The sequence below is a fragment of the Flavobacterium sp. LHD-80 genome, assembly GCF_030929605.1.
Lineage (GTDB): Bacteria > Bacteroidota > Bacteroidia > Flavobacteriales > Flavobacteriaceae > Flavobacterium.
On sequence record NZ_JAVFVS010000005.1, the window covers coordinates 288,357 to 346,027 of the forward strand.

General features: G+C 33.7%; 47 protein-coding genes. 21 read left to right on the forward strand and 26 right to left on the reverse strand.

What is annotated here, in order from left to right; translation table 11 throughout:
* Positions 1-277: 277 nt before the first annotated feature.
* The gene (locus RB619_RS09285) at positions 278-1,972 is read right to left on the reverse strand and encodes a ribonucleoside-diphosphate reductase subunit alpha (protein WP_308096673.1); all 1,695 of its coding nucleotides are present in this window, start codon (positions 1,970-1,972) and stop codon (positions 278-280) included.
* A gap of 11 nt (positions 1,973-1,983) precedes the next feature.
* On the reverse strand, positions 1,984-2,958 hold the full coding sequence (locus RB619_RS09290) for a ribonucleotide-diphosphate reductase subunit beta (protein ID WP_308096675.1): 975 nt from the start codon (positions 2,956-2,958) through the stop codon (positions 1,984-1,986).
* Positions 2,959-3,506: 548 nt separating this feature from the next.
* On the opposite strand from RB619_RS09290, the gene RB619_RS09295 reads away from it, so the two are divergent.
* The 3 genes from RB619_RS09295 to RB619_RS09305 all read left to right on the forward strand — a co-directional run bounded on the left by RB619_RS09295 (position 3,507) and on the right by RB619_RS09305 (position 5,702).
* Positions 3,507-4,385: an AraC family transcriptional regulator gene (locus RB619_RS09295; protein ID WP_308096677.1), complete on the forward strand. Its 879-nt coding sequence runs from the start codon at positions 3,507-3,509 to the stop codon at positions 4,383-4,385.
* Positions 4,386-4,456: 71 nt separating this feature from the next.
* Positions 4,457-5,284, forward strand: coding sequence for an NmrA family transcriptional regulator (locus tag RB619_RS09300; RefSeq protein WP_308096679.1), 828 nt, complete (start codon positions 4,457-4,459; stop codon positions 5,282-5,284).
* A gap of 10 nt (positions 5,285-5,294) precedes the next feature.
* Complete coding sequence (locus tag RB619_RS09305; RefSeq protein WP_308096681.1) at positions 5,295-5,702, forward strand: DUF5367 family protein; 408 nt, start codon at positions 5,295-5,297, stop codon at positions 5,700-5,702.
* Positions 5,703-5,735: 33 nt separating this feature from the next.
* On the opposite strand, the gene RB619_RS09310 is transcribed toward RB619_RS09305, so the two are convergent.
* Genes RB619_RS09310 through RB619_RS09320 form a run of 3 tightly spaced genes read right to left on the reverse strand, consistent with a single transcriptional unit; the run spans position 5,736 to position 7,831 of the window.
* Positions 5,736-6,983: an MFS transporter gene (locus tag RB619_RS09310; protein WP_308096684.1), complete on the reverse strand. Its 1,248-nt coding sequence runs from the start codon at positions 6,981-6,983 to the stop codon at positions 5,736-5,738.
* A 17-nt stretch (positions 6,984-7,000) separates the two neighbouring features.
* Positions 7,001-7,228 (reverse strand): hypothetical protein, encoded by a 228-nt coding sequence (locus tag RB619_RS09315; protein ID WP_308096686.1) that lies wholly within the window; start codon positions 7,226-7,228, stop codon positions 7,001-7,003.
* Between the two features lie 6 nt (positions 7,229-7,234).
* Positions 7,235-7,831, reverse strand: coding sequence for a TetR/AcrR family transcriptional regulator (locus RB619_RS09320; protein ID WP_308096688.1), 597 nt, complete (start codon positions 7,829-7,831; stop codon positions 7,235-7,237).
* Positions 7,832-7,865: 34 nt separating this feature from the next.
* On the opposite strand from RB619_RS09320, the gene RB619_RS09325 reads away from it, so the two are divergent.
* Entirely contained in the window at positions 7,866-8,039 is a 174-nt protein-coding gene (locus RB619_RS09325) for a hypothetical protein (protein ID WP_308096690.1), read from the forward strand.
* 87 nt (positions 8,040-8,126) lie between these two features.
* On the opposite strand, the gene RB619_RS09330 is transcribed toward RB619_RS09325, so the two are convergent.
* The gene (locus tag RB619_RS09330; protein ID WP_308096692.1) at positions 8,127-9,728 is read right to left on the reverse strand and encodes a family 43 glycosylhydrolase; all 1,602 of its coding nucleotides are present in this window, start codon (positions 9,726-9,728) and stop codon (positions 8,127-8,129) included.
* 72 nt (positions 9,729-9,800) lie between these two features.
* Positions 9,801-10,400 (reverse strand): murein L,D-transpeptidase catalytic domain-containing protein, encoded by a 600-nt coding sequence (locus RB619_RS09335; protein WP_308096694.1) that lies wholly within the window; start codon positions 10,398-10,400, stop codon positions 9,801-9,803.
* Between the two features lie 362 nt (positions 10,401-10,762).
* On the opposite strand from RB619_RS09335, the gene RB619_RS09340 reads away from it, so the two are divergent.
* A complete protein-coding gene (locus tag RB619_RS09340; protein ID WP_308096696.1) occupies positions 10,763-11,866 on the forward strand; it encodes a hypothetical protein in 1,104 nt (367 codons plus the stop codon).
* A gap of 78 nt (positions 11,867-11,944) precedes the next feature.
* Here RB619_RS09340 and RB619_RS09345 read toward each other — a convergent pair whose 3' ends face one another.
* Entirely contained in the window at positions 11,945-12,427 is a 483-nt protein-coding gene (locus RB619_RS09345; protein ID WP_308096698.1) for a nuclear transport factor 2 family protein, read from the reverse strand.
* A 402-nt stretch (positions 12,428-12,829) separates the two neighbouring features.
* On the opposite strand from RB619_RS09345, the gene RB619_RS09350 reads away from it, so the two are divergent.
* From RB619_RS09350 to RB619_RS09360, 3 genes are all read left to right on the forward strand, one after another.
* A complete protein-coding gene (locus RB619_RS09350; protein WP_308096700.1) occupies positions 12,830-13,279 on the forward strand; it encodes a response regulator in 450 nt (149 codons plus the stop codon).
* An 11-nt stretch (positions 13,280-13,290) separates the two neighbouring features.
* Positions 13,291-16,530 carry a PAS domain S-box protein gene (locus RB619_RS09355; protein ID WP_308096702.1) on the forward strand — a complete coding sequence of 1,080 codons (3,240 nt, stop codon included), beginning with the start codon at positions 13,291-13,293 and terminating at the stop codon, positions 16,528-16,530.
* 136 nt (positions 16,531-16,666) lie between these two features.
* Positions 16,667-17,059 (forward strand): hypothetical protein, encoded by a 393-nt coding sequence (locus tag RB619_RS09360; RefSeq protein WP_308096703.1) that lies wholly within the window; start codon positions 16,667-16,669, stop codon positions 17,057-17,059.
* Between the two features lie 90 nt (positions 17,060-17,149).
* Here the strand turns inward: RB619_RS09360 and RB619_RS09365 are convergent, their stop codons facing one another.
* From RB619_RS09365 to RB619_RS09440, 16 genes are all read right to left on the reverse strand, one after another.
* Positions 17,150-19,069, reverse strand: coding sequence for a sialate O-acetylesterase (locus RB619_RS09365; RefSeq protein ID WP_308096705.1), 1,920 nt, complete (start codon positions 19,067-19,069; stop codon positions 17,150-17,152).
* Positions 19,070-19,520: 451 nt separating this feature from the next.
* Positions 19,521-21,452 carry a RagB/SusD family nutrient uptake outer membrane protein gene (locus RB619_RS09370; RefSeq protein WP_308096707.1) on the reverse strand — a complete coding sequence of 644 codons (1,932 nt, stop codon included), beginning with the start codon at positions 21,450-21,452 and terminating at the stop codon, positions 19,521-19,523.
* 11 nt (positions 21,453-21,463) lie between these two features.
* The gene (locus tag RB619_RS09375; RefSeq protein ID WP_308096709.1) at positions 21,464-24,556 is read right to left on the reverse strand and encodes a TonB-dependent receptor; all 3,093 of its coding nucleotides are present in this window, start codon (positions 24,554-24,556) and stop codon (positions 21,464-21,466) included.
* 553 nt (positions 24,557-25,109) lie between these two features.
* Entirely contained in the window at positions 25,110-26,084 is a 975-nt protein-coding gene (locus RB619_RS09380; RefSeq protein ID WP_308096711.1) for an aldose epimerase family protein, read from the reverse strand.
* 38 nt (positions 26,085-26,122) lie between these two features.
* On the reverse strand, positions 26,123-26,779 hold the full coding sequence (gene fsa / locus RB619_RS09385) for a fructose-6-phosphate aldolase (protein ID WP_308096713.1): 657 nt from the start codon (positions 26,777-26,779) through the stop codon (positions 26,123-26,125).
* 355 nt (positions 26,780-27,134) lie between these two features.
* Positions 27,135-28,460, reverse strand: coding sequence for a xylose isomerase (gene xylA / locus RB619_RS09390; protein WP_308096715.1), 1,326 nt, complete (start codon positions 28,458-28,460; stop codon positions 27,135-27,137).
* A gap of 9 nt (positions 28,461-28,469) precedes the next feature.
* Positions 28,470-29,951 (reverse strand): FGGY-family carbohydrate kinase, encoded by a 1,482-nt coding sequence (locus tag RB619_RS09395; protein ID WP_308096717.1) that lies wholly within the window; start codon positions 29,949-29,951, stop codon positions 28,470-28,472.
* A 2-nt stretch (positions 29,952-29,953) separates the two neighbouring features.
* The gene (locus RB619_RS09400) at positions 29,954-30,964 is read right to left on the reverse strand and encodes a GntR family transcriptional regulator (protein WP_308096719.1); all 1,011 of its coding nucleotides are present in this window, start codon (positions 30,962-30,964) and stop codon (positions 29,954-29,956) included.
* A 504-nt stretch (positions 30,965-31,468) separates the two neighbouring features.
* Entirely contained in the window at positions 31,469-33,208 is a 1,740-nt protein-coding gene (locus RB619_RS09405; protein WP_308096721.1) for a glycoside hydrolase family 43 protein, read from the reverse strand.
* A gap of 29 nt (positions 33,209-33,237) precedes the next feature.
* Positions 33,238-34,260 (reverse strand): glycoside hydrolase family 43 protein, encoded by a 1,023-nt coding sequence (locus tag RB619_RS09410; RefSeq protein ID WP_308096723.1) that lies wholly within the window; start codon positions 34,258-34,260, stop codon positions 33,238-33,240.
* Positions 34,261-34,289: 29 nt separating this feature from the next.
* A complete protein-coding gene (locus RB619_RS09415) occupies positions 34,290-35,723 on the reverse strand; it encodes an MFS transporter (RefSeq protein WP_308096725.1) in 1,434 nt (477 codons plus the stop codon).
* A gap of 221 nt (positions 35,724-35,944) precedes the next feature.
* Positions 35,945-37,054: an endo-1,4-beta-xylanase gene (locus RB619_RS09420; RefSeq protein WP_308096727.1), complete on the reverse strand. Its 1,110-nt coding sequence runs from the start codon at positions 37,052-37,054 to the stop codon at positions 35,945-35,947.
* Between the two features lie 61 nt (positions 37,055-37,115).
* Entirely contained in the window at positions 37,116-39,710 is a 2,595-nt protein-coding gene (locus tag RB619_RS09425) for a glycosyl hydrolase 115 family protein (protein ID WP_308096729.1), read from the reverse strand.
* 136 nt (positions 39,711-39,846) lie between these two features.
* Positions 39,847-41,010: a mannonate dehydratase gene (gene uxuA / locus RB619_RS09430; protein WP_308097199.1), complete on the reverse strand. Its 1,164-nt coding sequence runs from the start codon at positions 41,008-41,010 to the stop codon at positions 39,847-39,849.
* Between the two features lie 166 nt (positions 41,011-41,176).
* On the reverse strand, positions 41,177-41,914 hold the full coding sequence (locus RB619_RS09435) for an SDR family oxidoreductase (RefSeq protein WP_308096731.1): 738 nt from the start codon (positions 41,912-41,914) through the stop codon (positions 41,177-41,179).
* Positions 41,915-42,105: 191 nt separating this feature from the next.
* Positions 42,106-44,259, reverse strand: coding sequence for an alpha-glucuronidase family glycosyl hydrolase (locus tag RB619_RS09440; RefSeq protein ID WP_308096733.1), 2,154 nt, complete (start codon positions 44,257-44,259; stop codon positions 42,106-42,108).
* 509 nt (positions 44,260-44,768) lie between these two features.
* On the opposite strand from RB619_RS09440, the gene RB619_RS09445 reads away from it, so the two are divergent.
* Positions 44,769-46,382, forward strand: a complete 1,614-nt coding sequence (locus RB619_RS09445) for a L,D-transpeptidase family protein (RefSeq protein WP_308096735.1) — start codon at positions 44,769-44,771, stop codon at positions 46,380-46,382.
* A gap of 57 nt (positions 46,383-46,439) precedes the next feature.
* Here RB619_RS09445 and RB619_RS09450 read toward each other — a convergent pair whose 3' ends face one another.
* Complete coding sequence (locus RB619_RS09450) at positions 46,440-47,417, reverse strand: hypothetical protein (RefSeq protein ID WP_308096737.1); 978 nt, start codon at positions 47,415-47,417, stop codon at positions 46,440-46,442.
* 387 nt (positions 47,418-47,804) lie between these two features.
* Here RB619_RS09450 and RB619_RS09455 point away from each other — a divergent pair, with 387 nt between their 5' ends.
* The 12 genes from RB619_RS09455 (at position 47,805) to RB619_RS09510 (ending at position 56,392) form a co-directional block, all read left to right on the forward strand.
* Positions 47,805-47,984: a hypothetical protein gene (locus RB619_RS09455; protein WP_308096738.1), complete on the forward strand. Its 180-nt coding sequence runs from the start codon at positions 47,805-47,807 to the stop codon at positions 47,982-47,984.
* A 292-nt stretch (positions 47,985-48,276) separates the two neighbouring features.
* Positions 48,277-49,734, forward strand: coding sequence for an ATP-binding protein (locus tag RB619_RS09460; RefSeq protein ID WP_308096740.1), 1,458 nt, complete (start codon positions 48,277-48,279; stop codon positions 49,732-49,734).
* A gap of 6 nt (positions 49,735-49,740) precedes the next feature.
* Positions 49,741-50,409, forward strand: coding sequence for a response regulator (locus tag RB619_RS09465; protein ID WP_308096742.1), 669 nt, complete (start codon positions 49,741-49,743; stop codon positions 50,407-50,409).
* A gap of 149 nt (positions 50,410-50,558) precedes the next feature.
* Complete coding sequence (locus tag RB619_RS09470) at positions 50,559-50,789, forward strand: hypothetical protein (protein ID WP_308096744.1); 231 nt, start codon at positions 50,559-50,561, stop codon at positions 50,787-50,789.
* A gap of 1 nt (position 50,790) precedes the next feature.
* A complete protein-coding gene (gene yidD, locus RB619_RS09475; RefSeq protein WP_308096746.1) occupies positions 50,791-51,072 on the forward strand; it encodes a membrane protein insertion efficiency factor YidD in 282 nt (93 codons plus the stop codon).
* A gap of 79 nt (positions 51,073-51,151) precedes the next feature.
* A complete protein-coding gene (locus tag RB619_RS09480; RefSeq protein WP_308096748.1) occupies positions 51,152-51,361 on the forward strand; it encodes a KTSC domain-containing protein in 210 nt (69 codons plus the stop codon).
* 5 nt (positions 51,362-51,366) lie between these two features.
* Positions 51,367-51,582, forward strand: a complete 216-nt coding sequence (locus tag RB619_RS09485; RefSeq protein WP_308096750.1) for a hypothetical protein — start codon at positions 51,367-51,369, stop codon at positions 51,580-51,582.
* Between the two features lie 48 nt (positions 51,583-51,630).
* Positions 51,631-53,442 carry an AAA family ATPase gene (locus RB619_RS09490; protein ID WP_308096752.1) on the forward strand — a complete coding sequence of 604 codons (1,812 nt, stop codon included), beginning with the start codon at positions 51,631-51,633 and terminating at the stop codon, positions 53,440-53,442.
* 55 nt (positions 53,443-53,497) lie between these two features.
* Positions 53,498-54,529: a hypothetical protein gene (locus RB619_RS09495; RefSeq protein WP_308096754.1), complete on the forward strand. Its 1,032-nt coding sequence runs from the start codon at positions 53,498-53,500 to the stop codon at positions 54,527-54,529.
* A gap of 82 nt (positions 54,530-54,611) precedes the next feature.
* Positions 54,612-55,667, forward strand: coding sequence for a type I restriction endonuclease (locus RB619_RS09500; RefSeq protein ID WP_308096757.1), 1,056 nt, complete (start codon positions 54,612-54,614; stop codon positions 55,665-55,667).
* Between the two features lie 95 nt (positions 55,668-55,762).
* On the forward strand, positions 55,763-56,170 hold the full coding sequence (locus RB619_RS09505) for a hypothetical protein (protein WP_308096760.1): 408 nt from the start codon (positions 55,763-55,765) through the stop codon (positions 56,168-56,170).
* A gap of 12 nt (positions 56,171-56,182) precedes the next feature.
* Positions 56,183-56,392 carry a hypothetical protein gene (locus RB619_RS09510; protein WP_308096762.1) on the forward strand — a complete coding sequence of 70 codons (210 nt, stop codon included), beginning with the start codon at positions 56,183-56,185 and terminating at the stop codon, positions 56,390-56,392.
* A gap of 85 nt (positions 56,393-56,477) precedes the next feature.
* Here the strand turns inward: RB619_RS09510 and RB619_RS09515 are convergent, their stop codons facing one another.
* Complete coding sequence (locus RB619_RS09515; RefSeq protein ID WP_308096765.1) at positions 56,478-57,395, reverse strand: hypothetical protein; 918 nt, start codon at positions 57,393-57,395, stop codon at positions 56,478-56,480.
* Positions 57,396-57,671: the final 276 nt, after the last annotated feature.

Consider the following 57,671-nt stretch of genomic DNA (forward strand, 5'->3'; position numbering starts at 1 on the left):
AATTTGATAATATTAACCGCTTTGTAATCTAAAAAATTTGACTTTACATAATTTTTCAGAGTTTAAAAATGGATTTATCAAAGAGGTTGATCTTAAGAAAAATTCGAATTTTTATGAATTATTTCAAAAATGACGTAGCCAATTTCTTAAATCATAAATTTGAAAAAACCCATCTTTATAAATTAATAAAAAAAGCTTTCCTCGAAATTTTACTGTTCAATTTGATATCTTTTTTGCAAAAAAAAATCGGAAGAAACACTTCCGATTTTTATATTTTTTAAGATTCACAACTGCTGCAACTCACGAGACTTGTAACCAGTTCTTTAGATACACTCTGGCTTCTTTGGTAATACAAACTTTTAATTCCGAGTTGCCATGATTCGATCATTAAACGGTTTACTTCTTTTATTGGCAATTCTGCTGGAATATTCAGGTTTAAACTTTGTCCCTGATCCACAAATTTTTGACGAATTGCTGCTTGTTGTACAATTTCAAGCTGGCTTATTTCTTTGAAGGTTTTAAAAACATCTTTTTCGGTTTGCGAAAGCTGTTCCATATGTTGAACGCTTCCTCCGTTCAGCATAATCCCACGCCAAACTTCTTCGTTGTCAAGACCTTTTTCTTCTAATAATTTTTTCAGATATTTATTTTTTCGCATAAAATTTCCTTTGCTCAAACCTGCTTTGTAATAATTACTGCTGAAAGGTTCAATTCCCGGAGAAGTCTGTCCCAAAATTGCCGATGAAGAGGTTGTAGGCGCAATTGCCATTGTCGTAGTATTACGTCTTCCATAACCTTTAAGCAATTCAGGTTCGCCGTAAATTCGGGCTAAATCTTGCGTTGCTTTATCGGCTTTGTCGCTTATATGCTTAAAGATTTCTGTCGTTTTCATTTTGGCTTCCAAACCTTCAAACGGAATCATATTTTTTTGCAAATACGAATGCCATCCTAAAACGCCCAAACCTAAAGCACGGTGTCTTTTTGCAAATTTATTGGCTGCAGAAAGATAGTAGTTTCCTTCTGTTTTTTCGATAAATTCCTGTAAAACGGCATCTAAGAAAAAGATCGCTAATTTTACCGCTTCAGTATCTTTCCATTCTTCATAAAGCTCCAGATTCATTGACGAAAGACAGCAAATAAACGATTCGTCAAAATCAGACGGAAGCATAATTTCACTGCACAAATTGCTGGCGTTAATTCGCAGATTTTTATCTTTATAAACCTGAGGTTTGTTTTTATTTACATTATCGCTAAAGAAAATATAAGGCAAACCTTTTTGCTGACGGCTTTCTAAAACTTTTGCCCAAATTTGGCGTTTTTCAACATCGCCGTCAATCATTTCCTGCATCCAATAATCGGGTACGCAGATTCCGGTAAACAAATTCTGAATTGGATTTCCGATGCTTTTAATCTTCAAAAATTCTTCAATATCTGGGTGATCTACATCTAAATATGCTGCAAACGCGCCACGACGAACGCCACCTTGCGAAATCGTGTCCATTGTAGTATCAAAAAGTTTCATAAAACTTACTGCACCACTACTCTTTCCGTTATCTGTTACGGCGCTTCCTCTTTCGCGTAATTCTCCAAAATATCCAGATGTTCCTCCACCAATTTTGGTCTGCATGATTACTTCACCTAATTTATGTGTAATTCCTTCGATTTCGTCTGGAACGTGAACATTAAAACAAGAAATTGGCAAACCACGCTCTGTACCCATATTCGCCCAAACCGGCGAACTGATGCTCATCCAGCCGCGTTCAATCATTTCTACAAAAGAATCTTTTAGTTCCGGTTTATAAAGTCTTTTTGCTGCAGCGGTACAAATTCTGTCAATTGCACCTTCAACCGTTTCTCCTTTTAAAAGATAGCCGCGGTTTAATATTTGCTCACTTTCAGAGTTTTTCCACCACATTTTATTTCCAGCTTCGCTCATCGGAACGCTTTCTTGGTTTATATCTATTGTATTCATTTTTTTTCAGTTTAGAAGAGGTCGTTTGCTGTAATACTTTTATCATGTTTGGTATATTCTACCGGTCTTTTTGCAAAAAAATCATCAAGACTGTTTGCAAAAACTTCTTCTTCAAACCATGACATTGCTCTGTAATCTTCTATCGAAACATCAAAAACAGTCGGAATTCCAATTTGTTTTAGACTTTCGTCCAATCTAAATTTCATGAAATTAACCAGATCCGTTTTATTGATACTTTCAATTTCGCCATCTTCAAAAATCCAGTCTAAAATATCCGATTCTACACTAATTGAATGTTTAACCGTATCTCTAATCGACAATAAAGTCGCATCATCAAAATAATCTGGAAATTCCTCGCGAATTTTATTTATGATAAAAATTCCACCATTCGCGTGAATCTGTTCGTCGATTGAAGTCCACGCAATAATATTGCTCACATTTTTCATATAGCCTTTGAATCTTGTAAACGATAGCAAAATCGCAAACTGACTAAAAAGCGAAACATTTTCGATTAGAATGCTGAACAAAATCAGCGACACCATATATTTTTTATTATCCTGCGAACGCGTATCTTTTAAAACATCTGAAAGATAATCAACACGCTTGCGGATTACAGGAACGTCTAGTAATTTTTCGAATTCATCATTATAACCTAAAACCTCCAGCAAACGAGAATACGCTTCAGAATGTCTAAATTCACATTCAGCAAAAGTAGTTCCGAGACCATTAAATTCCGGTTTTGGAAAATGCTCGTAAATATTTCCCCAAAAACTTTTTACCGCAACTTCAATTTGAGCAATTGCCAAAAGACTGTTTTTTATAGCGGTTTTTTCGGCTACATTTAAATGCGAATGAAAATCCTGCGTATCTGCAGTAAAATCAACCTCAGTATGAACCCAGTACGCTTTATTAATGGCTTCTGTAAATTGCAATACCTCCGGATATTCAAACGGCTTATAATTGATTCTTTTATCGAAAATAGACATAATATAAAATATTTAATGGTGACAAATTAAGGATTCGAAATGCCGATTTGGGAGGTATTTTGACATCTCGTTACTTACAAATTTAAGCCAGACATTTTTGTTTTACTTTCGTTTTCATGTTAAAAATAAAAGCAATTATCAACAGCAAAAAAGTCTCATTTTGAACGCCAAAAAAAGTAGTTATCAACAGGTACAAAAAATTTCATACTGCTCGAAATATCAGTTATTTATACTAAATCTAAATAGAGTTGTCAACAGAAAAAAGCGCATTCATTCGTTGATTTAAAAAAAAGGTTATCAACAGCAAACTCAAAAAAGAGCAACATTTTGTCTGAAAAACTGTTACAAAAAAAGAAATTTACAGTCTTATTTAAGCACTCAAAAAGTTTGAGATTCAAAAAAACCAAATTGTCAAAATCAAACTAATTAATTAATTTTAAACATTTTATACAATTTAAGAATTGTTTAAACTCAAGTTTATAAATCTTAAGAAAGAAACAAAAATGAGCATTTTCGCTTAAACAATTTTAAAAGACACAACAAACAAAATGACAACCGATATTATAGAATTGAATGATTTTATTGTTTTAATAGAACAATCAAATACGACAAAAACTATTGTTCAGAAATGCGAAATCGACGGCGACGCAGTTGGATTTGCATTTTATGGATCTGGCAATGTCGAGTTAGAAATTAAACATAATGATCAGACAAAATATTTGACAAATACTACCGGTTTGGCCATCTGTTTTTTTGGAAATCAGAAAGTCGAATTCTCACATAAAATTGAACCCGACAAACCTTTGCAATCCATCAGTATTTTCACCAAACCGAAACATCTAAATTCGCTACCTGAGGCCGAAAAAGAGATTTTTGAAAAACACCTTCCGGAATTATTAAATCCGAAGGAACATTTTGTAAAAGGCCCATCTTATTATATGACGCTGGATATGCAATTAGCAGTTCAAAAAATCTTCAACACAACTTACTCCGGAAATACACGATTGTTATTTTTAAGAAGTCAGATCAACGAACTTTTAGCACATTTTTTTGCTCTTTTAAGCACCGACTCTAAAATTGATTTTTCGGAAATTGATAAAAACAAACTCTTTAAAGCAAAGGAAATTGTAACCAATAATTTTTCTAAACCGCCCTCAATTACACAATTATCTCAAATGGTGGGATTGAACAGCAGTAAACTGAAAAAGAATTTTAAAGAACTTTTCGGGATTCCTGTTTTCAAATATGTTCAGGAAGAACGCCTTCATAAAGCGTATGAACTACTCCGCGAAAGCGAAAAAACCGTTCAAGAAGCTGCGTGGGAAGTTGGTTATGAAAGTCTGAGTTCTTTTTCGAATGCTTTTCATAAAAAATTCGGCATGCGCCCGAATGAAGTTCGCCTTCAATTCCTTTCAGACAAATCATAATTCTTTTGGGACAAACGATTCTTTTTTAATGTAATCAACTTTGTATCAGTAATCTTTTAAAAAATATTGATATGAGCAAAAAGAAAATTTTAGTCTTGGGTTCCAATGGGAAAACGGGGCGCAGAGTAATCGAAAGATTGAAAAATAATCCAGATGTCGAAATTCGTTTAGGTTCACGAAATGAGAAAATTCCTTTTGATTGGGAAAAACCAGAAACCTGGGAAAATGTCTTGAAGGATATTGAGATTGTTTATGTAACATTTCAGCCTGATTTAGCCATTCCTTCGGCAGTCGAAACTATTGAGAAATTTACCGTTTTAGCAACAAAAATCGGAGTTCAAAAAATAGTTTTATTATCAGGAAGAGGCGAAAAAGAAGCACAACTTTGCGAAGAAATCGTAAAAGAAAATGCTAAAAACTGGACGATTGTACGTGCAAGCTGGTTCAATCAAAACTTTAGCGAAAGCATTTTTCTAGAACCAATTTTAGCCGGAATCGTCGCTTTGCCGAGAGCCGAAGCACTTGAACCTTTTACCGATGCCGATGATATTGCTGATGTTGTTTTGGAATCGCTTTTAGATGAAAATCATAATTCAAAAACCTACGAATTGACCGGACCAAGATTATTGACTTTTAAAGAAGCCGTAAACACAATTGCCGAAGCGAGTGGCAGAAATATTACTTTTCAAGGTTTATCTTTAGAAGAATATACGCAGATGCTAAAAGAATACCAAGTTCCTGAAGATCACATTTGGCTTGTGAATTATCTTTTTGAAGAAGTTTTAGATGGAAGAAATTCGCATATTACTTCTGATATTGAAAAAGTTTTGGGCCGAAAAGCAAAAGATTTTTCCGCTTACGCGAAAGAAACCGCCAAAACCGGAATTTGGAATTCTTAAGACTCTACAGATGAATTATTTTAGAGCAATTTTTTCTGGCTTAATTGTCTGGATTTCTGTGAGTTTTTCGTTTTATATTTTAGGCTTAATTCCGTTTATAAAAGATCATTTCTTGATTCAGGCAATTTTAGTAATGTTCGGAATTGTTTTTTTTGCCATTATTGGAGCAAAAATCTATTATAAAAAAGTAGTAGAAACCAATGGTTTATTACTTGGAATTGTAATGTCACTAACCGCTTTAATTTTGGACATTTTGATCACCGTTCCTTTTGTCGAAATTCCAAATGGGAGAAGTTATTACAGCTTTTTCAGCAGTCCTATTTTATGGATTTTGGCAACTATAAATGCACTTTCAGTTTATTTTTATTGGAAGAAAAAAAACACATTTAACAGTAAAACAAAAAAGCTTGTCTCTTAGAGAACAAGCTTTTGTTTTATCCTAATATTCAAATTAAAGATTAGCGTCTTTTACTTTGCTTTTCGCTAATTGACTTACTTTATAAATTAGTAATATACTCAGAGAAGTAACAACTGCAACAACATATCCTAAAATATCATAATGCTCTAAAGGAGAGGTTTTTGTTTGCTGGTGTACAATAAATCCCGCAGAAACAGCTCCTATTCCACCAGCAATTTGCTGCAGTGACGAAGTAATAGACATATACGCGCCACGATCTTTCATGTCCGGAATGGCAGTATTTAATGTTGTTGCCGGAATCATTCGGCTCATTATTCCCATAAACAAAATCATATTTAAGGCAACAATCTGCCAAAGCGGAATCGGACTTAAATTAGTATAAATCAAAATCATAATGATTGACAGAATAGATCCTGCGGCGAATAATTTGAACTTGCTTATTTTGTCACTTAATTTTCCAATAAGTGGCATAACAAATAACACTGAAAGACCTGTAAAGAAAAACACCATAGGTAATTCTTCCTGACTGATATGAATATTATTTACTAAAAAAGCGCTTCCAAAAGGCTGCAACATAAAACCTCCTATCGAAAGAAAAGCAATCGCCATAAACCCAATTTGGTATTGTCTGTTACTTAATGTATGCCACAAGTGCAAAAATGGGCTTTTGTCTGATTGTATTTCCAAGTGTTTTGTAATTGCCGGCAATTGCGTTAAAACTGCTGCCAGAATTAATAGAGCTAAAACCGCAATCATGATAAAGGTCGAATGCCAACCCCAATGATTAGCAAAAAATAATCCAGCCGGTACTCCAAGAATTTGACTTGATGCATATGCCATTTGAATAAATCCCATTACACGACCACGTTGCTGAATCATAAATAAATCGGTTACAATAGCCAATGAAATAGAGCCAATTACGCCGCCAAAAAGTCCTGTAAAAATACGTGCCATAAGCAACATATGATAACTTGAAGAAAAAGCACAAAAAACAGTTCCGATAATAAATCCGATATAGAAGAAAATCAGTAGTTTTTTTCTATCGAATTTATCTGCAAAACCAGCAGCTAAAAGTCCAGAAATTCCTGCGCTAAAAGCATAAGCAGAAACAGCAAAACCAAAATCTGAAGTCGTCATCGTCAGCTTTTTCATTAATATATCTCCAAGGGGAGAAATCACGACAAAGTCTAATATTACAGTAAACTGTAAAAGCGCCAGTATGGCAATAATAATTTTTTGATGAGAAGTAAAAGCGGGGCTTTCTATGGTAGTTTTTTCCATTAATTTATATATTTTATTTACGACAATTCCTGGCACGCATGCCCAAAATCACGAATTAGTTTAACAATTTCCTGAGGTTTAAGTGTTTCTGAAACCACACGAAGAACGCAGTCAACATCTTCGCAGTCAATACTCCATTGTTGAATTTCAGGATGACTGCTTAGTATTTTATGCGCGACAGAATTAGAATCTACTGTTCCAATATTAGTTTTAAAAATATGTATTGTGTTTAAATCTGTTTCCATAATTTTTCATGGTTTTAAGCCTTTAACTGTTGATTTAAAAGCTTCTTTCATAATTTCTTTTGTAAGAACAAATGGTTTACCTCCCATGCTTTTTCCTTCAGTGTGCATGTTCAGCATTGTATAAAGAGGTCCATAAGCCACACACCAAAATGCCTCAAAACTCATTGGGAGAAGTTCTTTGTTTCGAAGCGCATTATTTATAAAATCTTTCATAATGGTTCTAAAATCGGCAAACTCTTCAATCGAATCCAATATGATTTCTCCATGTGGAGAATGTTTGATGATCTCAAAAAAGGCAACTTCTTTAGGGTATTTCATAGTAAAGCTGGCGCGGTTTTCCCATTGTTTCCACAAACCTTCTTCAAATGACATGTCGGGCGAAAAGTCTTTTATGGTGCTTTTAAAAAACTTTAAGGCCATACTGGCCCCAATTTTTTGAATTAAATCATCTTTATCAGCATAATAAATATAGAGCGTACCAACTGAAATCGAACAGGCTTTCGCCAATTTATTCATGCTGAAACCTTGAAATCCTTCCTGTACAATCTGGTCAATAGCAGTCTTTATAACCAGTTTTTCTTTATCGATATCTCTAACTCTCATAGCTTTTTTTTTGCAAAGATAAAATAATAAATGAATGAACGCTTTTTTATTTATTGTTTTTTTTATTGAAGATTTTTATTTAGAAAAAAGAAGCAAGAAGCAAGAAGCAAGATTTGAAGAAATGCTGAATCCTGAAAGTTGTGAAATTGATTTCTCCCAAAAAAAAATCATAAAAAAAGTCTGTAAACTAAACGCCTACAGACTTTAAAAAACACTAAACAAATAAATTATCTTCTTCTTAAGTTCTTATTTTAAACATCTTGCCTCTTGCTTCTTGCTTCTTTCATCTTTATTCTCATTTCCCACTTCTCACCAACGAAACATCATCTACGAGACAAAAAGATTTTGCTTTCCCGTCAGCCAGAAAACCAACTTCGGCCTTTCCTCCTTTTATAGCGATATTATTTATCACGATTGTTTTCCACTCTGTATTTTCCTCTTTTATAGCAAACTGAAATTTTTTATTATTGCTTTCTGCGTAAACTTCAAGATTATCAAATCCGGCGCTGTTTTTGATTTTAGCGGTTAAAGTATATGATCCGTCTTCCAATTTTACATAGGGTGACGATGTTATGCTTTGAAATACTTTTCGTTTAAAATTAATTTTATCACTGATATTCAAACTCTTTTCACCAATTACAATTTTTCTTTCATATTGTGTATTAAAATGATTTAAAACTGGCGAAGTAAGCGTGTCTAAACTTATTTTATTTCCTTCAATAACTTCGCTTGCCCAGCCTGTCAACTGAATTTGTACTGGTTTTACAGGACTCGGAATATGTCGGCGGTCGGCTTCAAAACTGCCGTTTTTTACATAATTATTTTCTTTGTTTACTTTCCAGTTTCCTGTTTTCGCATCTAATTCCCAAGCACTTAATGAATTGAAATAAGGTGTTTTTCCATCAAAAGAAAGGGGACACCATTGATTATATCCTAAACCGTTTCCGGCAAAATCAGACCAGCGATCACCACAAAACACAATTGTTTCCTGTTTGCTTCCTTTTACAGAAAAGAAAAAACCAGTCTGTGAAACATGTGCGAAATCTTCAGAAGAACCGTTTGTAACCAACATTTCATTCGTTGGAAGATATGGACCACGAATATCATCGGCAACTAAATAATACGCAAACGAACCGTCCCAGCCATAAATATTTGAAGCATACATGTAATAGCTGTTTTTGTATTTGAACATACAATTTCCTTCTCTGCTTTCGCCTTTAAAAATTTCTGTGCAGTCTAAAAGGTTTACTTTTCCGTCTTTCATTCCAATTTCAGAAACGTAAATTTTATTTCTTCCTCTTCCGTAGGAGTAAATCAAATACGATTTTCCGGTATCTTCATCAGTAAAAACGGTTTGATCGCCTGTATTGCTTGTACCAATCATTTTTTCCATGTTTATTTTCTGATGCCAGATAAATTCACCTGTTGGCGAATCTGAAAGTGCAATCAAGACTTCACTTCCGTGTTGCACAAACATCGCGTATTTACTGATTTCTTTGACAAAAGCAACACCCAAACGACCCACCCAAGTTTTCCCATTTTGATTGACTTTATCTTTGGTCAAAACATTTTTTTCAAAAGTCCAATTCACAAAATCGGTTGAACTGTAGCAGGTAACGGCTTCAAAAGTTGCATTTGGCAATGTTATAGAAGGATCGGCACGATATTGATTGGCTTCAACATATTCTACGCCGTACCAATAATATTTTTGTTTGCCGGTTTTTGGATCAGGAAATTTAAATATACCGCCGCCTTGGCTGTTTAACGGTTTTCCATCTTTGGTATTCCAAAAAATATCATTTTTGATTGTTTGATACTGCGCGATAGTTTTATTTGGTATTCCGAAACAAAGCAATACAAGAATAACGCTTAAGGAATACCATTTTTGAATTTTCATATTTATTACGGTTAGTTAGTTCGTAATAAAATTATCCAATAACAAAAAACTTTGCGTCATGCACTATCCTGCTTAATAATAGATATTTAAGAGAATACTGGATTTTGAACCATCTATTATTTTTTCTAGTCTCTTAAAAAATGCTTCATTAACCATTGGGCAACCGTGGCTTCGAGAAATATAATAATCCTGCTCCTGTTCTGGAACTGCAGAATAGGAATGCAAAACGACGGCTCGTTTTAAAACATTACTGTTTGTTTCGTCTAAACCCGATAAACGATACGCTTTTCCGAATATTCCTTTATATGATTTTCCAATCGCACAACTGCCAAGTGACGTCGCGTTAGAATTGGCTTCGTTGCTGAACTTTAAATTTCCTGCAATTCCAGTTTCAGACCCGCAACCGTGGGCGACAAGTCCTTCGTCTAAAATTTTATCATTTTCCAAATCATAAACAAAAAATCTATTTTTTCCTGATTTGATTTTCATGTCGATAAAAAAAGCGATTTTGGTATTATAATAAGGATTGGTCTTTATCTTTTCTTTTACTTCTTCAAGCTGCTTATTAAATCGTTCAATATCTGAGGTTGTCCAGTTTTCTTTGCCTGTTATTGTTTTTGGAGTTCCAAAAAATGATATTGAAAGGAATACGATGAAATTAAAAATTTTCATAAAAGTGGTATTTTAAAATTTACACCAAACAGCTTTTTACAAAAAACCGTTTTTATTTTGGTGCAAATTTATCATGGCGATCTGTAAAAAATAACACCGCAAAAGACTAAAAAACAACACATTAAGACTTTAAATAAAATCATTTTTAATCAAAATACTGCAAAGAAAACCTTTAAAATAAGGCGTTACAACCTCTTTTTTAATTCCGATTCACCTCTATTTAAACCCGCTTTTCTCTTACAATCCAAACGAAATTAAAACATTGATTCAAAGCAAATTACAATAAGAATTTTAAGACTAATACTTTTTTATATGCGTAATATTATATAACTTGCATATAGCAAATTATAAATCAACACATTATGAAAAAATTTCTATTCTTTTTTTTAGCAGTTGTGATTAGTTTATCAAGCCAATCTGTTTTTTCTCAGTCGGGAGATGACGCACCGGCTTTGAATCTTCCGGGAGATAATCTCGATTTATATGCCGTATTGACACTTTTTCAAAAGTCAAAAACTATTGAAGAATTTGAAACAGCGTTAAATAAAAAAGAAACCGGAATTAATAATCTGGATTTAAATCTGGATAAAAAAGTAGATTTCATAAAAGTCACTACAACAAAAAAAGATAATTCGTTCACATTTGTTCTTCAGGATGCAGTCAGCAAAAGTGAAACGCAGGATGTGGCAGTTATTTTAGTTAATAAAGATAAAAACGGAAAAGTCAGCATTCAATGTGTTGGAGATGAAGATCTTTATGGTAAAAATTATGTAATTGAACCTAAAAGTACTCCAGCAGTTACTGCAAATCCTGGCTATCAAGGTTCTAATCCTGTGACAGTAAGTGCTCCAGCTACAACCGTAGTGGTCGAGTCGGCACCAATAGTTCAATATGTATATTCACCGGCTTACGTACCTTATTATCCTCCTTATTATTATGGATATTATCCTCCTTATTTCGCTGCATTTACTGTTCTTGCAGTAGGTATTTATCGTCATAATAACTGGTATCATGGCGGTTATTATGGAGGACATTACAGCCGTAATACAGTAATCATCAATAATAACAACAGAAATAGCATTAACCACTATAATAACAATAGAAACAGATCCAATACGGTGGCCAATAATAATAGAAATGGAAACTATGGTAATCGTGCTGGAAATACAGGCGTATCAAATCGAATGTCAAATGGTTCTGGAAACCGTCCATCCGCTGGAACATCTGACAGAGGTGCAAATCGCGGGTCTGGAGTATCAGACAGATCATCTGTAAATCGTCCTTCGGCAGGAACATCAGATAGAGGTTCATCATTTGATCGCCCATCGACATCAAATCGCAGTTCTAACTTTAATTCAGGCGGTGGCCGTACAAGATCAGGCGGAAGCAGTTTTAGCGGTGGAGGCGGTGGCTTTCATGGCGGAGGCGGTGGCTTTGGCGGTGGTGGCGGAGGACGCAGACGATAAAAGAAAACTCATTAAAATAAAAAGTGATTGAATACAATTGTATTCAATCACTTTTTATTTTATATATAATGTCTTGTTTTAGTTAGAAGGTGCTGTGTCAGAAGCACTCATATCTCTAACACAAACATATTTACCATCTTTCTTTTCAAACAAACTCAAGTAATTCCCTGTAGAAAGAGTCGCATTTGTTGAATCCACTACGGTATAAGCACCTGTTTCTACAACTTGGTTTCCGTCGTTCGATACAAAAACTTCAGTTGTTTTAAATGAAATCTTATTCGAATTTGCTACTGCATCGGCTTTTAAAAAGTCTACAATAGCTGCTTTACCAACCAATGGTGCACGATTTTGATAATAAGTTATCGCATTGTCATCATAGTAGCCAATGCTTTTTATTTCTCCTGAATTATAAACCGCTGCAAATTCATCTTCCTTAGCCTGAATTTCTTTCTTTATGGCTTCTTTATCAACCACGACAGGTTCTTCCTTTTTTGTATTGCAGGCAAAGACAGAAGTTAAAATACCTAACAATAAAATTTCTTTTAAGAGATTGTTTTTCATATATTTAAGGATTTAAAACTATACCTTAAAAGTACTTATAAAAATTAAAATATCAAGTTATTTCGCATAAAAATATTAGAACCCCATATCTGAGCTTTTAAAAAACATTTTATTTTATTCTAATGAATTACAACAACTTATACAAAACCCTACCGCTTTGTCTCTATTTTTACACCTTAAGGGCAAGTTATTGGCACTATATTCATTTTTAGTCGAAAAAATAGCGCTATATTAGCAGTATAAAAAGCGTATTATTGATAATAAATTAACCAAAGCCCTGTTGAAATGACAAGAAATTGGCAATACGTTATCAAAAACAACTGAAGCACATTGGCTTATATTTATCATAGATTCCTTTTCGCAACAAATATGCTTTCAATTTAATTTTACCCCATTTATAAAATGAATAAACAACATTACAATATTTTACTTGCAGATGATGATGACGATGATTGCTCTTTTTTTAAAGAAGCACTTGACGAATTAGATCTTCCTGTAACTCTTGTAACCGTGCATGATGGCGTACAATTAATGGATTATTTAAAAGCCAATTCGCCTAGCAATTTGCCAGATATCCTTTTTCTGGATCTTAATATGCCTCGCAAAAATGGCCATGAATGTCTTAAGGAAATCAAAGAACTACGTGAGTTTGACACACTTCCTGTTATTATTTTTTCGACTTCTTTAGATATTGAAATTGTTGATTTAATGTACCAAAAAGGAGCAACACATTATATACGAAAACCCGGCGAATTTTCTAAGCTAAAAACTGTAATCAACAACGCTTTGACTACAACTGTCGAGAACAATCTAAAACAGCCTGCGCGAGAGCAATTTGTTCTTCAGCCGTAATTTTTTCAGGAATGAGCCATAAAAACAAGGAACATTATTTTTTAGCCGACGGTGGTGAAATGGGCGAATTAATACGATCCAAAGATTGGAGCAAAACGGCTTTAGGCAATCCCGATTTATGGCCTCAAAGTCTTCAAACAATGGCTTCGGTAATACTCAACAATCCTTTTGGAATGTACATTGCTTGGGGCGATGATTTTACCCAGATTTACAATGATGCCTTTCGCCCTATTTTAGGCGCAACAAAACATCCTGACGCTTTAGGAATCAGTTCACGAGAAACATTTTCAGAAATTTGGGATACAATTGGTCCTATGTTTGAAGATGTAATGAACGGAAAAGCGGTAGGTTTTCCTGATTTTATGGTTGTTTTGAACAGAAACGGCTATGATGAAGAATGTTATTTTGACTTTTCCTACAGCCCCATAAAAAAAGAAGATGGTAAAGTTGGCGGTATTCTGGTAACTGTAATTGAAACGACTGAAAAAAATGAAAAGCTTTTAGCACAGTCGAAGGTAAAAGAAAGTGAGCAGAAGATAAGACAATTGGTAGAAAATGCACCTTTTCCTATTGGCGTATATACAGGCAGGGAAAAACGCATTGAACTTGCCAATCAAGCAATTATGGATGTTTGGGGAAAAGGAAATGATGTAGTTGGAAAATTATATACCGAGATTTTACCTGAACTTGAAAATCAGGCAATTTTTGAGCAAATAAATACTGTTTTTGAAACTGGTGAGGCTTTTCATAATAAAAATGCTCGTGTCGATATTACGATGAAAGGCGTCCTGGAAAGCTTTTATTTTAATTACAGTTTTACGCCACTTTATGACATAAACGGAAATATTTATGGCGTAATGAATACTGCTGCAGAAATTACAGATCTGCATCTTGCCACAAAAAAAATAGAAGAAGCAGACAAGCGTTTTCGAGATACTGTAAAACAAGCGCCGGTTGGAATTACCATTTTGCGAGGCTTTGATTTTATGGTGGAAATGGCCAATGATGCTTATTTGAAAATTGTTGATCGAGAAGAAAGCACTTTTGTTGGAAGACCACTTTTTGATTCGCTTCCGGAAGTTAAGGAAAGCGTAAACAAACTGTTAAACGATGTAATGACAACCGGAATTCCGTTTCATGGAAATGAAGTTCCGATTCCTTTAAATCGTTATGGAAAACTTGATATTTCTTATTTTGACTTTCTCTACAATCCACTGAAAGAGGAAAATGGCGAAATCTCAGGAATTATCGTTACTGTTACGGAAGTAAGCGAAAAAGTTGAGGCCAGAAAAAAAATCGAACTCAATGAAGAAAGGCTGAAAATCATTGTAGAAGCCAGCGAACTTGGTACTTGGGAATTAAATGTGAAAGAAAAACAAGTTCATTATTCGCAACGTTACTTGGAAATTGTAACCGGAAATAAAAAAAATATCAATTTAACGCACGAACAAATTCTTACCTACGTTCATCCTGATGATTTAGGAATACGAAATCTGGCGTACAATGAGGCACTTGTTACTGGAGTTATAAACTATGAATTACGAGTAATCTGGAAAGATAATTCGGTTCATTGGGTTGAAGCAAAAGGAAAGGTATTTTTTGACGCCAATAGAAATCCAGAAAAACTGCTGGGAACTGTAAGAGATATTACAGACGAAAAAAAATATCAACAAGAACTAGAAAAAAGTGAGAAACGTTTTCGCTCTTTAGCAGAGAGTATTCCGCAATTAATTTGGGAGACAGACGAAAATGGGAATTCTCTATTCACTTCTGGAAAATGGTTTGAATATACCGGAGTTTATCCTGAAGGAGAAGAATCTTGGAAAACCATGATTCATCCAGATGACTATCAAGAAAATGCCCGAATTTGGAGCCATTCTCTCAAAACCGGAGAAACCTACCGCTGCGATGTACGCATTAGAAGAAATGATGGTGTATACAGATGGCATACCGTAATTGGCGAGCCGGTTTTAAACGAAGAAAATAAAATTATAAAATGGGTTGATGCATTTACTGATATTCATACAGAAAAAGCGTTTACGCACGAACTTGAACAGCAAGTAACGGCAAGAACCAAAGAATTAAGCCTGATGAATGAATCGCTCATAAAAAGCGAGGAACGCTATCATTTAATGGTTGAAGAAGTTCAGGATTACGCTATTTTATACCTTAATCATGAAGGAATTATTGAAAATTGGAATCTGGGCGCACAAAAAATAAAAGGCTACAAAGCAGAAGAAATTATTGGAAAAAGCTTTTCTGAATTTTACACCGAAGCCGACCGAAAAAACAATCTTCCTCAGACTTTATTGAATCTTGCCATTGAAAAAGGAAAAGCAAGCCACGAAGGATGGCGCGTTCGCAAAGACAGAACCTTGTTTTGGGCAAATGTAACCATTACAGCTGTTCATAATAAAAAAAATCAGGTTATTGGTTTTTCAAAAATGACACATGACTTGACAGAGAAAAAAACTGCCGATGACAAGCTGAAATTAAATGCATTAGAACTTGAGCAGAAAAACAAGGAGCTTGAAAAAATGAATCAAGAGCTTCAGTCGTTTGCCTATATTTCAAGCCACGATTTGCAGGAACCGTTGCGCAAAATCCAGACTTTTGCAACGCAGATTATGGAAAAAGAATCGGAAAATTTATCTGATTACGGAAAGGATAAATTTAAGCGAATGCAAAACGCAGCACAACGCATGCAAACACTGATCAATGATTTGCTTTCGTATTCGAGAACAAATGTTCAGGAAAGAATTTTTGAAATTACAGATATTGGAAAAATCGTCAACGAAGTCAGAGATGATTTAAAAGAAGAAATTGAAAATAAAAATGCGACGATTGAAAGTACCGAAAATTGCGAAGCAAGTATAATTCCGTTTCAATTCAGGCAACTTTTGTACAATTTAGTAAGCAATTCATTGAAATTTTCGAAACCCGAAAATCCAATTATCGTAAAAATAAAAAGCGAAATTGCGAAAGGCTCTGTTTTAAACAATGAAAAATTAAATCCTGAAACCAATTATTGCCACATTAGAATTGAAGATAACGGAATTGGTTTTGAACAACAATATAGTGCAAAGATATTTGAGGTTTTTCAGCGCTTGCACGGAAAACTCGAATATACAGGAACGGGAATTGGTCTTGCTATTGTGAAAAAAATCGTGGACAATCACAACGGAATTATTACTGCAACTGGAGAACTAGATAAAGGTGCTACTTTTGATATTTATATTCCTGCAAAATGATTGTATTGACATTAGAATAAAGCATTCTTTTTAACAGAAAATTATAGACACTCTAATTTTCCGAATTAATTAAAATCATATTTTCGCAAGAAATACCACCTTGCTTAGTCGGACTGATTTAATAATTTTAAAAACTATGAAAAAGCTATTTTTTATACTGCCATTGCTATTTTTTGCTTCAGCAATTTTTGCACAAAGCCAAGATCCGTCGTCGAAGCGAATTTTAGGAAATTGGTTTTCTAACACCAACCGTACTACAAAATGGATTTTTACTCCCGATGGAAAAGTTTATAATTACGACAAAGACATTATGAAAGTGATGTATAAATATACAATATCACACAACTGTCAAAATAATTCAAGCGATACTACTGAATTTGTAACGTTAAGGGACAAGGATGGCGATGAATATTGCTTTAAAATAAATGCTGTAAATGAAAACAAAAATGGTGTTTTATCGCTTACCAATATGAGCAATATGCAACCGCTGATTTTTGTAAACGATGTGAATTTGAAGATTGCACAGTAGTGAAGAATAAAGAATAAAGAAGAAAGAATTTTTTCTAATTTTAAAAGAAAAAGCAGGATTTCGGTTTTTGAAATCCTGCTTTTTTTTATTTTATTTACCTAAACTTCCTTCAAAAGGTGAAGCTGGCAAATCTTCTTTATTATACAAATTTGCCTCAACTGGATTATCAGCCCATGCGTATCGAACTTTTGTCGGTCTCGAAATGTTTTCATTCCAAATTTTAACTTTGTTTCCTTCAATAGTCGCGCTTGCCCAAACAAATTTTCCATCGCTTCCAGCAATTTCAAATCCTTTTAGACTGGTGTTATTTTTAGCTGTTAATCCGCTTCCCGTATCAGTAAAAGAAAGCAAAAGTTGATTCCCTTTTTGTTCCATTGATTTAAAAAGAGGTCCTGAAGCAACTATATTTTTTTCTCCATAAACCACTTTTCTTGCCTGCAAAGCCAATCTTTTTCCGACATCATATTTATTTAGAGGATGAATATCATTCCATTCGCCTAAATCAATCGTTACTGCCATTCCGGTATTTGGAACTGCCAACGTATTTTTTTGCTGTTGTCGCAACGCAGCCCAATTGCTTTCTGCAGGTTCGGTTTTTGGTTCCATAAAATTAGTCAGCTGCACAAATAAAAACGGAAAATCACCTTGCTTCCACTCTGCTCTCCAACTTGTAATTAATGTTTCCATAAGCGCTCCGTATTCCTGAGGCTTTTTAGTACTTGATTCTCCTTGATACCAAAGCACGCCTTTTATTGCGTAATTTTTCAAAGGTGCAATCATAGAATTATAAAGTCCGACAGGTTTCCATCTAATGAAAGTTGACGGTGGCAAAGGCGCCATTTTTACTCCTAATTTGTATTTCCATTCTCCTTTTAAATCAATTGAATCTTTGTCAAGAACCAATTGATAAGGTTTATCTTCAACAAACCCGCCCTTTCCTGAATTATTAATAACTCTTATTGCAATTTCATTTTTTCCTTCTTTTAAAAACTTCGGATCAAAAGAATATTTTCGAGGCGGATACAAATAAGAAGTTGTTCCAACGAAATTCCCATTCACATAAACCGAATCGGCATCTACAATTCTTCCTAAAATCAGTTTTGCTGAAGAAGCTTTTAGGTTTGATAAATTAACTTCTTTTCTAAACCAGACTGCACCATTCGTTTTCTCTAAAGCATAATCTCCCCAATATCCAGGAATATTCATAACCGGCCAGTCGATATCATCTAAATCGGCTTTTGACCATTGTTTTTTCAAACCTTCATCTTGACGATTTACTTCAGAATACCAATCGGTGCTGATTTTTCTGTCGTTTGCTTCAATTTGTGCCCCTAAAGTTCCGTCTTTGAATTTCTGATATTCGGCATCATAATCTGGGAATTTTTTAATGGCATCGGCACTAAGCCAAGATTCAGCCGGAGAACCTCCTAAAGCGCTGTTGATTAATCCTATCGGAATTTTATATTTTGCATAAATTTCGCTTGCAAAAAAATAAGCTACAGCCGAAAAATTTAAAATATTTGATGCGTTTGCTTCTTTCCATTCACCACTTGACAAATCAGTATTTTCTTTTGCAAATTCATATTGATCCGGCACTAAAAATTGTCTTATTTCCGAATTATTTGCCTTTGCAATTACGTCACTGTATTTGTCTTTTACACGATCCATAGGAAGCTCCATATTTGACTGTCCCGAGCAAAGCCAAACATCACCAAATAAAATATTCTTGACAACAATTATATTGCTTGCTGTTAAAGTCATTTCATAGGGTCCGCCAGCTTTTTGAGAAGGCAACGTAATTTGCCAATTTCCATCTTGCGAAGTTGTGGTCTGAAACTTTTTTTTATTGAAGATGATTTCAATTTTCTCATTTGGCGCCGCCCATCCCCAAATTTTCACAGGAATATCGCGCTGCAAAATCATGCCATCGCTAATTAACCTTGGAAGTTTTATTTGAGAATAGATAGTGCTGCAAATAAGCAAACCTATAAGAATTAATACTTTTCTCATTTTTTACAATTTATTTTTCTGCTTAAATTTTGAAATCTTTTTTTTAATATAGTTAACCTGCTGGTGTAATTCGAAAAAATATTTTAACACATAGAAACATAGGTTTTTCTTTTTTTTTGGGGAAAAGGTAGTTGAAAGAAACTAGTTTCTAACACATAGTCAATGTTTATTATTATTAAGTGAAATGCCTTTTTAAAGATGCTATCCCGATAGCTATCGGGAATGTTTCTATGTGTTAAAATAAATGACACACATCATGCTATAATTATTATCCTCTAACATCTGACGGCAAAAAGCCGAGAGGGCTCAACTCTCGGCTTTTTTATAAAACAAATTTGTTTGCAGTTCTAACCAATTTTGTAAAATAAACACTTACTTACAACCTTATCTAACTTAATTGCTGCTTTATTTGCTTTATCATTTGATTTCGGGCAAATCAGGATTTCATTTCCTAGTAACCTGGATTCTGATAAGCTGCTTTTTCAGAAGCTGTCATAATCATTGCATCAAATTGAACTTGAGGAATTGGACGTAAATAATGGTACGGCTTAATATCTCTAGCAACTGTAAGCGGTGTATGATTTCCATAAGCTGGTCCACAAATTTGGTAGGAACTTGAAAGTTCTGTCCATTTTTGAGTACGAAGCAAATCGTACCAACGGTATCCTTCACCAAAATATTCACGAGAACGCTCTGCCAAAATATAATTGATATCAATAACTGCAGGTGTTGCGGCAATCATTGCTGCAGAATTGTCCGCTGATTTTGCTACATTTCCACCGTTGTCAAATCTCCATTTTCCAGCACGTGCACGTAAAACATTTACTAATTCTCTCGCGCTTTTTCCACCTTGAGGAGCTGCTCCCATTACTGCTGCTTCGGCCGCAATTAAATATAATTCTGATAGTTTTGCAATATTATAAGGACGTGTACTGGCTCCATTTGGAGAACCAAGTCCAGTTCCGTTATCTGTTCTATAAGTCCCTAATTTCCACAAACCTGGATATATAATTCTGCTAATACCACTTGGCGCAATAACAAAATCAGATCTTCCTGGTAATACTCCTGCACCAACAGCTCCACCTTCAGCTCCATTTCCTGCTGCATAAACAATAGCTGGATTTTCAGCATTTAAGAAGGAAAGAATTGCACCTCCTGGAGCAACTGGCAAACCGTTTGCATTATTTAAAGTTGGCGTTGTAATACCTGCTTTATTCCAATTCCCGCGATATACGGTTGTAAATGTTCCATCGTAACGAGAATCGTTTGTTTTATCAGCAAATGTATTCGCAATTGCACCAATAGTTGGACACATACGAATAAATGGACGCCCTAAAGACTGTACTGCTTCACGTTGTACCGAACTTACTCCTGAACTTCTCAAAACAGTATAATTTGGAGTCATCATCCAAACAGTAAAGTTTTCTGGAGCATTACCATTCGAAAACGTTAGACTGCTGGCATTAAAAAATTCACTTTTCTCAGTGTGATCAGCATACAATAAAATTTCGCTGTTGCGGTCATTGCTTCCTAAATTCACATCATAATAAGTTGGTTGCAATGCAAATGCACCGTGGCTGTCAATTGCAGTTGCTGCAACATCATAAGCTTTCTGAAAGTACCATGCTGCATCGTGTCCGTCTGGATCTACACGTGTAGTTTCAGGATAAGTTGGAATATTATTTGGATTTTTTAACCACCAAGCATATGTTAAATATGCTTTAGCCAAATAAAGTCTGGCAGCTGTTTTAGTCAAACCTCCTTTTACTCTTCCTGCATCTGGCAAATCATTTGCAGCTATTACTAAATCTGGAAAAATACCTTTAGTATAAACTTGCGGAACGGTATTTCTTACTGAAAATCTTGATGGGCTTGTATTGAATTTCAATTCTCCTGCACCCAAATCTAATGGCACTCCACCAAAAGTCTGAACTAGCAAGAAATAATCAAATGCACGGAAAAATCTAGCTTCAGCAATCATTGCATTTGAAACAGTTCCAATTGCTGTCGCATTTTCTATAACACCACTAGCCGTATTAATATTGATAAATGCAGGTTGCCACAAAGCATCAGCACGACTTGAAGAAGGCGTAATTGATCCAACACCAGAAAGATCCATATCCTTAAAGTTGGCATCGGCACTTTGCGCATAAGTTGCTTCATCAGTTCCGGTTTCTGTCGTATTGTAGTAATAACCTTGTCCGTAGATGTAGCGTAAATGCGCATACATTGACGTTAGTCCTGCAACAACTCCTTTTTCAGTCTTAAAATATTCAGGAGTGTAAATACTGCGAGGCTCTTCTTCTAAAACATTAGAACATGCTCCCAGGAACAGCGTTATCATTGCTGTTGCCAAAAAAGTTTTTATTTGTATAGGTTTCATTGTTATCTTTTTTAAAATGTTAAATTAAGGCCAAGCAAGAAGGTACGAGTTGAAGGAGTGTTTGTTCCTAATGTCAGTAAACGTCTTTTGTAAAAATCAGTTACTGCAGCATTTTCGTTACCGTATGAGTTGGTTTCAGGATCCATACCAGTTTCTCTGTGGTAAGGTGATGAAATCACGAATGGATTCTGCACTGTGCAGTACAAACGAAATCTATCAACTCCTAAATCCTTAATAAATTTTTCAGTAATATTATAGCCAAGAGTAATCGTACGGATTTTAACATAAGAAGCATCAAAGTATCCTAAAGTAGATCCGTATTTTGGATTATCATTGCTTGAAATTCCGCCTGGTCTTGGGTATTTTGCATCTGTGTTATCTGGTGTCCAATAATCGACTTTTACGTTTCCTCTACGACCACTCAACATATTCAAGTAACCTGTTGAAGAATATAATGTACTAATAAGAACTCCTCCACTTTGAAAAGCACCTACTACACTAAGATCTAAATTTTTATAAGCAACACGAGTGTTGAAACCTCCAAGGAAATCAGGATTTACATCGATGATTTGTCTATCTGCAGGCCCAATTTGTCTTGTTGGAGAACCATCTGCATTAAATTCTCCGGTATATTTTACTTTAATCATACCCACATTTCCTCCTGGCTCATATTTAGTAAGATTTGCATCTCCTTGTTGCCAAAGTCCAACTTTTTCATAATCAAAGATCACATCGATTGGATGTCCAACAAACCACCAGTTGTTTTCGTCTCTGGTTTGTCCTGAAGAAAGCGCTACTAATTTATTTTTGTTCGAATAAAAGTTAACACCAACATCCCAAGACCATCCATTTGGATTATCGAATATTGCTCCATTAAGCGTTATTTCGTAACCTTTGTTTTGAGTTTGTCCAATGTTTGCTGTGTAGCTACCCACACCTGCTGTTGGAGGCAAACCAACACTTAAAAGAATATCTTTTGTATCTGTAACATAATATTCAGCTGTACCTGTTAATCTATTTTTAAAGAATCCAAAATCGATACCATAGTTCATTGTAGTTGAATACTCCCAGCCTAAATCAGGATTAGGAAGCGTCGATACATAATATCCAGTTGCATTTGTTTCGCCAAAATTGTAAGGTCTTGAAGCCAAACTTCCTAAAGTAGAATAAGGAGCAACTGCTTGGTTAGAAGTTTCTCCGTAACCTGCGCGTAATTTTAATTGCTCCAACCAAGAAACATCTTGCATAAATGATTCATTTTTAACATTCCATCCAACTGATACAGCAGGATAAGTATGCCATTGATGTCCTTTAGCAAGTCTTGAAGAAGCATCAGATCTTACTGTTGCTGTCAACATGTAACGATTGTCATAAGAATACATTGCACGCCCCATGTATGAAACCAATCCGCTTTGCTGGTAATCTTGATTGTCTGGATTTATCGAAATTTCTCCAGCTGCTCTTCCTAAATTGTAAAATTGAAAAGCATCAGAAGGAATGTCTTTTGCAGAAACCTGTGATTTATTATAAGTAGTTTGTTCTGATGAATACATTGCTACCGCATTCACTTGGTGTTTTCCAAAAGTACGATCGTACGTAAGCAAGTTTTGGATTGTCCAGTTCGTATTAAGCGTATTTGTTACAGAAGCTGTCGAGACTGTGGTAGGGTTTATACTAAAAACACCTTCTCCTGTATACTGACCTCCATTTGTACTACGGAAATTACCACCTAAATCTATATGGAATTTTAAACCTTCAACACCCGGAATTTTTACTTCTGCGTATAACGTATTGTATGAACTATATGCTTTTGTTTGGTCGATCCATTTGTCACCCAAATTATTGATCGTTTCTCTGGTGTAAACCCAGTTTTCATCTAATGGCATTTTTACCGTTCTTTTTAAAGAACCATCCGCATTATACGGATTAGCAATCGAAGTCGTACTTAAAGTATTGTAAAGACTTAAATTCCCTCCATTTGAAATAGAATAATTATTATTAGTAGTAAAACCAACTTTAAAATACTGTCCTATTGCCTGATCTACAGCGGCACGCAATGAAATACGACTGTAGTCCTGTCCTGGCACTACTGCTTCTTCTTTATAATAACTAGTTCCAAAATTATAGTTTCCAGTTTCAGTACCACCAGAAACACCTACATCATGATTGGTTACTAAACCAGCGCCATACATTAAATCTTGCCAATCTGTATTTACATTATCAGCTTCGTCTGCACCATTTGAATAAAGTGGAGCAGTTGATCCTGGAAGCGTTGCAATTTTACGTAAAGCCACAAATTCAGGTCCGTTCATCATTGGGAATTTAGCAAAAATCGTTTTCAAACCGCTATAAGTGTTGTATGAAAACTTAGCTCTTTGTCCTTTTGTTCCTTTATTAGTTGATATTAAAATAACCCCATTAGCACCACGAGAACCGTAGATAGCAGTTGCTGAAGCATCTTTCAAAATATCAATACTTTTAATATTATCTGGACTGATATCACCAATTGATCCTGCAAACGGAACTCCATCTAATACTACAAGCGGGTTGTTATCTGCTGTCAACGAACGTGTACCTCTAATACGAATTTGCATTTCAGCACCCGGTTTAGAAGATGTTTGATTCATTTGCACCCCTGCTAAACGGCCTTGTAAAGCCTGCGTAACGTTAGCCGATGGCACTTCACGAATTACATCTCCTTTTATAGAAGAAACAGATCCTGTTACGGCTTCCTTTCGCTGCGTACCGTAACCGATGACCACAACTTCCTGAAGGTTATTTTGGTCTTCTTCTAAAACTGCATTGATTTTATTTTTTCCTGCAACAGGAATTTCTTTATCCTTTAAACCTAAAAAACTGAATACTAAAACTCCATTTGCAGGAACGTTAGCTATAGAATAATTTCCGTCAAAACCCGTAGCAACACTATTTTTAGTGCCTTTAACAGTTACATTAGCTCCTGGAATAGGTCCATTTGCATCAGATACAACTCCTGTTACTGTAGTCTGAGCCGTGGCACTCACAGAAAACAGAAACATCAGGGATAAAAACCCCAGACATTTTAGGAGCTTTGATTTGCTTTTCATTGTAAAAAAGTCAGTCATAAAAATTGATTTAGATAATTAATATATGGTTTGAGTTAGTTGAAAAATAAAGACGCAAAATCAGGTGTTTTTATAAAGTCGAAATAACCTCTTTTGCATTTCTTTAACAAATATAATTAAAAATCTAAACCACACAACCGGTTGTGTATTATTTTTTTATTTATACCAAAAAAAATTACCATATAAATTAAAGACTGAATAATTTTAAACCTAAATAATTAGACGATCCACAACAAAACTTCTTTTTTAACAAAACATTCAAGGCTATATTTATTGATTTTCAACAATAACTACTAATTCTTTAAAACTCAATAAATTTGCAGATTCACAGCATTTTAACATGAATAAAAGCATTTAAAAATAAGTGTGATTTAAACAATTAAAAAAGGTCACGCAAAAGCTTCACAATCTCATATCAGGTACTTCTATATGGTGGAAAATAAAGTATTTATTTTGTCCGAAAAAAACCTATTTTAACACAATCGCTTGCATAAAACAATAAAAAAAGCTTCTTTTTATTAAAAGAAGCTTTAAACTTTAAATAGAAAAATATTTATTTGAAACTGAATGCAAAAATCATTTCATTTAAATAATTTTCATTCGGCCTTATTATTGAATTTGGAAAGTGCTTATTATTAGGAGCATCAGGAAAATTCTGCGGTTCAAAACAAATGGCTGGAAACTTTTCATACTGACTTTCATTTGAAAATGGCAAAACCGGAAATTCCTCAGGAGTATAAACAACCATTGCCGGCTGATTCGAAAAAATATCCATATCTATACCGCTTTCTGACGAAGACAAAGACGCTTTCAGCTGTTTTTCATTAAACACAAAAGTATCGTCAAAACCTTTGAAATCGCCTCTTTTGATTTTAGCTTTTACATTTCGATCAAAAGCAGTGCCTTCAGATTTGTTCAATTTCCCTGTCGGAATCAATTGCGAATCAACATCTAAATAAAAATTACTGTTGATTTGCAATTCATGATCTAAAACAGAACCTTTTCCGTTTAAATTAAAATAAACATGACTGGTCAAATTTACAGGAGTTGCAAGATCAGTTGTTGCTTTATACGTTATTTTCACTTCATTTTCTGAAGTCAGCTGAAATAGCGCTTCAACATTTAAATTTCCAGGATAACCTTCTTCAAGATGTTTGCTTTTATATGAAAATACCACAAAATCATCAGCCACTTCTTTTACGGACCAAAACTTTTTGAAAAAGCCATTTTCTCCTCCGTGAAGATGAACGCCATTTTCATTTTCGATTTTATAAACAACATCATCAATCCCAAATTGACCGCCAGAAATTCGGCCGGCATATCTGCCAATACTTGATCCTAAAAAGAGTTTCACATTTGAGTAAGGCGTTTGAAGATAATCCGAAGCATTTTTCAAACCTGAAGCAACATCATAGACTTCACCTTTTGCATTTTTAACTTTCAGTCCAATTACTGTTGCACCAAAATTGGAAATTGTCATTTCCAGAGCGCTGTTATTTTTAATTGTAATTACCTCTAATTTTTCCATTTTGATGCAGTTAAAAACTTTTTTTCTTTCAGAAAAAATTACAAATTCATTTTTTTAGCATCTTCTATAAATTGGTTCAAACCAATATCCGTCAAAGGATGTTTCAACAAACCTTTAATCGCAGATAACGGACCTGTCATAACATCAGAACCGATTTTAGCACAATTGATTACGTGCATAGTATGTCGAACAGAAGCCGAAAGAATTTGAGTATTGAAAGCATAATTATCATAAATTTCTCTTATTTCAGCAATAAGATGCATTCCGTCAGTCGAAACATCATCTAATCTTCCTAAAAACGGAGAAACATAAGTTGCGCCAGCTTTTGCTGCAAGAAGCGCCTGACCAGCCGAAAAAACTAAAGTAACATTCGTTCTAATTCCTTTATCCGAAAAATATTTGCAAGCTTTGATTCCGTCAGCAATCATAGGCAATTTTACCACAATCTGCGGATGCAAAGCTGCAAGCTCCTCACCTTCTCTGATCATTCCGTCATAATCTGTCGAAATTACTTCTGCCGAAACATCTCCATCTACAATAGTGCAGATATCTAGATAATGTTTTAAAATATTGGCTTTTCCGGTAATTCCTTCTTTTGCCATTAGCGACGGATTTGTTGTTACGCCATCTAAAACACCTAATGCTTGTGCTTCTTTTATATCATTTAGATTTGCAGTGTCTATAAAAAATTTCATTGGTTTTTGGTTTTTATGTTAATAGAGTTCAAGACATCTCCAATTCATACGGTGATGAATCTTCGATGGAAATTAAAATGCGTTATGTTTAATTTGAATTGCAAAAAGTAAAAGAAATTACTTAGAAGAAAGCAGAAAAAATCCTGCTTGAATACGAAATTAATGATATGACCGTCGGTGCTTCAATCAGCCAACGGTCATATTTACTAATTAATTTACTCTGGCGCATCAACTAACCTTCAAATATGCACCAGAGAAGAAAAACTACAAAAAACAATCTTCATTCCGATTTTATCACCTCACCTAAAACCGAAAATTATTTTATGCAAAGCCGTATTTACAGCCTGTTAATCAATTAAATATATTGATTGATAATATTTTCAAACAATTCTTGTTTACCGCTTTGAAGATTTAATTCTCCATTTTCATGAGCGATAGTATAAAGATCTTTTAGGTTTAATTTTCCTTCAGCAAAATCTTTTCCTTTTCCAGAATCAAATGAGCTGTATCTTTCTGCTCTTAATTTTTCATAAGGGGAAGAAGTGATAATTTTATCTGCAGTCAATAAAGCTCTTGCAAATGTATCAGCTCCACCAATGTGTGCTAAGAAAACATCTTCTAAATCTGTAGAGTTTCTTCTGATTTTAGCGTCAAAGTTAACTCCACCACCTTGCAATCCGCCAGCTTTTAAGAAAACCAACATTGCTTCAGTAGTTTCTTGAATATTATTTGGGAATTGGTCTGTATCCCAACCATTTTGATAATCACCTCTGTTAGCATCGATACTTCCTAACATTCCCGCTTTTGCAGCAACTTCTAATTCGTGTTGGAAAGTATGTTGTGCCAATGTAGCGTGGTTTACTTCAATATTGATTTTGAAATCTTTATCTAAACCGTATTCTTTTAAGAATCCAATTGCTGTAGCCGAGTCAAAATCGTATTGGTGTTTTGATGGTTCCATTGGTTTTGGCTCTATAAAGAAAGTTCCTTTAAAACCTTGTGCTCTTGCATAATCTCTAGACATTGTTAAAAATTGTGCCATGTGGTCTAATTCTCTTCCCATATCTGTGTTTAGCAAAGACATATAACCTTCTCTACCTCCCCAGAATACATAGTTTTCTCCACCTAAAGCGATTGTTGCGTCTAAAGCTAATTTTACTTGTCCTCCAGCTCTTGCTACTACATTGAAATCTGGATTTGTAGCCGCACCGTTCATGAATCTTGGGTTTGAGAAACAGTTTGAAGTCCCCCAAAGCAATTTAATTCCAGACTCTGCTTTTTTGCCTTTTAAATATTCTGTAATAAAAGCCAAACGTTTTTCTGATTCTGCGAAAGTTGCCCCTTCAGCAATCAAATCGTAATCATGAAAACAGAAATAATCAAATCCCATTTTGCTGATAAATTCAAAAGCAGCATCTGCTTTATCTTTTGCCGCTTGATACGGATCTGAAGACTGATCCCAAGCAAAATTTTGCGTTCCTGGTCCGAATGGATCACTTCCTTGTCCGCAGAAAGTATGCCAGTAAGCGATAGCAAATCTAAAATGCTCACGCATTGTTTTTCCAGCTACAACTTGGTCTGGATTGTAATATTTAAATGCCAACGGATTGTCTGATTCCTTTCCTTCAAATTTAATTTGGCCAATACCTTTGTAGTATTCTTTATCTCCTAAAACTATCATTTTATCTTTTTATTTAGTTGTTAATATTAATTCTAATTCTTGTTTCCATTTTTTATAAGCCGTTTCGTATGGGGTTGCGTTATGAAGCGGTAAAAACGTCATTACGTGATCGTTGTCACTCACATTTGCTCCAAATTTGCTGTAATCACCGTCTTTTAAGCCAACCGCTCTCGCCGCGCCAACCGCTCCCGTTGTATTGTAAATTTCAATTTCGTGACCAATTAAAGTCGCAACCGTATTTGAGAAAATCTCTGAGCGGAAAAGATTATCATTTCCGGCTCTTATGACATTAACCGTCGCATTATCATCTTTTAAACATTCCATTCCGTACACAAACGAAAAAGCAATTCCTTCTAAAGAAGCTCGGAACAAATGCGCGCTATTATGAATATTTAAGTTGAGGTTTAAAAAATGAGTTCCAATGTTTTTATTGTTGAACATACGCTCTGCGCCATTCCCAAACGGAATAACCACAACGCCTTCCGAACCCACTTCAATATTCGAAGCTTTTTCATTCATTGCCTCATAACTTTCGTTGCCCATATTATTTCGAAGCCATCTGTACTGAATTCCCGCTCCGTTAATATTTAAAAGTTTACCAACTCTTGGCGTTTCTAATTCGTAGTTTACATGAACAAAATTGTTTACTCTTGTGCTTTTTCCAGAAGACATTTCGCTTACTGCATAAAAAACGCCCGAAGTTCCGCCTGTAGCTGCCACTTCTCCCGGATTCAAAACATTTAACGACAAAGCATTGTTTGGTTGATCTCCCGCTCTGTAAACAATCGGGATTCCTGCCGGAAGTCCTGATTCTACAGAAGCTTTTTCAGTAACAACGCCCTGATTTGTAAAATTTTCTACAATTTTTGGTGTTAATGATTGATCAATTCCGTAGTAATCTAAAAGCCAGTCGGCTACTTTATTTTCTTTATAATCCCAAAGCATTCCTTCAGACAAACCATTTTTAGTTGTCGTTACTTCGCCTGTCAATTTCAAAGCGATGTAATCACCGGGAAGCATGTATTTTGAGATTTTTTTATAAACTTCAGGTTCATTTTCTTTAACCCATTTTAGTTTCGAAGCCGTGAAATTCCCTGGCGAATTCAATAAATGCTCCATACATTTTTGTTCTCCAATTTCGGCGAAAGCCTTATTTCCAATTTCAACCGCACGACTGTCACACCAGATAATCGAATTTCGAAGCGCATTTCCTGCTGCATCCACAATCACCAATCCGTGCATTTGATACGAAATTCCAATTCCCTGAATTTTTGATGCATCAATATTTGCTTCGCGAATCGCTCTTTTGGTCGCTGTGCAAATGTGTTGCCACCAAATTTCAGGATCTTGTTCCGCCCAATCTGGGTGAATCGAAAGAATTTCCATTTCGTTCTGAGGCTCGTTCAAAACGATTACTTTTTTACCCGTTTCTGCTTCTACCAAGGCTGCCTTGACAGAAGAACTTCCAATATCATATCCAATATAATACATACTTACAATGATTCTCTTATTATTAATTTGGTCGGCACATAACACTTCGTTTCTTCGTCGTGCGTAATAAATGCCGCCGCTTTGGTTCCTATTTCTTTAAAATCAGTTGATACAACCGAAATTCCTTTGTATATAAATTTCTTCATTGGCGTTTCGTTATACGACAAAAATCCAACGTCTTTTCCAGGCTCAAAATCTTTCTCTTTGCACTGCTCTAAAAAGTGTCCCAAAATTCTGTCGCTCACACTGATATAAGCAATTCCTTTTTCGATATTGAACTTTTTCGGATCTGTAATAATTTCATATTCAAAATTAAAATCGGCACAGAATTTCTTAAAAAATGCAACCGTTTCATACGGATGATTCGTAAAATCCGGATAAACAAATTCTATTTTTTTATACTTTTTAAACAAATCAACGGCTTCAATTAAGGCGTCATAAAACGCTTTTCCAAAATCCTGAAAAACGTAATTATTCGTTTTATCAGCCTGAATATTCCAGTCAATCAAAAGCAGTTTATCGCCTGAAATTGCTGACAAAGTCGGAGCAATATCATTGTTGTCAAAATTCATCACCACATACTTATAATACTTCCCAATTCCGTTGTTGATGATCGTTTTAAAAACATCAATATTATAATGATGAAACTGCACATCAATAATCACATTATCAGGCAAATTATTCACAACCGAATGATATAAAACCTCTTTATAAGCCTTAAAAGTGTCTAAAACCAAAAGCACTTTTCTCGTTTCTCCGGCCACATAATATCCTTTATTCGGCACCGAATCAATCACATTTTGATCCTTCAAAATGCTGTACGCTTTAAAAACCGTATCTCTCGACAGCTGATTATTTTTGCAAATCGCATTTACAGATGGCAACAAATCGCCTTTCTGCAAAATATTCTCCGCAATCGCATTATTAATTCCATTTACCAACTGCTGGTATTTCGGAATATCACTATCATGATTTATCGTAAATACAAATTTTTCTTGTTCTTCGTTTAGCATACTGTTCCGTTCTGTTCTGGTATGCTAATTTAGATAAATTTCTTTTATAAAAAATTCTTTTAACTATAAAAATTGTTATTTTTTTTTTTAATGTATTTAATTGAAATAATTTGGGCGTGTCCCTCCGGGTCGGGCTATTCGTTTCAAGTCCTCGCACTTCCTTCGTCAGGCTCCGGGCTTTCCACTGCTATCCCTCACGCAAAACGGTTTCATAAGATGTGACAGAACATTAATTTTTCATAAGTTGTTGTACATAATTTAACCACAAAGTCCGCAAAGGTTTACGCAAGGTTCGCAAAGGATTTATCCAAAATAATTTCTAATCTCTCCATAGCCCTGGAAGAGCGTAATATTTATAGAAAATTCAAATCCACACAGATTAAAAGCTCCAGCGGAGCGACACATTTATCGTTAACAATATATCTCCCCGCTAGGGCTTTTCTAACTTAAACGTTCAAGAATTTTCTATAAATATTCCGTCCCTCTGGGACTTCTGAAAAACTATTACTCAAAATGCTCACTCGACGCATACATCGCCAAATACGTCCCCACAAAACCACCTGCTTCTTTTGTACTTAAAATTGATCCGTCAACATCTTTAATTAACAAATCCCACTTTTCTTTTTCCTTCGTTTTAAAATAAAAGCTATACAATCTTCCGTTTCCTTCAATCTTCACAAACACTGCTGCATCCGAATCTGAAAGTTCTTTTTTCGCAATAATTTCGGGTTTACTATTATTGATTTTACTCGCTGTTCTCTCAACAAAAACTTCTAGTTTTTTATCGGCATTCAAACGCTTTCCAATCAGTAAATAATGTTTTTCGTTCTGAAAAGCAGTCAAACCTGCAGCTGCTAAATTATCTTTTGGGTTAAATTCAAATCTTACAGAAGCTTCAAATTTTAAATGTTGTTGCCTTCTTCCAATAAAAGAGAAATTAGTCTCTGTATGAATCGATTCTTTTCTCGGTTCGATATATAATTTACCACCTTTTAAAGCATACCATTTTTCAGAAGGCGTTCTAATGAAATTCCATTTAAAACTTAATTCCTTCGAATCAAAATTATCTTGCCAGACAAAATTTCCGTTATTCGGTTCTGTTTTTTCTTTTGAAAGAGGAAGATTCGGACGCTTATTTTTCATCGGGAGCGGATTATTTCCTCCTTTAATTTCCGGCCAACCGTTTTTCCATTCAACCGGCATCATAAAAGTTTCTCTTCCTGTATTGTATAAATCGCCTTCATAAGGTCGGCATCCTAAAAATACGGACCACCAATCGCCATTTGGCAATTCCACAAAATCAGCATGACCAGTAGTTGAAACTAAATTTTGACGATTTGGATCCAAAGGCGTCTGCGTCAAAATTGGGTTTGAAGCATAACTTTCATACGGACCGTAAACATTCTTGCTTCTAAAAACAACTTCAGAATGATTAAAACCTGTTCCGCCTTGAGCGCAAATCATATAATAAAATCCGTCTTTTTTAAGCACGTGCGGACCTTCTATCCAAACTGGCTTTTTTGCCATATCAGTTCCACCGTTAATAACTAATTTAGGTTCTGTGATGATTTTCTGTTTTTCCAAATCGTATTCCAACATATAAATGGCGCGATGTCCATCATGAAGCGAAATATTATTTGGCGGAGGACCATTATGTGTGATATAAACTTTTCCATCTTCATCAAAGAAAATGTCTGGATCGATTCCATCAACTTCAGGAAGTTTAATAGGATTTGACCAAGGTCCCGCAGGATTTTTAGCTGTAACTATAAAATTCCCAACACCGCTCACATTGGTACAAATCACATAAAATGTTCCTTTGTTGTAACGAATAGTCGGTGCGTACATTCCTCCAGATAATCGCGAATTCCCAAAATTAGCTTGTTCACGACGGTTTATGATATTTCCTATTTGTTTCCAGTTTACCAAATCGGTACTTTCAGAAATTGGAAGCCCTGGAAAATAGCAAAAAGAAGAATTTACCAAATAAAATTTTCCTTCTGCCTTGCAAATCGTAGGGTCTGGATAAAATCCCGATAAAATAGGATTTAAATATTCCGCATCCGATTTAGAAATATTGACGTATGCATCATCTCTTCCTTGATAATTAAACCAGTCAAAAACAGCAGTATTTTCCTGAACAACCGGTTGTGGTTTCAGGAAAATTTTTTTACATGCCATTACACTAACCATAGAAAAGGTTAATACTGTAATTTTTAAACTAGCTGTTCTTAAGTCAATCATCTTCAGAATTAATTTTGAAAATCGTCTGTTTAATCTTCTTTATAAGGATCAATCGTTACAATAGAACCATCGGCATTATATTCAATTTTGGTCACTTTTATAGACCTTAAATGTGTTACTCCTTTTGACAAACTTGAATCGTGATAAAACAAATACCATTCGTTACTTACTTCACAGATTGAATGATGTGAAGTCCATCCTACAACAGGATTTAAAATTCTTCCCTGATATGTAAAAGGCCCGTATGGAGTGTCTCCAATCGCGTAACAAATGAAATGCGTATCACCTGTTGAATAGGAGAAATAATATTTTCCGTTGTATTTGTGAACCCATGACGCTTCAAAAAAACGACGGTCATTATCACCTGCTAGAAGTTCATTTCCGTTTTCATCAAGAATTTTAATCTCTTTTGGTTCTTCTGCAAATTCTTTCATATCATCCGTCAGCAAAGCCACAATCGGTCCTAATGCTTTTTCATTTGCATGAGGCTCCTCGTTTGATTTATCATAAATATTGTTTCTATATTTTTGAAGCTGTCCGCCCCAAATTCCTCCAAAATAGATATAAAACTTTCCGTCATGATCCTCAAAAACAGCCGGATCAATACTATAACTTTCTTTTATCGCCGTTTCTTCTGGCTGAAAAGGACCGGTTGGAGAGTCGCTTATTGCAACACCAATCTGGAAAATTCCATCTGCACGTTTTGCTGGAAAATACAAGTAATATTTTCCGTTTTTACAAGCTGCATCTGGTGCCCACATTTGTCGTACAGCCCAATGGACATCATCAACATGTAAAGCTACACCATGATCTACAGCTTCTGCATCGACGTTATCCATTGAAATAACGTGATAATCCTCCATTCCAAAATGATCTCCATTATCATTAAACGGAATTCCCGCATCAATATCATGCGACGGATAGATATATATTTTGCCGTTAAAAACGTGTGCTGATGGATCGGCAGTATAAATATGATTTACTAAGGGATTAGAAATCGCGCGCCTATCTAACGCGGCAAAGTCTATGTTTTCAATACTATCTTCAGGCATGTTCTCTTTTTTTATTTTTTTTAAATACACTAAACTCTTCTTTCTTTTAAGTCAGATTCAATCTGCACTTCCATTTTCTTGTCGATTTTGTAGAAAAACAATAATCCAACACCAATTAGGAAAGGTATTGCCGGAAAAATACTGACAAGCAATTTTATTCCGTTTATAGCAATATCGCTCTGTTGTGGAGCATTTGGTACATAATTAAAATGCCCTAGCAACGAAGTTGTCAAAGCACCTCCAATACTCAAACCAGCTTTTAAACCAACCATCATCGCTGAAAAAATAATGGCTGTTGCTCTTCTATTATTCAGCCATTCAGAATAATCAGCAACATCGGCAATCATCGCCCAGAGAAGCGGAATTGTTATTCCGTAGAAAAATCCATGCAGAATTTGGGAGAAAAATATAAAGCCAATTGAGGTTGACGGAAAGAAATAAAAAGCAATAATAAAAAGTGTCGAAATGAATAAAAACAAACCAAATACATTTCGCTTTCCGTATTTATCCGCAAGATTTTTAGACAATGTAATTCCGACGATCATAAAAATAATACCGCCGGCATTAAACAATCCAAATCCGGCTGCAACGGGATCATTCCCAAAATGGTTCAAACCAATGCTTGACAAAGTATCTAAAATAGGCTGAATAAAAATGGCTAATTGATCCTTATCTACATAGTTTTCGAAATAATACACATACGACCCGCCTTTCATTGCCAACGTGATAAAAACCAAAGTTGTAAGCGAAAGCATGATTACCCATGGTCTGTTTTTTACCAAATCGCTTAAATCTTCTTTTACACTTGATTTTTGTTCCGGCTTTGGAATAATTCTTTCCTTTGTCGTCAAAAAAGTGATTAAAAGCATGATAGTACCAACAATTGCTAAAACGGTCATCACTTTTTCGATACCAACAGCTTTGTCCCCGTTTCCGGCACTTTTTATAATTCCAAGCATAAATACCTGAACAAAAAACTGCGCAAACATAACTGCCACAAAACGGTACGCAGACATGCTGTTGCGCTCGCCCATATCACCCGTAATTACACCGCTTAATGCAGAATAAGGCAAATTATTTCCTGCATAAAAAAGCAATAACATACTATAAGTCGCTACGGCATAAATTACTTTGCCTTGATAAGAAAAATTTGGTGTTGTAAAAGCCAATAATGCAATTACTCCTAACGGCACAGCAGTCCATAAAATCCACGGTCTGAATTTCCCCCATTTTGAAGTTGTTCTGTCTGCCAAAACACCAATTATAGGATTAAAAATAAAAGCCGCAATCAAACCGACAACCAGCATTATTATGGAAGAATGCGCTGGTGATAATCCGTAAATGTCAGTATAAAAATACGCCAGATAAGTCATTAAAGTCTGAAAGACCAAATTTGCGGCTAGATCACCTAAGCTATATCCAATTTTTTCTTTTATGGATAATTTTTGGGAATTAAAATTCATTATTGGTTCGTGGTTATTTTGGTTAGTTTCATAATCAATACTTGTAAAAATTTTGATTATTTAGTTAGCTCTTGCACTGATTTCAAAAGGCTTCCACTTAAGCAATCGGTTGTGTAAATTTAGTAAAAAAAATATACCATCCAAATTTACTTTGCGTTATTGCATAATTTTCACAAAAACAGTCTGTAAGGATTCTCAATAAATAGAATTCGCACTCTTTCTTATTCTTTTTTCTCTTTAAGCTGCAGAATACTGTCGTATGCTTTTTTATGTTTTAATTGAGCATCAAACGGCAACGGATAATTTGTTCTACCTTTTATAGGCCAGTCGTTTAACCAAGATTGTCCGTCATGAACTCCCCAAAAAGTAACTCTGCTTATTTTATCTTTATGTTTTAAAAATAATTTGAAAATAGAAGCATATCGCTCTGCCAATTTATTCTGAATAGAATCTGGCAACGCTTTTGGATATGGATTCATTTTATCATTTCCTTCAAATTTCTGATTCACATCTGCACCTTTTAAATCCCAAGGATTTGGCAAAACTGTAATATCTAATTCTGTAAAAGCCACTTTAATTCCTAAAGCTGAATATTCCAAAATACTTTTTTCGATTTCTTCAATTGACGGACTTGCTAATCGCCAATGTCCTTGAATTCCTACTCCATCTACTTTTCCTCCCGCTGCTTTTATTTTTTTGATCAAAGCAATTGCTCCAGCTCTTTTTGCAGGTTCTTCAATATTATAATCGTTGTAATACAAATCGACTTTCGGATCTGCTTTTGCTGCTAATTTGAACGCATCAACTAAATATTGCTCTCCAAGCGTATTCAAAAAAACCGATTTTCTTAAAGTTCCATCATCATTCAAAGCTTCATTGACAACATCCCAAGAACCAATTCTTCCTTTATATTTTGAAACAATCGTTGTAATATGATCTTGCATAAAAGCCTTCATTTCGGTACTGTCTTTTATTTTTTCCATCCAAGGCGCTAATTGGCTGTGCCAAATCAATGTATGTCCGTGAATAAACATTTTATTTTTCTCACCATACGCCACAAATTTGTCCGCCAAAGTAAAATCATACTTATCCTTCTGCGGATGCACAAACATTGATTTCATAATGTTTTCTGCTGTAATGGCATTAAACTCTTTTTTGATCAATGAATCTTCTTTGGTATTTTTTTCTTGAATTTGATCTGCGCTTAAAGCCGTACCGATATAAAAATCGTTTTTATAAGCGTCTTTTAATGACAACGTTTCTTTTTTCGAAGAACAGCTTACCATCAGCAACGTTGCGACGGCAAATACATAAGGGTTAATAAATTTCATATTTTGTGGTTTTAATAGTTAATAGTTTTTTTCTTTTTCAGACTTACTTCGCTTTGTTTTGTCATTTCTTCCTAAAACTCTCAGGCGGTCCTAAATACGACTCCAGAACTTTTCCTTCTTCAGTTTCAATTACAATTTTCTGAAGCACTAATGCTGCATCAACAGCATAAATTTTCAAAACATGATTTCCTGAATTTTCTACTATATGTGAAGAAGTTATAATTTTAATATTATTCGCAACTGATTCAGCCCAATTTTTCTCTGAAGAATCTGCATTAAGGTTCATGATTTGCGGTTTTTCCGAATCAAAACCAATTCCGTATTTTAAACCGTCTCCCATTTTAAAATTAATTGTCGGTGAAAAATAAGCCTTTACTTTTACATTTCCTTTGCTAAAAAAATGAACATCGTATTCTAATCTTGGCGAATTTTCCGAGATTTCAATCGGCTGAATATTCGAAGGTTTTATTGTAATTCCAGAATCTGTTTTACCAAGATTTGGAATAATTGTCCATTTTACTGCATCCGAATTTATTGCTTTAGAATAATTTTTACTTTCTATCGAGATATAACCGTTGTCCTCAATAAAACCGCGAACATGATCTAAATTTCTATTTTTATTAATTGATGTTTCAGCCTTCTCAGAAATTTTCGCTTCAGCTTTATTAGAAACCTCAATTCTTTTCGTTTTCGGAATTACATTTTTATCCGGCTGTTGCCAATTTGTATAACCAATATGAGTTTGCGACATCATATGATTCCATTTGCCGTTTGCCATTTTGGTATGATAATAATTCGTCAACAGACTGTCTTTTTCAAATAATACTTTTACTTTTTCAGCATAATCATTTGCAGAAGCTCTTCCCTGCTCTGCGTATAAATGATTTTTGGCTGTTGCAACATACAATTCATTCAAATTTGCACTTGCCAAAACCGGAAATAAAACCAACTGATAATAAGCATCTTTGTATTCTGGCTTTAATTTTTCGTTTATGGAATTTGCTTTTTCAACCAATTTCTGATAATCCCCTAAAATGCGATCTGCTTCGTTATAATTAGTGATACTGTACGTTTTCTCATCTAATAATTCAGGTTTTCTGCGTGCATTGTATTTGGTGTACAATTTTAAAATCTCCGCAATTTCTCCCGTAAATTGATTTCCAAAATTCTCTTTTGCCCAATTCACATAATAATCTTGTAAATTTCCGGCATTGAACTTTTCAGGATTCCAAGCCATATCGAGAAAAAACTCAATTGGTAATTCCATTGGTTTTATATCGCCAACATTTACAATCCAGATTTTATCAACTCCGTGTTCATAAGCCAAATCCATTTGCTCCCAAGTACGCTCGATTTGGTTGGTATTGATCCATTTATAATTTCGAGGTCCGCCCACATAATCGTAATGATAATAAATTCCGTAACCGCCTTTTCTAGGTTTTGCATCGAGTTCCGGCAGTTTTCTAATATTTCCCCAATTATCATCGCACAATAAAAGCGTTACATCATCTGGAACTGTCATTCCTTTGTCATAATAATCTTGAACTTCTTTGTAAAGCGCCCACATTTGAGGCGTTTCTTCAATTGGCTTTTTAGTAACTTCCTGGATGATATTTCTTTGTGTTTTTACGATATTTTCCAAAAGCCCAATTGCGGTTCCTTCTGTCATTGGTTCATCGCCGTCGCCTCGCATTCCGATGGTAACAATGGTTTCTTTATTTCCCATTCTTTTAATTCCGTCTTTCCAAAAAGTAGTCAAAGCTTCAGAATTAGAATTAAAATCCCATTTCCCTTTTTCTTTTCCCCATTCAGCGTGCGCTCTCGTTAAGGGTTCGTGATGTGAAGTTCCCATTACAATTCCGTATTCATCGGCCAAAACAGCATTCTGCGGATCATCTACATAAAACATTCTTCCCCACATTGCCGGCCATAAATAATTGCCTTTCATTCTCAAAATCAATTCAAAAACAGTGTCATAAAATTTCGAATTGAATCCGCCGTATTTTTCATAAGCCCAGCCTGTTAGTGCCGGCGCTTCATCATTTATAAAAATACCGCGATATTTTACTTTTGGCTCGCCTTGCGAATGAATTCCCGGTAAAACATGCAATTCCGATTGTTTTTTGACTGGAACATCGGCCCAAAAATACCATGGAGAAATCCCAATCTGGCTTGACAAATCGTAAATTCCGTAAATCGTTCCGCGTTTATCTGAACCTGCGATTACTAAAGCTTTTTTAATTCCTTTAAACGGATTTTCGACAATTTGTGTGGTAAATTTTTCCCATTTTCCCTGAAGCTGGCTGGCATCAATTTTTCCGTCTTTGACTAATTGATTGATAATTTCACTTTTCCCTAAAGTTCCGATAATAACCACAAAATCTTCGGCTTCAGAAATCGTTTTTATTCGTTTTGGATGCAAATCTGAAACTTTAAAAATATCATTTTCAAAATGCCCCGCAACTTTCAAAACGCCTGAAAAATCAGTTGAACTGACTAAAATTGAAGCTGTTTTACCTTTTGAAACCAGAGGAAAGTTTTTGGAAGAAGCTTTATTAACTATGTATTTATCTGGATTTATGGCATATGAATTTGTGCTTAATCCAGCTAGGAAAAGCGATAAAATAATATAACAAGTTTTAATTTTTAAATACATAGAGTCACAAACTTTTTTATTTAATCTCGCAAAGTCGCTGAGTCGCTAAGGTTTTTACTTATTTTAAGCCTTAAAAAACTCTGCGCCTTTGCGTCTTTGCGAGAAATTCTCAGCGCGAAAGACTTAGAAACTTTATTTACAAATTCAATTTATAAGCAATTCCCATTTCCAAGCCTCTCAATTCTGCCAAACCTTTTAATCGTCCTGTCAATGAATACCCTGGGTATGTTTCTATTTTTTCATCAACGGCGTGTAAAAAACCATGATCAGGACGCACTGGCAGACTTATCTTTGTCTTATTCATCAGCAACAGGATTTTTTCTAGAATAACTTCCATTTTCACATCGCCATTTAAATGTTCTGATTCACGGAAAATGGTTTCGCTTTCGCGGATGGTATTTCTCAGATGTAAAAAGTGAATTCTATCTCCATAATCATCAATTATTTTTTCCAGATTATTTTTTGGATCCGCGCTTAATGAACCTGTGCAATAACATAATCCATTTGCTGTTGAAGGAACCTCATCGAAAATCGCCTTTAAGTCGGTTTCTGTGGAAACAATTCTTGGCAAACCTAAAACTGAAAAAGGCGGATCATCAGGATGAATTGCTAATTTAGATCCAACTTCTTCTGCAATTGGCGTAACTTCGGATAAAAAGTAAATCAGATTTTCTCTTAATTTTTGATTGTCGATTTCGGCATAATTTTCCAAAAGTGCCAAAATTTGTTCGGCCGTAAAATTGATTTTACTTCCCGGTAATCCTAGTAAAACATTTTTAAACAATAATGCTTTTTCATCTTCAGATAATTGTTTTCCAAATAGCAACGCTTTTTCTTTTTCTAAATCCGAATAATCGTTTTCTGAGTTTGGTCTTTTTAAAAGAAAAACATCAAAAAAAGTAAATGCATCTTGATTGTATAATAAAGCTTTGCTTCCGTCAGAATTAATAAAATTATGATGTGTTCTTACCCAATCCAGAATCGGCATGAAATTATAGGTAATGATTTTGATACCGCATTCAGCCAGATTCTTTAAACTGATTTTATAATTTTCAATGTACTGAAGATAATTTCCAGAAGCTCTTTTAATTTCTTCATGAACCGGAAGACTTTCCACAACCGACCATTCCAATCCAGCATTTTTAATGATTTGCTGTCTTTCTTTAATCTCATCAATTGTCCAGATTTCTCCAACGGGAATATGATGCAAAGCGGTAACAATTCCGGTTGCTCCAGCTTGTTTGATATCTAATAAGGTAACGTTGTCTTGAGGTCCAAACCAACGCATTGTTTGTTGCATTTTTGCCATAGTGACTGTTTTTTTTTAATCTCTGAAAGTCGCAAAGTTTTTTTTTATTCTTTATTTTTTAATCTCGCAAAGTCGCAGAGTCGCAAAGTTTTATTATAAAAACTTAAAAAGAATCTCTTTGCGCCTTTGCGTCTTTGCGAGAAATTTTCAACGCTTATTAAAACCCAATACTATTTCCGCCATCAACAGGCAAAATAGTTCCGGTTGTGTATTTTGATTCGCTTAAAGCGAAATAATAAACCGCATCAGCAATATCCGAAGGTTCTCCTAAAAATCCCATTGGTGTTCTTCCTAACACTTTGTTTTTTCTTTCTGGATCGCTGTCCAAAGCTTTAGCCGACATTTTAGTTTTGATAAAACCTGGAGCAACGCAATTAACGCGAATTCCAAACGGAGCCAATTCTACTGCCATCGCACGCGTCATTGATTCGATTGCGCCTTTGCTCGCTGAATACGCTATTACTTTCGGGATTCCGTATTGCGATGCCATCGAACTGATGTTTACAATACTTCCTGCACCATTTTCTTTCATGTTTTTTACAACTGCTTTGCTCACAGCAAAAACACTCAAAAGATTGGTATGAATTATCGAAAGAAAATCTTCATCGGTAACGTCTAAAAATTCTTTTTTTAAGTTGATTCCGGCATTGTTTACCAAAATATCAATTGGGCCATTTTTAGTAATATTTTCAATCATTGCTGGAATTCCAACCAAATCATTCAAATCAAAAATTACCGGAACAGCATTTTCTCCAATTTCTTTGCAAGCTTCTTCTGTCTTTTCTTTTGATCTTCCTATTATGTAAGTTGTGATGCCATTATCACAAAGTTTTTTTGCTGTTGCAAATCCTAAACCCGAATTTCCTCCGGTAACAATTGCCGATTTCTTGCTCATAATTTTTAAAATATTTTTACTGCTATTTTTTTAAACACATAGAAACATAGTCTCTCTTTGTCTAAAGAGGCGTTTCACTTGCATTAAAACATCCCGATAGCTATCGGGACTATGTGTGAGAAACTAGTTTCTTTCTTTAATCTTTTTTAAGCTAAATATATATCTATGTTTCTATGTGTTAATTTTATTATTTATCCATTTCCTGGTGCAAATGGGAATTTTAATGATTTAAAATAATCTAATGTCTGTGTTGGTTTTTCTACTCCCGCTGGAAGTTCTTTACCCGAATATTGCTGAAAATAAAGCAAACAGGCATCACGCCACCATTTTGCTTCTTTGTTCTGAATTTCTAATAACATTTGAACTTCATTAAAACGTTCAGCGTCAATATATTTTTCCGTTTTATTCCAAATGTTCTGCATTGTTACCACTTGGTTTACGCCTTCTTGATATTTGAGTGCCAAGCCATTCCAAAGCGTTTGGCCGTTTTTCAGTTTATAATCCCACGAAACGTGATGAAACCATAATAAATCTTTCTCAGGGCAGGTTTCTAAGTTATCAAAAAGCTTTTCAACCTCAATTGCGTATTGCGCTGTAGCATTTGTCCCCGATTTTGATCGGTCAAAACCAATTCCGTTTTTATCTGCTTTATGGTAATACACCGGATTCCATTCTGGTCTCGATAAATTCGAAACCCATGGTCCTGGTCCATAATGATGACCTGTGTCCATAATGTGATGCAGACCAAGTGGCGTCATGTAATTCACAACCGCTTCACGAGAATCTATCATCATTTTTTTAACTGGTTTAATGAAATTTTCATCATTTGAGAAAGTGCTTCTTAACCATTCATCAGCGATAACTTCAGAATCTAAATAAGGATTCCAAGCCAATCTTCCGAAACCATACCAATTCGCTTGTGCGAAAGGATGTCCAGTCCAGTTTAAATCATTTCCAATATTGGCAACGCCGGCAATTCCGGTAATTTTATTATTGTATAAAGAGCCATCAACAACTTTTGCAACAGTTGAACCTTTTCCTTTTCGATACGTATCTGATTCTAAAACTTCTTGAAATAATTTAGGGAGAAAAACCAAATGTGTGCTGAAACCCAAATATTCCTGTGTAATTTGAAACTCCATCATTAAAGGTGTTTTTGGCATGGCACCAAATAATGGATGAAAAGGTTCACGTGGCTGAAAATCGATTGCTCCGTTTTTAACCTGAACGATTACATTTTCTTTGAATTTTCCGTCATACAGTTGAAATTCGGCGTAAGCTTGTTTGGCACGGTCATTCGCATCATGTTCTGAATATACAAAGGCTCGCCACATAATTACGCCACCAAAAGGCGCAACAGCATCAGCAAGCATATTTGCTCCGTCAACATGATCTCTTCCATAATTTTGCGGACCTGGCTGACCTTCCGAATTTGCTTTTACCAAAAAACCTCCAAAATCCGGAATTCGTTTGTAGATTTCGACCGCTTTATTTTTCCACCAATTCATCACTTCTGGATCTTTTGGATCGGCAGTTTTTAGGTTTCCAATTTCAATTGGCGCCGAAAATCTTGCCGTTAAATACACTTTTATTCCGTACGGTCTAAAAACATTGGCTAAAGCCTCTACTTTTTCTAAATATTGCGGTGTTAGGATTAAAGCGTTTGCATTTACATTGGTCAAAACTGTTCCGTTAATTCCAATTGAAGCATTCGCTCTAGCGTAATCAACATAACGTTGATCAATAAAATCAGGCAGTTTTTGCCAGTTCCAGAGTGAAAATCCGGCATAACCTCTTTCAACTGTCCTGTCTAAATTATCCCAATGATTTAAAATTCGAATATTTGTTTTTGGAGAATCGCTAATACTCAAATTTTTAAGCGACGTATTTGTCTGCATTAATCTCAGGAAACTAAAAACACCGTACAAAACAGCAACATCATTTTTTCCTGTAATAATCAACTGCTTTTTATTTTTTAGAACAACCAATTTAATGATAAAACCTTCTGAATTTATTTTATCAAAATCAGATTGAAGTGTTTTCTGCAAATCAGAATTCAAAGAAGGTTTACTGCCAATAATCAAGTTATTTTCGCCTTCAATTTCCGTTTTAATCTGTGGCTTTTGATCCAACATACTCAAAATGCCAGTTTCTAATTCTTTTATCGAAATTTTTAAGGTTTCTGAATTTCCTAGAGAAACAATATTCTTAAGGTTGCTTTTATATTCTGAAGCAATTGCAGGATTTGTTATTTTATTATACTGAAGCCATAATTTATAATCCTTTTGAGCCAAAGCCGAAAAAGAAATTAGAACAAACAGGAAAACAAATCTTGATAACTTCATTTTATTATTCTTTAAAATTTTCATTTTGAAAGAATCAATGTTTTAAACCGCAATAAGAATATTTGATAAAAATTTAATCTAAAAAATACATTATTGCAAATAAAACAACAATTGCAATCGGTTGCGTAAAAATATAAGATTGTTAGAGAAGAAAAAAATTTTAACTCCACTTTTTTCAAAAAAATAATTTTACAGACAAATAAAAGCATCCTAATTTAAAAAACTGTCCTGCACTTTCTTTGCTTTGAAAATTCCTCACTTAGACTGGAAGAATACTGAAAACCGAACGCCAAGATTCAAGATTTTTCATCAAAAAAACTGTACTGTTTAAAGCACTGGAATTGACTTTTATTAAGGCGATATTTCTTAAACCATAAAAATTAAAATATTAAGATATTTTTTATAAATTTGAGTAGAAATACCGATTTCCCCCAAATCATTTTTTTGCACAGATTACCTTTTATTTTCAATGTTTCATTACAAGGACTAATAACGTAAATCAAAAAAAAATGAAAAACTTTACCTTTGCTGTTATTCTTTTATTTGGGTATTTTTCAAATTCTTCATTTGCATATTCAAACAAAAATCTGAACTTTTCTTCAGAAAAAAAGAATCATTTTCTTGTTACCGCTCCCGAAATTTCGAGTGCCGTAATTACCACTTTTTTTAAAAAATATTCTGATTTAAAAGCCTATCAAAGCGATGTTGCCAAATTATATCAGGACAAAGCATACAAAGCTATTTGGTATGAAAACAATGATATCAATGAGTTTGGATATCTTTTATATCATAAATTAAACTCCACTTACGAAGAAGGTGTTCAAATTGAAATTCCATATAAAAACAAACTTGACGAAATTTTTAATGAGGAATCAAAATCTAAATCAAAAATTTCAGACACTGACACAGAACTTTTACTGAGTTCCATGTATATTTTATACGCCAAACATGTTTATCAAGGAATTAATGCCGAAGAACAAAACAAAATTCAATGGTATCTGCCAAAGAAAAAATTGTCTTATGAAACGTTATTAGATTCAATTGCTAGTAATCCTGAATTATTAAAGGAAAACAAGCATGTTCTTTTTAGCCAATATTATAAACTTCAAGAAGTTTTAAAAAAATACCGCGAAATCGAGAAAAGCAATCAATGGACTCCAATCTATATGGACAACCCGTATCAAGATTTGCGTCCTGATGCTACTTCTCAAACCATTGCCGATGTTAGACATCGCTTATTCATAATTGGCGATTTAGCCAACGATTCTAAAAGCAATTTTTATGATCAAGAATTGATGGACGGTGTAATGAAATATAAAGTGCGACATGCATTGGCACCAAATTATATACTTTCGAAAGAACATATTGACCAAATGAATGAACCGATTAGCGATCGTATTAAAACCATAATGCTAAATATGGAACGTTGCAGATGGATTCCGCCTTCCTTGGAAGATCAAGACGAATATGTGATGGTCAACATTCCGTCGTTTATGCTGTATTTTGTAAGAGATAAAAAATTTGATATTGTTTCGAAGGTTTTTATTGGAACTCCATTGACCAAAACGGTGATTTTCAGTGGTCAGATTGATCGAATTGTTTTTAGTCCATATTGGTATGTTCCGACAAGTATTATCCAAAATGAATTAAAACTAAAAATGGCCGAAGACAAAAATTATCTGGCCGATCATGGAATGGAATGGAACGGCGGGAAAGTAAGACAAAAACCGGGGCCTGATAATGCATTAGGACTTGTAAAATTCATGTTCCCAAATCCTAATGATATTTACATGCACGACACCCCGTCTAAATCTTTGTTTGGGTTTGAAAAACGTATTTTCAGTCACGGCTGTATTAATGTCGAAAAAGCGAAAGAACTTGCCATTTCAATGATGAAAGATTATCCGGACTGGACAATTGAAAAAATAAATGCAGCAATGAGTGGCGAAAAAGAAACACCCTTTTTCTTAAAGAAAAAGATCCCGATTTACATAGGTTATTTTACCGCTTGGGTAACAAGAGATGGAGAAATGAATTTTTATCCTGATGTTTATCAAAGAGATACTCGCCTAAACGGAATGTTATTTCCAAATGACACGGCTTACAAATCTGATAAAGAATAGACCTAATAAACCTCATCAATAAACCTCCCAAAATAAAAGTCGTTTTGGGAGGTTTTTTTATTTTTTAGAATTGCTTTTTTCGGCGTATCTACCCAAAATATAATTTGTTACAGGTTTAATTGTAGCACCATTTTCAGGACTTCTTCCATTTCCATTTCCATTAAAAAAATCAACTTCTGTAGATGATTTTCTTGCATACCAGATAAATGCTTCCTTGTTGGGTCTAAAACAATTTGTAGTATCATAAACTTTAATTTTTCTGAAGCTTAAGAGATAATTATCTTTTGGAAATACCTCATTTAAATTTCCTTTAATGGGTTCGTCACAATAAACTAATTCGTAATGATCGCCTGACCATTGCATACATTCTTTATGTGGCAGAGCTAAATAAATGATCAAACCTAATCCAGCAAGAATAGCTGTAATTGCTAAATATCTTAATTTTTTAGATTTTGGTTTCTCGCTAATATTTACAAAAGTCGATATAGGCATTTTTACAGACTCAGCTTCCTTGCTTTGAAGTGGTTGGGAATCTTCAACAACATCATCTGTTTTTGAATCATTTAAGCCTTCAATTTCTTCTTGAACATTCAAATTATTAGAAGCGACTTCTTTACCAGAATTATTAGTAATCCTTAACTCATTTATCAATTCTAAATCTTCTTCATCAATTTGTTTTCTAAACTTATTAAAAGGTCTTGGACGAAGATCTACAAGTATTGCAGCTAATTGAATAGTTTCATCGGCTGGATTCTCCGTTTTGCCTTTAAAAAACCTCTTAACCGATTCTAATTTATTTAGCTCATCACCTCCAAACAAATTTCTTTTATCCTTATCAAATGGAAAATCAAAAAAAGATTCAAAAGTAATCAAGTCATCTTTATCAGTGTTTGAAGCAAATCTTTTGATGCATAATTTTCTAAGATTTGCGGTCGTTGGCGAACTTAAATTATTTGAATAATCCCCTTCTTCTTTTTCCTTTTCATATTTCGCTTTAATAGCATTTTTATAATCTTCAAAAGTAATGTTTGACATAGGCATTTCGAACTTTTTACAACTTTTTCTAAAGGACTTTATTCTACTTTTTGTGACTTTTTATGACTTCTTAGAACTTATCTCAACTTTAAAAAAACTAATTAGACTTTCCTGACTTTTCAATCAATACAGCTCTGAACCCCACATAACTTTGCCTCAACAAAATTAGTTAACGTAATGATCTGCAGATTAAAAACAAAAGTACAAAACTAGTTTTATTAAAAGTATGGAAATCCGTAAGACCGAGTTTAGCCGGGAAGTCTAAATAAAAATCTTACTGTTCTACATACTTCACTTCCCAAAAAACAATTTGGTATTGCCATTAAAAAATGCTCTGGAAAAGTTCCGGACAGCAATACCTATTTCAAAATTTTAAACAAAATTATTATGAAAAAGATATTCATTTTGGGAGCGTTCGCCCTATTGTCAACTACATTATTTTCTTGCACAGCCGACGAATATGATGATGTTAAAAAGGAAATTAATCCTTCAAAACCTTCTTATGCTGATGATGGTCCTGGAGATTTGCCTGTTCCACTTCCGCCACCGCCACCAAGCAAAGACTAAATAAATTTATTTTAATATAATTTAATCATTAAATTCGGGGAAAGTAAAGTTTATGTTACGATCCCCGTTTTTATATTTTATCCTATTTGTTTTTCTTTTTTCATGCAATGAAAAAGAAACTGTTGCTACGAATATAGATTCAATAAAAAAAGAAGCAAAAAAAAATCAGGAAAAAGGCCTAACTGACTTTGCAAAAAAAGACTTTAATACTGCTTTTTATAATTTAAACAAATCTAAAATAGCATTTGAAAATTTGAAAGATAGCGCCAATTTGGTTTACAATCTTATTCTCATGGCTAATATCCAACAAATTAATGGGGATTATTATGGTAGTAAAGAAACACTTACTGAAGCATTGCCTTATGTAAAAAAAAAGGATGTTTATAGTGCCGCAATCAATAACTTTTTTGGCATCGCTGATAAGGAATTATCTAATTATGAGGATGCTATTTACTACTATAACGAAGGACTTAAAGATTGTTCCGATTCTTTGTGCAAACAATCTATTTTAAATAATATCGCAGTTGTTTATATTAAACAAAAAAAATACGATAAGGCAATCAAAATCTTTGAATCTATTTTAAATATAAAAGGATCGGGAGATCAATTCATAAATAGTAAAGCTGGAATTTTAGACAATTATGGTTATGCTTTGTTCAAAAAAGGATTAAATGAGAAGGGTTTTTTGTTTATGAAACAAAGTCTAGACCTAAGACAAAGTAATGTTAAAGATTACGGAAGCATTGAAAACAATTTACATTTATCAGAATTTCACTTTAAAAGCCAGCCTCAAAAATCAAAACAATTTGCCTCAAATGCCTACGAAACGGCAACGAAAATACACAGTATTGATGAACGTTTAAAGGCTTTGTCTTTTTTAATGACCAATAATTCTGTGACTAATAAAACAGAATACATCCAAAAATTCATTTTCTTAAATGATAGTATCCTAAAAGTCAGGAATAATTTTAAAAACAAATTCGCAAAAATTAAATACGATTCAAAAAAAGAAAAAGACGAAAATGAGAAATTGCGTTTAGAAAAAGCTGTCGCCCAAAAAGATTCCGAAAATGAGAAAATCGTATTTATTGGAATCCTAATTATTCTTCTATTTTTATTCGCCTATTTGAAAAAACATTATGATAATCGGAACCGAATAGGAAAAATAAAGACTGTCTACGATACCGAAACAAGAATTTCTAAGGATATACATGATGAATTGGCAAATGATGTCTTCGATACAATAACCTTTACACAAACTCAATCTTTAACAACCGAAAATAATACAGGGATCTTATTGCAAAAACTAAATCATATTTATACTCGTGTTCGAGGTATTTCAAGAGAAAATAATGATATCGATACTGGAATAAATTATTCAAGAAATTTAAAAGAAATGCTTTCTACTTACAGCGACAATAATATAAATGTCTCAATTAATGGTATCGAAAAAATAAATTGGGATGTAATTGAAGAGCTTAAAAAGATAACAATTCATCGCGTTTTACAAGAATTAATGGTTAACATGAAAAAGCATAGCGAAGCTTCGGTAGTGGTTTTAAAATTTGAAACGGACAGTAATAAAATCTTTCTAAATTACTCAGACAACGGAAAAGGCAGTGAAAAATCAAAGATTATAAAAAATGGTTTGCAAAATATGGAAAACCGTATTTTATCTGTAAAAGGAGCAATTACTTTTGAAACCGAACCTCAAAAAGGTTTTAAAGTAAAAATAACTATGCCTAAATAAAAGCCTATGTTTAAAAAAGTAATAATAGCTGAAGATATCGATGCCATGAATTTAGGAATTCAACAGGTTTTGAAAGATTTAAATATTGCCGATTACCAACATTCAAAATTTTGTGATGATGCGTTTCTAAAAATACGTGCAGCAATTCACAAAAATGAACCATTCGATTTATTAATTAGTGATCTTTCTTTTAAAAAAGATCATCGTGAACCAAACATTAAAAACGGAGATGAACTGGTTCAAAAAGTACGTGAATTACAACCTGATATTAAAATAATTGTCTATTCTGTCGAAGACAAAAGCTTTCGTATTAAATCGCTTTTTGAAAATGCTGAAATAGATGGTTTTGTTTTAAAAAGTTTGAATAGTATTGAAGAATTAAAAAAAGCAATCAATCTGATTTCAAGTTCTGACAAAAAATTTATTTCTCCAGAAATATCTTCTGCTTTACAGGAAAAAAACAATTTCGAAATAGAAGAATTGGATATTAAGATTTTAAAGCATTTAGCTGACGGCACTTCTCAAGATGAAATAATAGAAATCCTAAAAACCTTAGGAACTAAACCGAACAGCAAAAGTGCTATGGAAAAAAGACTTTCTAGATTAAAAGACTTTTTTAAAGCGAACAATACGCTTCATTTGATTTCAATTGTAAAAGATATGGGGATAATTTAAATTCCTGCTATTCCTATTTTAAAGCTCCTTCGGGGGCTTTTTTTATTGCCGAAATTTAAAATTTTATGGATTATGGATTTCCGTAAAATGCTGGTTTTATTGAATTTACTTTTGGATTATTAATCAACTAATTAAAACTTAAAAAAATTATGGAACACAAAGTAATACCATTTGCCGCTTCAATCGATTTAAAGAAAAACACATCTTCACAAATTGCAGAACAATTAGAAAGTGCAATAAAATATCATACTGAAAAAGGTTGGAAATATGTCCGAGTAGAGAACATTACAACTTTTGTTAATGCAGAATTAGGATGTTTTGGAATTGGGGCAAGACCTGCTCAAACACTTTTCACACACTTAATCATTTTTGAAAAATAAAATGAAGTATTTCATTCTATTAATTATTCGATTGTATTGGATACTAATTCCTCAGTCTAGCAGAAGAAAATGCATTTTTAAAAAATCCTGTTCAAATTATGTCTTTGAAATAACTCAAAAAGAAGGTTTTATAAAAGGGCTAAGTGCATTTCAATTTCGATATAAAAACTGCAGAGGAAATTTTTCAATTTTTCAGAATCCAATTAATAACCAAATCCAAATGATACTTCCTTCACAAATAATAATTGAGAGGGAAGAAATTGCTGAAAGGCTAATTACTTAAGCTCAAAACAAAATCAGGTACAAGTACGCGCTTTGTAAGAATCAATTCTAATTAGATTTATAACAAAAAATCAAAAAAAATGGAAAGAGAATATGTAAGATCGTCAAATTTAAAATCAATAGGTTATGACGATAATAATCAAATATTAGAAATAGAGTTTAATCATGGTGGAGTCTATCGATACTTTGGAGTTCCGGAAGATGTTCATTATGAATTAATGACTGCTAATTCAAAAGGATCGTATTTTTCATCTCATATTAAAAACATTTATAGAACTCAAAAACTTTAGAAATTATGGAAAGATATGCAAATCGAAGCGGTGGATCAGGAGTTTCAGGATACGAGATTGGATCTGATTACATTAGAGTACGATTTTCTTCGGGAAGTACTTATCAATATAGTTATAGAAAAGCTGGACAATCACATGTTGAAAATATGAAACGATTAGCTTCTGCAGGTTCAGGACTAAATAGTTATATTAATTCTTATGTAAAATTTAAATATGACTAAAAACATTTATCAATCAGTTACTCGAAAAACAAAATTAAACTATTTAAAATGAAACTACATACATTAAAAATATCAGGGTTCAAACGATTAAAAGATGTTACAATTAATTTTGGTGATGCAACATTTTTAATTGGACAAAATAATTGTGGAAAGAGCACAATTTTAAAGGCAATAGAAATTTTACTCTCCGCAAAAAAACAGCTTACAAATTTTGATTATCATTCAATTATTGACGAAGAAACTGGAGAAACTAAAGTTGATATCCAAACAATAGTCTTAGAAGCTGAATTTAGAAATTTACCTGAAGAAGCAAAACAATGGAGGGGATTTAAAGGTAGAATTTTCGAATATGACATAGAAGAAGAAGAAGAAGTCGTTGATAGCGGCCTTTCTGTGACTTATAAAAAAACATATGAAATTGGAAAAGATGTAATGATTGAATTTAAATCTAAAGTCCGTGAAATAGCTGAAGATTTTAGAGATTGCAAAACGATAAATGACTTTATCGCAAAAGGATTGAGTGAAGAATTATTTAGTATTTTATCTATTGAGAATGATAAACCAATAGGTAAGAGTAAAGGCATTTTAGAAAAACTTGAACAAATTGATGAAATTTGGGATATTCAAGACGATGAGGTTTGGTTTCAAAACCCAGGAGGAATCCCTGGAAACGTTTTAAAAATGCTACCGCGTTTCTTAATGATTCCTGTTGACATATCAACTAGTGAAATCCAAGGAAATGGAAATGGAGTATTAGGAAAAACATTAGGTGAATTATTTGAAACCGTTAGAGAAAATTCAAATAATTTCAAAGAAGCCCAAACACATCTTCAAAATCTTGCAAAAGAGCTTGATCCGCAAGATGTAGATTCTGAATTTGGCAAAATGATGACCGATTTAAATATGGTTTTAGAAAGTGTTTTTCCTGATACAAAACTACATGCCACCACAAACTTGAGTGATCCAACAAGTTTAAAACCTTCTTTTAATGTGGAAATGTCTAGTAATATTAAAACAATTGTAGAATATCAGGGAACAGGAATGATTAGAGCCGCAGTTTTTGGAATGTTAAGATACAGACAAAAGTGGTTAAGCCAACGGGAAGATGATCACGCAAGGTCGTTGATAATTTGTTTTGAAGAACCTGAGATCTATTTGCATCCCAGTGCTGCTAATCAAATGAGAGAAGCCATTTATGATTTAAGCACTTCAAATTCTCAAATTATCGCCTCCACACATTCACCCTATTTAATTGATATTTCCAAGAAACCAAAACAAGTTCTAAATCGATTATATAATTGTGGTAATCATGTAAATTGCAATTCATTCTCTGTTAGCGAAAAATTTAAACTACTTCAAGACGATGATAAAGATTATGTAAAAATGTTAATGAAAATTGATAATTATATCTCTCGTATATTTTTCACAAACACGGTAATTGTAATTGAAGGAGATACAGAAGACTTATTAATACGAGAATCGTTAAAAAGACTTCCTAGACAAGATTATTTAAAGATTCTTTCAAACTTTGAAATTGTAAAAGCAAGAGGAAAAGCAGCTATAATAGGTTTAATTAAATATTTAGCATCAATGGGGATTCAGCCAATTGTGGTTCACGATAGAGATGCTAATGTAGCAAATGCCGAAAAATATAATAAACCAATTCAAGATGCTCTTGGCGACGGAGGTAAAATCATAATGATGCATGAAAATGTAGAAGATGAACTTAATTATGCAGCAACATATGAAAAACCTTTAAAAGCTTATATTAAGACAAAAGAATGGGGAGAAAATTGGGACGACTTACCAGAAAATTGGAGAATAAAATTAAAAGAAATTTTTGGAGAATATATACCATAGCAAAGCCTAACACAAAAATTGAACATCAAAATAATATTTAAACAAAGTAAATGATATGTCAACAATAAAACTAAACCAACAATTAAAACGTCTAGAAATCAAGGAATTTGAAATCGAAAACCAAATTGTTTTCAATTACTTTGACAATCTTTCTGCAAATGAAAGAGACGAAAAGCTATTACGTGCTATTTATATTGGTGTCTTGGCTTTAATGGAAGATCGTATTTCTTCTTTTTTAGCCAAAACCAATAATGAACTTGGAACAGAATTAGAAAGTCTAAAAATGATTTTCGAAATGAAAAAAGAGCTTTTTTATAAATCAACAATTAAAGGTTCCTTAGCAGAAGATGATATTGCAGAATTTTTAAACAATTATTTTTTAGAAAAAAGATTAAAAGATCGCGCTTTTTTAACTGGAAACACAGCTGGAAATATTCCAAAAAATAAAACGGGAGATATTGTTTGCGAAGTTAATGGGAGTTCAGATTTAAAAATTGCTATCGAATGTAAGTTTGACAAAAGCATACGTTTTGGAGAAATTGAAAACAAAGAAATTTTCACAAGAAAAACAGATACAGCTTGGAGTCAATTAATCGAAACACAAGCTAACAGAGATTCAAAAGTGAGTTTAATTGTTCTTGATATTTCATTAGTAGATAATTCTATTCTTAAAAATTTTGACAACGTTGGTTTTATTCCCGGAGTTGGATTTGTTGCTATTATAAATTCTCAAAAAGGAGATTATTCTAATCTTTCTATTGCTTATATGCTTGCGCGCGATATTGCACTAAATTCAAAAGAAATTGAACTTGACAAAGATATTCTTGCAATGATTGTAAATCGAATTATCAAAGATATTAATGAAATACTTTCGATAAAATCATTAGTAATGAATAATATCGAAAACAATAAAGCCATTCTAAAACAATTAGAAAAATCAATCTTATTGATGGACTTTAATCAGGAATATTTAAAGAGATTTTTAAATGTTGGAACTTTAACAAAGAAAGATTTATTAGACTTTTATATGGCTGATGATGTTAAGGATAAATACAAATTAATTGAAAAAGATATTAATGAAATTTAAATAAAATTTGAAATTACGGATTTCCATAAAATATTGATTTTACAGGTTTTACTTTTGAATAACTAATCATAAAATCGATAAAATGGAAATCAACATTCAACTAAAATCACTAGCCGATAAAATAAATCAGCTGAAAAGTAAAATTGAGACTGAAGAATCTACAAAACATGCTTTTGTATTGCCTTTTATACACATTCTGGGTTATGATGCTTTTAATCCGTTAGAAGTAGTTCCTGAATTTACAGCAGATCTTGGGCTGAAAAAAGGCGAAAAAGTAGATTATGCTATTTTTCAAAATGGAGAACCCATTATCATTGTAGAATGCAAAAGCTGGAAAGAAAATCTTACGGTACATAATTCTCAATTATTTCGCTATTTCCACGTTACAAAAACTCGATTTGCGCTTTTGACAAATGGTATTACTTACCAATTTTTTACTGATTTAGATAATCAAAACAAAATGGATGAAAAACCATTTTTGGAATTTGACATTTGCAATCTAAAAGAGAATACTATAAACGAGATTGCAAAATTTCATAAAGCCAATTTTGATGTAAATAACATTGTAAGCAATGCCAGTTCTCTAAAATACATTAAAGAAATAAAAAAGCAGATAAGTGCAGAATTAGAAAATCCTTCAAATGATTTTACAAAACTTTTTGCTAATAAAGTATATGCCGGAAGATTGACTGAAAAAGTTGTGGACGAATTTAAAGATTTGGTTCAAAAATCGGTCAGCCAATTTATTAATGATAAAATCAATGACCGATTAAATGCTGCTTTAACCAAAGAAACAATCAAACAGCAAGTTGAAGAAATTTCAATAATTGAAGATGACAATAAAATTATTACATCTGAAGAAGAACTTGACGGTTATCGAATAGTAGTTGCTATTTTACGTCGAAAATTACCAACCAACAGAATTGTTTATCGCGATACGCAATCCTATTTTGGAATCTTGCTGGATGATAACAACCGTAAGCCTTTATGCCGACTGCATCTTAATGGCGGTAAAAAATATATAAGCCTGTTTAATGACAATAAAACAGAGTCAAAAATTTCGATTTCATCAATCGACGATATTTATCAGTTTGAGAAAGAATTATTAGATACTGTGGCGCTTTACGAAACAGAATAAAATCACGTATAAGTACTCATTTTAAAGAATTTAATTCTAATTAGATTTAAAAATTAAATAAAGCTTTTAGTTCTAAACCAAATACCACAAAGCCTATGCAAAAAAACTACCTCATCTTACTTTTATTATTTACATTTTATTCCTGTAAAAAAGCCTCTTCGCCACCACCAAAAGTAAACTCATTTTTTAAAGAAGTAACTTCTACAGATGATCGTAAAACGATTACAACAGAAGAAGCAAAAACATATCATGTTGATAACAAATATCAATATAAATATCGAACCGGAAATCCAAGCCATTATGAATATAATTATGATGTTAAAGGAATTAATACAAGAGGCGATTCTGTTTTCGGGAACATTAATACCGAAGGGAAATATGGTGCAGGAATTTTAGTAACCGATAGCATTCCTGAGTTAGAAATTACTACGGAATGGATTTCTCATGGAAAATTAAAAGCTTTTGATAATAAAGGAAATGAATATCAATTAATAGTAAAATAAATTAGGCCAAAAATGAAATATGCTTTATTACTTCTCTTCGTTTTTTTAACTTCATTTTGCCCTCCCGAAGCGACAGTATACTTATGTGGTCCAACAGGTGCTAAAAAATATCATTATAATGAAAACTGTCGCGGTCTAAGTTCATGCAATCATGAGATTACGAAAGTTACACTTAAAAAAGCTCAGGGATATGGCTTGACACTTTGTGGCTGGGAAGATTAAAAATTATTTTTTTTTTATTATTCAAAGAATGATAAGGAATAAACCTCAGCAAACCTCCCAAAAGAAATTCTCTTTGGGAGGTTTTTTATTTTTCGGCGCTTGACTTATGAGCGTATTTTCTAAAAATATCTTTTGTCACTGGTTTCAGTGCATTATTGTTTTCAGGATGTCTGCCGTGGCCGTTAAAAAATTCAATTCCGTCAGCCGTTGTCGCGTACCAGATCGTCGCGCGTCCATATTTATCAAAACAAACTGTTTTGTCATCAAGATCTACTTTTTTGAGATGAACCAAACTTTCATCTAACAACTCAACTGGATTTTCTGCAAGCGAACCTTTTGTTTTCAAATCACAGCTTACAATCTCATAATGATCCCCAGACCATTGCATGCATTCCTTCTGCGGAAGCGCCAAATAAATAATAACGCCGATCAAACAGACAACAGAAGCTATTGCCACAGTTCGAAACATTTTAAATTTTGACTTGTAAATTCTGATTTTTCTTTTCTTGTTTGGTGTTTTTGTAAAAACTGCTGTTTCGGGTTGTTTTAGAATTTCGACTGGTTTTACATATTCAGTTTTAGGTAAAACTTCGGCACCCTGCACCGTGCTTTGTCCTTCCTGAGACATTGCTTTTGCCTTAAATTTTCTGAAAGGTCGTGGCTCAAAATCAATCAAAATTGCCGCCATGTCAACCGTATCTATTTTTTGAGGTTCTTTTTCCCCTTTTAAAAAAGCGCCAACTTTTTTGTATTTATCTGTATAAGTTGTACAGGTATCTTCTTGATTTTTATTGAAAGGAACACCTTTAAAATCCCAATATACTTTTAAGTCATCTGGAGAAGGATTTTCGCGTAATATTCGCCAACATAAATCTCTTAAATGTGCTTGAGAAGGTGTCTCTAAATAATTCGAATTTTCCCCTATTTCTTTTTCACTATTATATTTTGTTCGTATAGCTTCTTTATAAGCTTTTTCATAATTGCATCGTGTAATGTTGTCCATAATACATTCAGGATTTTCAGGATTTCTAGGATTAATAACTCGTATTTTTAAAGAAAATCAGGAACATTATGAATCTCCGGATTCCCTTCTTAATTCTCAGAAAGATATATATTTTCTTTACTTCAAAATTAGTTTTTGTTCTGAAATGGATTAGAACAATTGTACAAAAATGGTTCACTAATAAAGTACGGAAAACTGCAAGACAAGTTTAGAAGGGGAGTCTAAAATTAGCTCTTACTGTTCTACGCACTTTCTTCTCAACAAAATTGCAATTGC

What these genes read in the sequence shown, in the direction of transcription:
- RB619_RS09285 (WP_308096673.1), bottom strand. Translation starts at nt 1,972, where the DNA reads ATGAATACAATAGATATAAACCAAGAAAGCGTTCCGATGAGCGAAGCT.
- RB619_RS09290 (WP_308096675.1), bottom strand. Translation starts at nt 2,958, where the DNA reads ATGTCTATTTTCGATAAAAGAATCAATTATAAGCCGTTTGAATATCCG.
- RB619_RS09295 (WP_308096677.1), top strand. Translation starts at nt 3,507, where the DNA reads ATGACAACCGATATTATAGAATTGAATGATTTTATTGTTTTAATAGAA.
- RB619_RS09300 (WP_308096679.1), top strand. Translation starts at nt 4,457, where the DNA reads ATGAGCAAAAAGAAAATTTTAGTCTTGGGTTCCAATGGGAAAACGGGG.
- RB619_RS09305 (WP_308096681.1), top strand. Translation starts at nt 5,295, where the DNA reads ATGAATTATTTTAGAGCAATTTTTTCTGGCTTAATTGTCTGGATTTCT.
- RB619_RS09310 (WP_308096684.1), bottom strand. Translation starts at nt 6,983, where the DNA reads ATGGAAAAAACTACCATAGAAAGCCCCGCTTTTACTTCTCATCAAAAA.
- RB619_RS09315 (WP_308096686.1), bottom strand. Translation starts at nt 7,228, where the DNA reads ATGGAAACAGATTTAAACACAATACATATTTTTAAAACTAATATTGGA.
- RB619_RS09320 (WP_308096688.1), bottom strand. Translation starts at nt 7,831, where the DNA reads ATGAGAGTTAGAGATATCGATAAAGAAAAACTGGTTATAAAGACTGCT.
- RB619_RS09325 (WP_308096690.1), top strand. Translation starts at nt 7,866, where the DNA reads ATGAACGCTTTTTTATTTATTGTTTTTTTTATTGAAGATTTTTATTTA.
- RB619_RS09330 (WP_308096692.1), bottom strand. Translation starts at nt 9,728, where the DNA reads ATGAAAATTCAAAAATGGTATTCCTTAAGCGTTATTCTTGTATTGCTT.
- RB619_RS09335 (WP_308096694.1), bottom strand. Translation starts at nt 10,400, where the DNA reads ATGAAAATTTTTAATTTCATCGTATTCCTTTCAATATCATTTTTTGGA.
- RB619_RS09340 (WP_308096696.1), top strand. Translation starts at nt 10,763, where the DNA reads ATGAAAAAATTTCTATTCTTTTTTTTAGCAGTTGTGATTAGTTTATCA.
- RB619_RS09345 (WP_308096698.1), bottom strand. Translation starts at nt 12,427, where the DNA reads ATGAAAAACAATCTCTTAAAAGAAATTTTATTGTTAGGTATTTTAACT.
- RB619_RS09350 (WP_308096700.1), top strand. Translation starts at nt 12,830, where the DNA reads ATGAATAAACAACATTACAATATTTTACTTGCAGATGATGATGACGAT.
- RB619_RS09355 (WP_308096702.1), top strand. Translation starts at nt 13,291, where the DNA reads ATGAGCCATAAAAACAAGGAACATTATTTTTTAGCCGACGGTGGTGAA.
- RB619_RS09360 (WP_308096703.1), top strand. Translation starts at nt 16,667, where the DNA reads ATGAAAAAGCTATTTTTTATACTGCCATTGCTATTTTTTGCTTCAGCA.
- RB619_RS09365 (WP_308096705.1), bottom strand. Translation starts at nt 19,069, where the DNA reads ATGAGAAAAGTATTAATTCTTATAGGTTTGCTTATTTGCAGCACTATC.
- RB619_RS09370 (WP_308096707.1), bottom strand. Translation starts at nt 21,452, where the DNA reads ATGAAACCTATACAAATAAAAACTTTTTTGGCAACAGCAATGATAACG.
- RB619_RS09375 (WP_308096709.1), bottom strand. Translation starts at nt 24,556, where the DNA reads ATGACTGACTTTTTTACAATGAAAAGCAAATCAAAGCTCCTAAAATGT.
- RB619_RS09380 (WP_308096711.1), bottom strand. Translation starts at nt 26,084, where the DNA reads ATGGAAAAATTAGAGGTAATTACAATTAAAAATAACAGCGCTCTGGAA.
- fsa (WP_308096713.1), bottom strand. Translation starts at nt 26,779, where the DNA reads ATGAAATTTTTTATAGACACTGCAAATCTAAATGATATAAAAGAAGCA.
- xylA (WP_308096715.1), bottom strand. Translation starts at nt 28,460, where the DNA reads ATGATAGTTTTAGGAGATAAAGAATACTACAAAGGTATTGGCCAAATT.
- RB619_RS09395 (WP_308096717.1), bottom strand. Translation starts at nt 29,951, where the DNA reads ATGTATTATATTGGATATGATATTGGAAGTTCTTCTGTCAAGGCAGCC.
- RB619_RS09400 (WP_308096719.1), bottom strand. Translation starts at nt 30,964, where the DNA reads ATGCTAAACGAAGAACAAGAAAAATTTGTATTTACGATAAATCATGAT.
- RB619_RS09405 (WP_308096721.1), bottom strand. Translation starts at nt 33,208, where the DNA reads ATGATTGACTTAAGAACAGCTAGTTTAAAAATTACAGTATTAACCTTT.
- RB619_RS09410 (WP_308096723.1), bottom strand. Translation starts at nt 34,260, where the DNA reads ATGCCTGAAGATAGTATTGAAAACATAGACTTTGCCGCGTTAGATAGG.
- RB619_RS09415 (WP_308096725.1), bottom strand. Translation starts at nt 35,723, where the DNA reads ATGAATTTTAATTCCCAAAAATTATCCATAAAAGAAAAAATTGGATAT.
- RB619_RS09420 (WP_308096727.1), bottom strand. Translation starts at nt 37,054, where the DNA reads ATGAAATTTATTAACCCTTATGTATTTGCCGTCGCAACGTTGCTGATG.
- RB619_RS09425 (WP_308096729.1), bottom strand. Translation starts at nt 39,710, where the DNA reads ATGTATTTAAAAATTAAAACTTGTTATATTATTTTATCGCTTTTCCTA.
- uxuA (WP_308097199.1), bottom strand. Translation starts at nt 41,010, where the DNA reads ATGCAACAAACAATGCGTTGGTTTGGACCTCAAGACAACGTTACCTTA.
- RB619_RS09435 (WP_308096731.1), bottom strand. Translation starts at nt 41,914, where the DNA reads ATGAGCAAGAAATCGGCAATTGTTACCGGAGGAAATTCGGGTTTAGGA.
- RB619_RS09440 (WP_308096733.1), bottom strand. Translation starts at nt 44,259, where the DNA reads ATGAAGTTATCAAGATTTGTTTTCCTGTTTGTTCTAATTTCTTTTTCG.
- RB619_RS09445 (WP_308096735.1), top strand. Translation starts at nt 44,769, where the DNA reads ATGAAAAACTTTACCTTTGCTGTTATTCTTTTATTTGGGTATTTTTCA.
- RB619_RS09450 (WP_308096737.1), bottom strand. Translation starts at nt 47,417, where the DNA reads ATGTCAAACATTACTTTTGAAGATTATAAAAATGCTATTAAAGCGAAA.
- RB619_RS09455 (WP_308096738.1), top strand. Translation starts at nt 47,805, where the DNA reads ATGAAAAAGATATTCATTTTGGGAGCGTTCGCCCTATTGTCAACTACA.
- RB619_RS09460 (WP_308096740.1), top strand. Translation starts at nt 48,277, where the DNA reads ATGGCTAATATCCAACAAATTAATGGGGATTATTATGGTAGTAAAGAA.
- RB619_RS09465 (WP_308096742.1), top strand. Translation starts at nt 49,741, where the DNA reads ATGTTTAAAAAAGTAATAATAGCTGAAGATATCGATGCCATGAATTTA.
- RB619_RS09470 (WP_308096744.1), top strand. Translation starts at nt 50,559, where the DNA reads ATGGAACACAAAGTAATACCATTTGCCGCTTCAATCGATTTAAAGAAA.
- yidD (WP_308096746.1), top strand. Translation starts at nt 50,791, where the DNA reads ATGAAGTATTTCATTCTATTAATTATTCGATTGTATTGGATACTAATT.
- RB619_RS09480 (WP_308096748.1), top strand. Translation starts at nt 51,152, where the DNA reads ATGGAAAGAGAATATGTAAGATCGTCAAATTTAAAATCAATAGGTTAT.
- RB619_RS09485 (WP_308096750.1), top strand. Translation starts at nt 51,367, where the DNA reads ATGGAAAGATATGCAAATCGAAGCGGTGGATCAGGAGTTTCAGGATAC.
- RB619_RS09490 (WP_308096752.1), top strand. Translation starts at nt 51,631, where the DNA reads ATGAAACTACATACATTAAAAATATCAGGGTTCAAACGATTAAAAGAT.
- RB619_RS09495 (WP_308096754.1), top strand. Translation starts at nt 53,498, where the DNA reads ATGTCAACAATAAAACTAAACCAACAATTAAAACGTCTAGAAATCAAG.
- RB619_RS09500 (WP_308096757.1), top strand. Translation starts at nt 54,612, where the DNA reads ATGGAAATCAACATTCAACTAAAATCACTAGCCGATAAAATAAATCAG.
- RB619_RS09505 (WP_308096760.1), top strand. Translation starts at nt 55,763, where the DNA reads ATGCAAAAAAACTACCTCATCTTACTTTTATTATTTACATTTTATTCC.
- RB619_RS09510 (WP_308096762.1), top strand. Translation starts at nt 56,183, where the DNA reads ATGAAATATGCTTTATTACTTCTCTTCGTTTTTTTAACTTCATTTTGC.
- RB619_RS09515 (WP_308096765.1), bottom strand. Translation starts at nt 57,395, where the DNA reads ATGGACAACATTACACGATGCAATTATGAAAAAGCTTATAAAGAAGCT.